This window comes from Kaistia defluvii (genome assembly GCF_026343955.1).
GTDB lineage: Bacteria > Pseudomonadota > Alphaproteobacteria > Rhizobiales > Kaistiaceae > Kaistia > Kaistia defluvii.
Genome location: NZ_JAPKNI010000002.1, coordinates 114,079 through 168,111, shown reverse-complemented (window position 1 = coordinate 168,111; position 54,033 = coordinate 114,079). Strand labels below are relative to the sequence as shown.

At 64.1% G+C, this 54,033-nt stretch carries 58 protein-coding genes and 2 tRNA genes (2 of these 60 cut by a window edge); 26 read left to right on the top strand and 34 right to left on the bottom strand.

The window, feature by feature from the left end:
* The 6 genes from zwf to OSH10_RS05225 form a co-directional block, all read right to left on the bottom strand.
* Positions 1 to 364, bottom strand: partial view of a glucose-6-phosphate dehydrogenase gene (zwf, locus tag OSH10_RS05250; protein ID WP_266331118.1) — the 5' portion only. 1,013 nt of this gene lie to the left of the window's left edge; 364 of the gene's 1,377 nt are visible here — the first part of the coding sequence; its start codon is at positions 362 to 364; its stop codon lies beyond the left edge, outside the window.
* Positions 361 to 1,377 carry a phosphogluconate dehydrogenase (NAD(+)-dependent, decarboxylating) gene (gnd, locus tag OSH10_RS05245; RefSeq protein ID WP_266330563.1) on the bottom strand — a complete coding sequence of 339 codons (1,017 nt, stop codon included), beginning with the start codon at positions 1,375 to 1,377 and terminating at the stop codon, positions 361 to 363. Before gnd ends, zwf begins: the two co-directional genes overlap by 4 nt.
* Positions 1,378 to 1,392: 15 nt before the next feature.
* The gene (locus tag OSH10_RS05240; RefSeq protein ID WP_266330562.1) at positions 1,393 to 3,798 is read right to left on the bottom strand and encodes a glucan 1,4-alpha-glucosidase; all 2,406 of its coding nucleotides are present in this window, start codon (positions 3,796 to 3,798) and stop codon (positions 1,393 to 1,395) included.
* A gap of 989 nt (positions 3,799 to 4,787) precedes the next feature.
* Positions 4,788 to 4,864: transfer RNA gene (locus OSH10_RS05235), tRNA-Arg, on the bottom strand.
* Between the two features lie 296 nt (positions 4,865 to 5,160).
* Positions 5,161 to 6,642 carry an OpgC domain-containing protein gene (gene opgC / locus OSH10_RS05230; RefSeq protein WP_266330561.1) on the bottom strand — a complete coding sequence of 494 codons (1,482 nt, stop codon included), beginning with the start codon at positions 6,640 to 6,642 and terminating at the stop codon, positions 5,161 to 5,163.
* Between the two features lie 335 nt (positions 6,643 to 6,977).
* The gene (locus OSH10_RS05225; protein ID WP_407660674.1) at positions 6,978 to 8,531 is read right to left on the bottom strand and encodes a serine hydrolase; all 1,554 of its coding nucleotides are present in this window, start codon (positions 8,529 to 8,531) and stop codon (positions 6,978 to 6,980) included.
* Between the two features lie 193 nt (positions 8,532 to 8,724).
* On the opposite strand from OSH10_RS05225, the gene OSH10_RS05220 reads away from it, so the two are divergent.
* Positions 8,725 to 9,831 (top strand): lactonase family protein, encoded by a 1,107-nt coding sequence (locus OSH10_RS05220; RefSeq protein ID WP_266330560.1) that lies wholly within the window; start codon positions 8,725 to 8,727, stop codon positions 9,829 to 9,831.
* A 394-nt stretch (positions 9,832 to 10,225) separates the two neighbouring features.
* Positions 10,226 to 10,867, top strand: coding sequence for a LysE family translocator (locus OSH10_RS05215; RefSeq protein ID WP_266330559.1), 642 nt, complete (start codon positions 10,226 to 10,228; stop codon positions 10,865 to 10,867).
* Here OSH10_RS05215 and OSH10_RS05210 read toward each other — a convergent pair.
* The 3 genes from OSH10_RS05210 to OSH10_RS05200 all read right to left on the bottom strand — a co-directional run bounded on the left by OSH10_RS05210 (position 10,845) and on the right by OSH10_RS05200 (position 13,245).
* On the bottom strand, positions 10,845 to 11,300 hold the full coding sequence (locus tag OSH10_RS05210; RefSeq protein WP_266330558.1) for a hypothetical protein: 456 nt from the start codon (positions 11,298 to 11,300) through the stop codon (positions 10,845 to 10,847). The two genes, OSH10_RS05215 and OSH10_RS05210, sit on opposite strands and share 23 nt — an antisense overlap.
* Positions 11,300 to 12,520: a 23S rRNA (adenine(2503)-C(2))-methyltransferase RlmN gene (gene rlmN, locus OSH10_RS05205; protein ID WP_266330557.1), complete on the bottom strand. Its 1,221-nt coding sequence runs from the start codon at positions 12,518 to 12,520 to the stop codon at positions 11,300 to 11,302. The genes OSH10_RS05210 and rlmN overlap by 1 nt, the downstream gene beginning before the upstream one ends.
* Positions 12,521 to 12,690: 170 nt before the next feature.
* Positions 12,691 to 13,245, bottom strand: coding sequence for a TetR/AcrR family transcriptional regulator (locus tag OSH10_RS05200; RefSeq protein WP_266330556.1), 555 nt, complete (start codon positions 13,243 to 13,245; stop codon positions 12,691 to 12,693).
* A 264-nt stretch (positions 13,246 to 13,509) separates the two neighbouring features.
* Here OSH10_RS05200 and OSH10_RS05195 point away from each other — a divergent pair, with 264 nt between their 5' ends.
* The gene (locus OSH10_RS05195) at positions 13,510 to 15,051 is read left to right on the top strand and encodes an MFS transporter (protein ID WP_266330554.1); all 1,542 of its coding nucleotides are present in this window, start codon (positions 13,510 to 13,512) and stop codon (positions 15,049 to 15,051) included.
* Between the two features lie 168 nt (positions 15,052 to 15,219).
* On the opposite strand, the gene prmB is transcribed toward OSH10_RS05195, so the two are convergent.
* The 4 genes from prmB to OSH10_RS05175 all read right to left on the bottom strand — a co-directional run bounded on the left by prmB (position 15,220) and on the right by OSH10_RS05175 (position 18,422).
* The gene (prmB, locus tag OSH10_RS05190; RefSeq protein WP_266330553.1) at positions 15,220 to 16,209 is read right to left on the bottom strand and encodes a 50S ribosomal protein L3 N(5)-glutamine methyltransferase; all 990 of its coding nucleotides are present in this window, start codon (positions 16,207 to 16,209) and stop codon (positions 15,220 to 15,222) included.
* Positions 16,210 to 16,590: 381 nt separating this feature from the next.
* Positions 16,591 to 17,340: a hypothetical protein gene (locus OSH10_RS05185; RefSeq protein WP_266330552.1), complete on the bottom strand. Its 750-nt coding sequence runs from the start codon at positions 17,338 to 17,340 to the stop codon at positions 16,591 to 16,593.
* A gap of 221 nt (positions 17,341 to 17,561) precedes the next feature.
* Positions 17,562 to 17,948: a CopM family metallochaperone gene (gene copM, locus OSH10_RS05180; protein WP_407660673.1), complete on the bottom strand. Its 387-nt coding sequence runs from the start codon at positions 17,946 to 17,948 to the stop codon at positions 17,562 to 17,564.
* A gap of 87 nt (positions 17,949 to 18,035) precedes the next feature.
* Positions 18,036 to 18,422 (bottom strand): hypothetical protein, encoded by a 387-nt coding sequence (locus OSH10_RS05175; protein WP_266330551.1) that lies wholly within the window; start codon positions 18,420 to 18,422, stop codon positions 18,036 to 18,038.
* Between the two features lie 105 nt (positions 18,423 to 18,527).
* Between OSH10_RS05175 and OSH10_RS05170 the strand changes: the two genes are divergently transcribed.
* A complete protein-coding gene (locus tag OSH10_RS05170; RefSeq protein ID WP_266330550.1) occupies positions 18,528 to 19,673 on the top strand; it encodes a TRAP transporter substrate-binding protein in 1,146 nt (381 codons plus the stop codon).
* Positions 19,674 to 19,728: 55 nt separating this feature from the next.
* Here OSH10_RS05170 and OSH10_RS05165 read toward each other — a convergent pair whose 3' ends face one another.
* Positions 19,729 to 20,223, bottom strand: a complete 495-nt coding sequence (locus OSH10_RS05165; RefSeq protein WP_266330549.1) for a GNAT family N-acetyltransferase — start codon at positions 20,221 to 20,223, stop codon at positions 19,729 to 19,731.
* Positions 20,220 to 20,744 (bottom strand): GNAT family N-acetyltransferase, encoded by a 525-nt coding sequence (locus tag OSH10_RS05160; protein ID WP_266330548.1) that lies wholly within the window; start codon positions 20,742 to 20,744, stop codon positions 20,220 to 20,222. Before OSH10_RS05160 ends, OSH10_RS05165 begins: the two co-directional genes overlap by 4 nt.
* A 104-nt stretch (positions 20,745 to 20,848) precedes the next feature.
* On the opposite strand from OSH10_RS05160, the gene OSH10_RS05155 reads away from it, so the two are divergent.
* Both OSH10_RS05155 and lepA read left to right on the top strand, forming a co-directional pair.
* Positions 20,849 to 21,757: a LysR family transcriptional regulator gene (locus OSH10_RS05155; RefSeq protein ID WP_266330547.1), complete on the top strand. Its 909-nt coding sequence runs from the start codon at positions 20,849 to 20,851 to the stop codon at positions 21,755 to 21,757.
* 54 nt (positions 21,758 to 21,811) lie between these two features.
* Positions 21,812 to 23,617, top strand: coding sequence for a translation elongation factor 4 (gene lepA / locus OSH10_RS05150; protein WP_266330546.1), 1,806 nt, complete (start codon positions 21,812 to 21,814; stop codon positions 23,615 to 23,617).
* A gap of 335 nt (positions 23,618 to 23,952) precedes the next feature.
* Here lepA and OSH10_RS05145 read toward each other — a convergent pair whose 3' ends face one another.
* Together OSH10_RS05145 and OSH10_RS05140 are read right to left on the bottom strand one after the other, a co-directional pair.
* On the bottom strand, positions 23,953 to 24,945 hold the full coding sequence (locus OSH10_RS05145) for a glycosyltransferase family 9 protein (protein ID WP_266330545.1): 993 nt from the start codon (positions 24,943 to 24,945) through the stop codon (positions 23,953 to 23,955).
* A gap of 178 nt (positions 24,946 to 25,123) precedes the next feature.
* Positions 25,124 to 25,771, bottom strand: coding sequence for a peroxiredoxin (locus OSH10_RS05140; RefSeq protein ID WP_266330544.1), 648 nt, complete (start codon positions 25,769 to 25,771; stop codon positions 25,124 to 25,126).
* Positions 25,772 to 26,067: 296 nt separating this feature from the next.
* Between OSH10_RS05140 and mepA the strand changes: the two genes are divergently transcribed.
* Positions 26,068 to 27,069 (top strand): penicillin-insensitive murein endopeptidase, encoded by a 1,002-nt coding sequence (gene mepA, locus OSH10_RS05135; RefSeq protein WP_266330543.1) that lies wholly within the window; start codon positions 26,068 to 26,070, stop codon positions 27,067 to 27,069.
* 69 nt (positions 27,070 to 27,138) lie between these two features.
* On the opposite strand, the gene OSH10_RS05130 is transcribed toward mepA, so the two are convergent.
* The 4 genes from OSH10_RS05130 to OSH10_RS05115 form a co-directional block, all read right to left on the bottom strand.
* The gene (locus OSH10_RS05130) at positions 27,139 to 28,254 is read right to left on the bottom strand and encodes an NADH:flavin oxidoreductase/NADH oxidase (RefSeq protein ID WP_266330542.1); all 1,116 of its coding nucleotides are present in this window, start codon (positions 28,252 to 28,254) and stop codon (positions 27,139 to 27,141) included.
* A gap of 135 nt (positions 28,255 to 28,389) precedes the next feature.
* The gene (locus OSH10_RS05125; protein ID WP_266330541.1) at positions 28,390 to 29,058 is read right to left on the bottom strand and encodes a 2OG-Fe(II) oxygenase; all 669 of its coding nucleotides are present in this window, start codon (positions 29,056 to 29,058) and stop codon (positions 28,390 to 28,392) included.
* Positions 29,055 to 29,720 (bottom strand): peptide-methionine (S)-S-oxide reductase MsrA, encoded by a 666-nt coding sequence (gene msrA / locus OSH10_RS05120; protein ID WP_266330539.1) that lies wholly within the window; start codon positions 29,718 to 29,720, stop codon positions 29,055 to 29,057. Before msrA ends, OSH10_RS05125 begins: the two co-directional genes overlap by 4 nt.
* A 26-nt stretch (positions 29,721 to 29,746) precedes the next feature.
* On the bottom strand, positions 29,747 to 30,073 hold the full coding sequence (locus OSH10_RS05115; protein WP_266330538.1) for a hypothetical protein: 327 nt from the start codon (positions 30,071 to 30,073) through the stop codon (positions 29,747 to 29,749).
* Positions 30,074 to 30,349: 276 nt separating this feature from the next.
* Between OSH10_RS05115 and OSH10_RS05110 the strand changes: the two genes are divergently transcribed.
* Both OSH10_RS05110 and OSH10_RS05105 read left to right on the top strand, forming a co-directional pair.
* Positions 30,350 to 30,439: transfer RNA gene (locus OSH10_RS05110), tRNA-Ser, on the top strand.
* A gap of 224 nt (positions 30,440 to 30,663) precedes the next feature.
* Entirely contained in the window at positions 30,664 to 32,970 is a 2,307-nt protein-coding gene (locus OSH10_RS05105) for a hypothetical protein (RefSeq protein ID WP_407660672.1), read from the top strand.
* Positions 32,971 to 33,012: 42 nt separating this feature from the next.
* On the opposite strand, the gene OSH10_RS05100 is transcribed toward OSH10_RS05105, so the two are convergent.
* From OSH10_RS05100 to OSH10_RS05070, 7 genes are all read right to left on the bottom strand, one after another.
* Complete coding sequence (locus OSH10_RS05100) at positions 33,013 to 33,327, bottom strand: hypothetical protein (RefSeq protein WP_266330536.1); 315 nt, start codon at positions 33,325 to 33,327, stop codon at positions 33,013 to 33,015.
* Between the two features lie 109 nt (positions 33,328 to 33,436).
* Positions 33,437 to 33,682: a hypothetical protein gene (locus tag OSH10_RS05095; RefSeq protein WP_266330535.1), complete on the bottom strand. Its 246-nt coding sequence runs from the start codon at positions 33,680 to 33,682 to the stop codon at positions 33,437 to 33,439.
* Positions 33,679 to 33,939: a hypothetical protein gene (locus tag OSH10_RS05090; protein ID WP_266330534.1), complete on the bottom strand. Its 261-nt coding sequence runs from the start codon at positions 33,937 to 33,939 to the stop codon at positions 33,679 to 33,681. Before OSH10_RS05090 ends, OSH10_RS05095 begins: the two co-directional genes overlap by 4 nt.
* Positions 33,936 to 34,184, bottom strand: a complete 249-nt coding sequence (locus tag OSH10_RS05085) for a hypothetical protein (protein WP_266330533.1) — start codon at positions 34,182 to 34,184, stop codon at positions 33,936 to 33,938. Before OSH10_RS05085 ends, OSH10_RS05090 begins: the two co-directional genes overlap by 4 nt.
* The gene (locus OSH10_RS05080; protein WP_266330531.1) at positions 34,181 to 34,423 is read right to left on the bottom strand and encodes a hypothetical protein; all 243 of its coding nucleotides are present in this window, start codon (positions 34,421 to 34,423) and stop codon (positions 34,181 to 34,183) included. Before OSH10_RS05080 ends, OSH10_RS05085 begins: the two co-directional genes overlap by 4 nt.
* Before the next feature lie 26 nt (positions 34,424 to 34,449).
* Positions 34,450 to 34,719: a hypothetical protein gene (locus OSH10_RS05075; RefSeq protein ID WP_266330530.1), complete on the bottom strand. Its 270-nt coding sequence runs from the start codon at positions 34,717 to 34,719 to the stop codon at positions 34,450 to 34,452.
* 76 nt (positions 34,720 to 34,795) lie between these two features.
* Positions 34,796 to 34,963, bottom strand: a complete 168-nt coding sequence (locus tag OSH10_RS05070) for a hypothetical protein (protein WP_266330528.1) — start codon at positions 34,961 to 34,963, stop codon at positions 34,796 to 34,798.
* Positions 34,964 to 35,058: 95 nt separating this feature from the next.
* On the opposite strand from OSH10_RS05070, the gene OSH10_RS05065 reads away from it, so the two are divergent.
* Together OSH10_RS05065 and OSH10_RS05060 are read left to right on the top strand one after the other, a co-directional pair.
* Positions 35,059 to 35,364, top strand: coding sequence for a helix-turn-helix domain-containing protein (locus tag OSH10_RS05065; RefSeq protein WP_323181553.1), 306 nt, complete (start codon positions 35,059 to 35,061; stop codon positions 35,362 to 35,364).
* On the top strand, positions 35,361 to 35,729 hold the full coding sequence (locus OSH10_RS05060) for a hypothetical protein (protein WP_266330526.1): 369 nt from the start codon (positions 35,361 to 35,363) through the stop codon (positions 35,727 to 35,729). The genes OSH10_RS05065 and OSH10_RS05060 overlap by 4 nt, the downstream gene beginning before the upstream one ends.
* 474 nt (positions 35,730 to 36,203) lie before the next feature.
* On the opposite strand, the gene OSH10_RS05055 is transcribed toward OSH10_RS05060, so the two are convergent.
* A complete protein-coding gene (locus OSH10_RS05055; RefSeq protein ID WP_266330524.1) occupies positions 36,204 to 36,974 on the bottom strand; it encodes an SOS response-associated peptidase in 771 nt (256 codons plus the stop codon).
* 140 nt (positions 36,975 to 37,114) lie between these two features.
* Here OSH10_RS05055 and OSH10_RS05050 point away from each other — a divergent pair, with 140 nt between their 5' ends.
* The 4 genes from OSH10_RS05050 to OSH10_RS05035 all read left to right on the top strand — a co-directional run bounded on the left by OSH10_RS05050 (position 37,115) and on the right by OSH10_RS05035 (position 39,063).
* The gene (locus tag OSH10_RS05050; RefSeq protein WP_266330522.1) at positions 37,115 to 37,303 is read left to right on the top strand and encodes a hypothetical protein; all 189 of its coding nucleotides are present in this window, start codon (positions 37,115 to 37,117) and stop codon (positions 37,301 to 37,303) included.
* The gene (locus OSH10_RS05045) at positions 37,300 to 37,602 is read left to right on the top strand and encodes a hypothetical protein (protein ID WP_266330521.1); all 303 of its coding nucleotides are present in this window, start codon (positions 37,300 to 37,302) and stop codon (positions 37,600 to 37,602) included. The genes OSH10_RS05050 and OSH10_RS05045 overlap by 4 nt, the downstream gene beginning before the upstream one ends.
* Positions 37,603 to 37,672: 70 nt before the next feature.
* On the top strand, positions 37,673 to 38,323 hold the full coding sequence (locus tag OSH10_RS05040) for a thermonuclease family protein (RefSeq protein WP_266330520.1): 651 nt from the start codon (positions 37,673 to 37,675) through the stop codon (positions 38,321 to 38,323).
* A 476-nt stretch (positions 38,324 to 38,799) separates the two neighbouring features.
* Positions 38,800 to 39,063, top strand: coding sequence for a helix-turn-helix domain-containing protein (locus tag OSH10_RS05035; RefSeq protein WP_266330519.1), 264 nt, complete (start codon positions 38,800 to 38,802; stop codon positions 39,061 to 39,063).
* Between the two features lie 16 nt (positions 39,064 to 39,079).
* Here OSH10_RS05035 and OSH10_RS05030 read toward each other — a convergent pair whose 3' ends face one another.
* Positions 39,080 to 39,325, bottom strand: coding sequence for a hypothetical protein (locus OSH10_RS05030; RefSeq protein ID WP_266330518.1), 246 nt, complete (start codon positions 39,323 to 39,325; stop codon positions 39,080 to 39,082).
* Positions 39,326 to 40,173: 848 nt separating this feature from the next.
* Here OSH10_RS05030 and OSH10_RS05025 point away from each other — a divergent pair.
* The 3 genes from OSH10_RS05025 to OSH10_RS05015 all read left to right on the top strand — a co-directional run bounded on the left by OSH10_RS05025 (position 40,174) and on the right by OSH10_RS05015 (position 41,769).
* Positions 40,174 to 40,368, top strand: coding sequence for a DUF5334 family protein (locus OSH10_RS05025; protein ID WP_266330517.1), 195 nt, complete (start codon positions 40,174 to 40,176; stop codon positions 40,366 to 40,368).
* A gap of 109 nt (positions 40,369 to 40,477) precedes the next feature.
* Positions 40,478 to 40,990, top strand: a complete 513-nt coding sequence (locus tag OSH10_RS05020) for a hypothetical protein (RefSeq protein ID WP_266330516.1) — start codon at positions 40,478 to 40,480, stop codon at positions 40,988 to 40,990.
* Complete coding sequence (locus OSH10_RS05015; protein WP_266330515.1) at positions 40,987 to 41,769, top strand: hypothetical protein; 783 nt, start codon at positions 40,987 to 40,989, stop codon at positions 41,767 to 41,769. Before OSH10_RS05020 ends, OSH10_RS05015 begins: the two co-directional genes overlap by 4 nt.
* Positions 41,770 to 41,818: 49 nt before the next feature.
* Here the strand turns inward: OSH10_RS05015 and OSH10_RS22950 are convergent, their stop codons facing one another.
* A complete protein-coding gene (locus tag OSH10_RS22950) occupies positions 41,819 to 42,490 on the bottom strand; it encodes an SH3 domain-containing protein (protein ID WP_407660671.1) in 672 nt (223 codons plus the stop codon).
* A gap of 209 nt (positions 42,491 to 42,699) precedes the next feature.
* Between OSH10_RS22950 and OSH10_RS05010 the strand changes: the two genes are divergently transcribed.
* From OSH10_RS05010 to OSH10_RS04985, 6 genes are read left to right on the top strand one after another with little or no spacing between them, the layout of a single operon-like run.
* The gene (locus OSH10_RS05010) at positions 42,700 to 42,882 is read left to right on the top strand and encodes a hypothetical protein (RefSeq protein WP_266330514.1); all 183 of its coding nucleotides are present in this window, start codon (positions 42,700 to 42,702) and stop codon (positions 42,880 to 42,882) included.
* Entirely contained in the window at positions 42,882 to 43,568 is a 687-nt protein-coding gene (locus OSH10_RS05005) for a hypothetical protein (RefSeq protein ID WP_266330512.1), read from the top strand. The genes OSH10_RS05010 and OSH10_RS05005 overlap by 1 nt, the downstream gene beginning before the upstream one ends.
* Positions 43,568 to 44,608, top strand: coding sequence for a hypothetical protein (locus OSH10_RS05000; protein ID WP_266330511.1), 1,041 nt, complete (start codon positions 43,568 to 43,570; stop codon positions 44,606 to 44,608). The genes OSH10_RS05005 and OSH10_RS05000 overlap by 1 nt, the downstream gene beginning before the upstream one ends.
* A complete protein-coding gene (locus tag OSH10_RS04995) occupies positions 44,605 to 47,973 on the top strand; it encodes a hypothetical protein (RefSeq protein ID WP_266330510.1) in 3,369 nt (1,122 codons plus the stop codon). Before OSH10_RS05000 ends, OSH10_RS04995 begins: the two co-directional genes overlap by 4 nt.
* Complete coding sequence (locus OSH10_RS04990) at positions 47,970 to 48,605, top strand: hypothetical protein (protein ID WP_266330509.1); 636 nt, start codon at positions 47,970 to 47,972, stop codon at positions 48,603 to 48,605. Before OSH10_RS04995 ends, OSH10_RS04990 begins: the two co-directional genes overlap by 4 nt.
* Before the next feature lie 10 nt (positions 48,606 to 48,615).
* Positions 48,616 to 49,263, top strand: coding sequence for a hypothetical protein (locus OSH10_RS04985; protein WP_266330508.1), 648 nt, complete (start codon positions 48,616 to 48,618; stop codon positions 49,261 to 49,263).
* Between the two features lie 302 nt (positions 49,264 to 49,565).
* Here the strand turns inward: OSH10_RS04985 and OSH10_RS04980 are convergent, their stop codons facing one another.
* Together OSH10_RS04980 and OSH10_RS04975 are read right to left on the bottom strand one after the other, a co-directional pair.
* A complete protein-coding gene (locus OSH10_RS04980) occupies positions 49,566 to 50,162 on the bottom strand; it encodes a helix-turn-helix transcriptional regulator (protein ID WP_266330507.1) in 597 nt (198 codons plus the stop codon).
* 488 nt (positions 50,163 to 50,650) lie between these two features.
* The gene (locus OSH10_RS04975) at positions 50,651 to 50,890 is read right to left on the bottom strand and encodes a helix-turn-helix transcriptional regulator (protein WP_266330505.1); all 240 of its coding nucleotides are present in this window, start codon (positions 50,888 to 50,890) and stop codon (positions 50,651 to 50,653) included.
* 324 nt (positions 50,891 to 51,214) lie between these two features.
* Between OSH10_RS04975 and OSH10_RS04970 the strand changes: the two genes are divergently transcribed.
* Positions 51,215 to 52,831 carry an FAD-dependent monooxygenase gene (locus OSH10_RS04970; RefSeq protein WP_266330504.1) on the top strand — a complete coding sequence of 539 codons (1,617 nt, stop codon included), beginning with the start codon at positions 51,215 to 51,217 and terminating at the stop codon, positions 52,829 to 52,831.
* 293 nt (positions 52,832 to 53,124) lie between these two features.
* On the opposite strand, the gene OSH10_RS04965 is transcribed toward OSH10_RS04970, so the two are convergent.
* Complete coding sequence (locus OSH10_RS04965; protein WP_266330503.1) at positions 53,125 to 53,283, bottom strand: hypothetical protein; 159 nt, start codon at positions 53,281 to 53,283, stop codon at positions 53,125 to 53,127.
* 513 nt (positions 53,284 to 53,796) lie between these two features.
* On the opposite strand from OSH10_RS04965, the gene OSH10_RS04960 reads away from it, so the two are divergent.
* Positions 53,797 to 54,033: the 5' portion of a hypothetical protein gene (locus OSH10_RS04960; RefSeq protein WP_266330502.1), read on the top strand. The gene runs 96 nt beyond the window's last position; only the first 237 of its 333 coding nucleotides appear in the window; the start codon lies at positions 53,797 to 53,799; the stop codon falls past the right edge of the window.

The window sequence follows — 54,033 nt, the reverse complement described above, 5'->3', positions numbered from 1 at the left end:
TGATGACGGTTCCGAACAGCGATGGCGGAATGGCGAGATAGTAGAGCGGCTGGCGAGCTTGGCCGAGTTCGGTGCGCAATCGCTCGAAAGTATCGGCGCTCTGGTAGTCGCCGCTGACATAGCGCAGAAGCGCCTTGAGCCTGGAGAAGACGTCCTCTTCGATCGTGCCGAATTTCCTGACAATGGCGTCGCGGGCGCGATCGGCAAGCTGATCGATGGTCCAGTCGTCGAGTGCCACCCCGATGACCGGGGTGGTGAGATGGCCCCGCCGCACCATCTGGTACAGCGAGGGCAGGATCATCTTGTGGGCGAGATCTCCGGTAACGCCGAACACCACAAGCGCGTCGGATTGTGCCGGGCTCAAGACGACTTCTCCTCGGGTTTCTCCACGTGGCCGCCAAAGGAATAACGCATGGCCGAGAGGAGCTTGTTGGCGAACTCGTCGTCGCCGCGGGACGCGTAGCGCGAAAACAGGGCTGTCGAGAGCACCGGAGCGGGAACCCCGGTCTCGACCGCGGCCTTGAGCGTCCATCGCCCTTCCCCCGAGTCCGACACACGCCCATCGAAACCGGACATGTCGGGATCGGATTTGAGGGCCGCCGCCGTCAGGTCGAGCAACCAAGACCCAATGACGCTGCCGTGTCGCCAGACTTCTGCGACGGCAGCCAGATCGATGTCGAAACGGTAATATTGCGGATCGGTCAGGGGCGCGGTTTCGGCGTCCGCCGCGCGTTCCTTGTCGCCCGCATTGGCCGATTTGAGAATGTTGATCCCCTCGGCATAGGCGGCCATGATCCCGTATTCGATGCCGTTGTGCACCATCTTGACGAAATGACCGGCGCCGCTCGGACCGCAATGCAGATAGCCCTGGGCAGCCGTATTGGCGCTGCCGGGTGTGGCGCCGTTCCCATCGGCGCCGGGGGCGAGGGCCGCAAGGATCGGATCCAGTCGCTCGACCGCCTCGCGCGGGCCACCGACCATCTGGCTATAGCCTCGATCGAGCCCCCACACACCCCCACTGGTCCCGACATCGACCATGGAGATGCCCTTCGGAGCGAGGACTTCCGACAAGTCCACCGCATCGCGATAGTAGGAATTGCCGCCATCGATCAGCATATCGCCGCGATCCATGTGCTCGGCTAGCTCCATCGCCACACGGCCGGTGATGGATGCCGGCAGCATCAGCCAGACGGCACGCGGCGTCGTGAGCTTACCCAGGAAGTCGGCATAGTCGTTGGCGCCAATGGCCCCTTCCGCAACCAGCGTCGCGACACTTTGCGCATTCACGTCATATACGACGCATTGGTGTCCGGCCTTCATGAGGCGCCGCACCATATTAGCGCCCATGCGCCCAAGCCCGATCATACCCAGCTGCATTTGCGTTTCCCGTTTCTACTTGCCGACGACCTGGACAGTGAAATCGGCGTTTTCCCATCGATCCACGTCCGTCCAAAGAAAAGTGAACACGACCGACTGATCAGCGTCCAAAGAAGATGTGTCGAGATCGACAAAATGTGTCCCAAGACCGCTTTCACGCGTGATGACATCGGCCGCATCCTGCCACTGGCTCGAACTCCAGTGCACCATGGCGGGCGCTTCCAGTTCCAGCCGAAGGGTTTTGCCCTGCGGGATGGTTGTGATCTTGTTGTTGAAGCGCCAGATCCGCAGCGTTGAGGGCGATTTCCCGGTCACATAGCGCACAACAGTCTGCGGGGGCATGTCAAAGACCGCGCCATCGGCTATCGAGCGCAGCAGCTTGATGTGTTCGGCGTGCGCCCACACCAGCGGCATGGCACTGCCGGCCGGCCGTCCATAAAACAGTTCGCGCTCTGGAATATCAGGCGCGTCCCAACTCTGCTCCGGCAGGAGACCTTCGGCACCGGCCGAGGCTTCGAGGGTTTGCAGCAGGGCTGCTGCCTGCCCGGCATTGCCGGCGGCGAGCTCATAATGGGCGCGTTCGCCGGCGAGTAAAGGCCATGCGCGCCCTATGCCTGTGCCATCGAACGGTCTGCCATCCGCATGCTCCCCGTACCCGTCGCCCGTATAGCGATACCAGAGCGGCCCCTGCGGCAGGTCTGCCTTGAGGGCGTGGTCAATGGCCGTGACCGTGTTTCGAATGCGCGGATCATCGGCTGCACGCAGACCGAAGCGGACAAGAGCCAGAGCATCGGGGCTGAGCACATCACGCGTCGGAAGGGTGGACTTGCTCTCCACCTGGTTGCGGATAGCTGTATTTCCGACGCGCGCGGTGGCGATATCGGTTACGCTATTGCTACCGATACGCACATAATAGCCCTGAACGCCCGCGGCTTCGCAGATGTCCGGGTCACCGGCGAATGTCCAGTTCTCGATCTGCTCGTTCCAGCAATCCGCCGTTTCTCTGAGGTGTCGGGAAACGGCATTCTCCTCTCCGGACTCGAGCAGGTCCGCAGCTGCCAGGAGAGCCGCGATTTCCACGGCCAAAGTGAACGGGGAATAGCCACCATCTTCTTCCCAACGGTCCTGGCTGGTCGCCGGGCCGTTGCCGACAAGGTAGCTGGCGGCTCGCCGGATCATGGGCAGATATCGATCGTTCACGGCATCGAGGTGGCCATGACGCCGCAGCATGTCGGCGAGCAGGATCGGAAAGGCGCATTCATCCATTTGAACGCCGAACCAGTAGGGCCGCCCGTCCAGCCAGAGATTTTGTGGCCAACGTCCAGAGGCAAGTTGCACCTGGCGCAAATATTCGAGAATGGCCAAAGCCTCCTTGTGGTCCCCGGCGGCAAGGAACCCGCCTGCTGTTTCGACAAGGTCGCGCGGCCAGACGAGGTGGTAGCCGCCCAGATCGTCATCGCCCTTGGCCGAGCCCCATGGGATGGACAGACTGGCGACCACGGCGCCCTGCCGATCTTCCGCGCGATGGGATGCCAGCACCGCCGTCGATACGCGGTAGGCATTGCCCCCGTTCGCCGAGACATGGTCGAGCGGATGCAGGTTCTTCTGCCATTGCTTCCAGTTGGCGCGGTAGGTTGACAACGCCGTATCGAAGCCGTCCCGCAGGCTGCCCAGAACATGGGTACCTGCTTCAGTTTCCGATTGGCCAAACCCCAGCGCCAAAACGGCGGCCGGCATTTTCTCAGAGAACTCGATAAGGCCGGTGAGCGCGACATTGCCATCGTCGGCCCGCTGGTATCGGGGCGAGAGCGCGCCATCATGGACCAGTTGCTGATACCCGTCGGAAGCCCCGACATAGCCCACCGACAGAGTCGACCAACCAAGCGAACAGCCCAGCGCCAGATAGCGGGATCGGCCACTGGCATAAAGCAGGGCCGTTTCTGATTGTTCCCCGATCCAGCCGGAATTGTTCATGCCGGCATTGACCAGATGAGGGGAAAGCAGCGCGTAAACCTTATAGTCAGCGATCGTTCCGACCAGGGGGATGAACCTGATGCGCTGCATCACTGTGGGACGAGCCGGATCGGAGATAAGCTGTTTTTCCAGTCGATAGCGTCCATCCCGCGCCGTGCTGACGGTGTGAAAGGCTGGAATACCGGACTCGATCTGCGTCGTGACAGCGCTGCAATCTCGCTTTTCTTCGCTGATATAGCCGTCCGGCCCTGTGATCAGCAGGCCCAGGTCTCGGGTGCAGGCACTGTCCACACGCGGATAATAAACCTCATTGATAATGCCGTGGCTGAGGGTGAACCATACGGGTGAGTTCGCCGACAAAGCGGTGCCCACTCCACTCTTGGCGCTGGACGTCCAGCGGGAGGGAATGCCCGGCCCGCCTGGCGCAAAATCGACGAGGTTGGTCATGTCGCGCTTCTCTACAATTGATATGCCAGAACGAAGCCGAAAGCGGTTGGCGCATCAACTGGTTCCCTACGGGATTGAAGGGCGCAATTTACCAAGGCTTCCAACCCGTCCTACACGTGAGTGTAGCGAAGTTTGCTTGGGGTCAAAATCGTTCATTGCCATTGTCATCGCCATCACGATTGGCAGAGGTGTCCAGGGACCCAATGCGGCCGCGCCTGTCATCAGACTGCTCTTGAAGGCTTTTTGGGCCCGTGCATGAGGCTTCAAACGGCATACGCCGTGGATCTTTCAAAGGGAAAGCGATGAACGGGAATGTCGTCGACGGCTGGTTGATGGATCTGCATCCCTACAGTTGGTCGTAGCGTTGTAAATCCTGGTGCTCTTTCGGATAGCCGGGCTGCCGCTGTCGTATCTGCTCGAGCATGCGATCCGCGTCGCCGTTGAGCGCGGCCACCCCAATGCCTCGACCGTGATGTCAATCGGGTTCCTGTATGAGGTGGCAAATGCCTTTGTGTGGATTGCTTTACGCACACATGATTCCGCCCTCGACAAGCTTGCCACCGCTCTGCTCGCGAATGTATCCGTCGCCTCTGCATCGTGTGCACGATGGAAAGCATCCCTTCCTCGATGGCAGAGGACGGAATGGAGCCCTCGTAGCGCATCGAGAGCACGCCGCCATATAGCGCCAGGTGTAGCGCGTCGGACAGTTTTACGAATTCGGCCCGCGGCAAGTCGCTGAGTGTGAATTCGAATCGGTGTTCGGAAACTTCCTGCATGCCAGCCTCCCACAATATCGGAAGCCCAGCTGAAGTCTGGTCGAAGCTCACCAGTTGGCGCGATGCTCGAGCCTCGGAGGCAGCCATGTTGTCCCGTGCCAGCCCGGAATTTGCGTCGGAATCGGACCGACACCAGCGGACAGGCCACGACCTGCGCTTTCCGTACCGGTTCCGTACGAAACGCACTCAACCGATCTAAGTCTTTGGAAAGATTGGTGCACCCGAAGGGATTCGAACCCCTGGCCTCTGCCTTCGGAGGGCAGCGCTCTATCCAGCTGAGCTACGGGTGCATGCCGGACGCGGCAAGGCCGCGTGCCGGTCTACATAAACGAAGGACCGGCAGGCAGCAATGGCGAAAGCCAGCCTTTCACCGAAGAGTTCACTTGCCCCCAAAACCATCGCCATCCACCCGCACGAGCCGGGCCGGGCCGGGCCGGGAGGTGGCATCGCGGCATGCGCGGGGCAACCGCGCCCAACGGATCGGAGCTGCGGCGCCTCGTTCAGCCCGCGCGACGCGCCATGGTCGGCAGCGCGTTCGCGATCCCGCCCGTTCCGCGCTCGGCCGCCCCGCCGCCGGAACCCGACCCTAGCCGGCCATGACCGGCTGGACGACCGGGCCGGGGCGGCGGAGCGGGCGGGCCTCGTCGGCAAGGCGCGCGACGATCCACAGCAGGACCAGGCCGCCGCCCACAAAGCCGATGTCGAACCAGATGCCGGGGCGCAGCGTGACGACCAGGACCTGGCCGAGCGCCGAAAGCACCGAAAGCAGCGCGAAAATCAGCAGGCCATGCCGGCCCATTGTCGCCAGCGGCGCGAACACGACCAGGCGACGGCACAGGGCGCTGATGCGCAAGCCATAGACGAGATAGGCGAGCGCCAGGAAATGGCTGAGACGGGTCAGGCCGAGCACCGACTTGTCGGTATCGAGATGGCCGCTGGCGCCGATCCAGTTGCGCGTGACACCGGGGCCGTAGGGCGACATCAGGAAGCCGATCCCGACGACGGTCGCCGCCAGAAGCAGCCAGGGCGCCGTCACGGGGATCTCGCCGCGCTGCTTCAGCGCCAGGCCCGCGGCCAGGCCGATCGCCATGACGAACTGCCAGGCAAACGGGTTGAGGAACCAACCGCCCTGGCCGGGCCAGTTGGGCAGATTCCAGCCGGTATAGCGGGTCAGCGCATAGAGCAGCGCCGAGGCCACCAGCATCAGCGAGACGTCGATGCGGGCAAGCCAGAGCAGCGCCGGCACCGCGAGGATCAGCGCCATGTAGAGCGGCAGGATGTTGAAATAGCCAAGCTGGTGGCCGAGCGTCACGATGCCGATCAGGCAGGTCCAGGCATCCTTCACATAGAGCGAGCGGCCATGCGACATCAGCAGCTCCGGCTGGCGCCAGTAGAGCGCGCCGGCGGAAAAGATGGCGATCGCGGCGAAGGACAGCGCGACATGCACGCCATAGAGCTTCAGAACCCGCCGGAGCATGGCAACCAGAACCGCGACCCGTTCGCCGGGGCGGAAACGGTGGCCATAGGCGAGCGCCAGCGAGACGCCGGACAGGAACACGAAGGCCTCGGCCGAATCCGAGACGCCGAAATTGCGATGCGTGACCGCCTCCAGCATATTGCCGGGGACGTGATTGATGAAGATCGTGCACAGCACCAGGCCGCGCCAGAAATCGATGCCGTCGAGACGGGCCGAGGCCTTGGCGCGCGCTTCGGCCAGCGCCGCGCGGCGATCGCGGTTCAGCGCGGCGCGCGACCATTCGCAAAGCGCCACGATGCTGATGCAGACCAGCGCATAGAGCGCCAGCGGCGGCACCTGCGCCGAGGACATGCGCAGCGTGTAGATCGGCTCGATCCAGAAGAACACGGTGAAAACGGCCGTCAGCACGGTGGCGAGGATCGCCGGGCCCTTGCCGAACAGCGCCGCGCCCAGCAGCACCGCCGGCGCGAACAGGAAGAAGGAGAAGCTGTTCCAGGGCCATTGCAAGCGAAGCGCGAAGCAAGGCAAGGCGAACAGGCAGGTCAGCGCATATTGCGCGGGCGCACTGAAGCGCTGCCCGAATTGAGCCATCAAAGCTGTCCTCCCGGCCCTCGGCCGACCCTGCACCCATGGCAGCCGAAAGGATGCCCGACAATCGGCGATCTAAAGCACGGATCGCCGGGCCTTGGAACGCCGATAGCCAGCGTTCCCGCCATTTCGACATGACTTTCGGCACTCCTCCCGCCTCGCCGCGCGGCGCGCCGGCGACAGGCAGGAGGAGACATGCCGAGATAAGCCACGGGAGATGGCAAAATTACGCCGGCTGCGCAGAACGGATCCGGCAGGACACCGCAATTTTCGGAAACGACGATCCGGCTTCGTCCGCCCGCGCGCCATGCGGAGGGCTGGCGCCCGGCCGGAGGCGATCAGTCGGCGACGCGGACGAGCGTGCCGAGGTGGTTGTCGTCCAGGAGTTCGATCGTCACCGTCTCGGCCTTGCCCTGGGGATCGATGGCGAAGCGAACGGCCGAGGGAACATCCGGCATTTCCGGGGTCGGGAAGGCAAGGAACAGGTCGCGGTCGAAATGCTGCAACGGATAGGCGTACTCCCCCTTCGGGCCGAGGCTCAGGGTCAGCACGCCGTCGGCTTCGGCAAGCCGCGCTTCCCCGACATAGTCGTTGCGGTAGCGCCCCGCATAGGCGGCAAGCGGCAGGGCCGGGCTGGGCGGTTGCGGCGGCTTGGCGTAGACCGCCCTCGCCGTCTCGTTGGCCGGTCCGAACAGGCTGGAATACACCCCGTCCCAGTCGGCGAGCCAATCCTGCCGCGACGAACCGTCGAACACCCAGTCGGCATAGCTGTTGGCCAGCCCCTCCGGCGCTCCGGTTGGAAAGGCATTGGCGAGGACGAGGATTCCGAGAGACGAATCCGGATAGAGCTGGACGAGCGTGCGGGCGCCCGCGCTGAACGCCCCGGCATGTCCCCAGCTCAGGCCATGGCGGCCGAATTCGACGACCCAGCCCAGGCCGTAAAACGAGGCGGCGCCCGTGACCGGGTTGGCCCCTCGCGCCATCAGCGGCTCATGGGTCGCGGCGAGCGCCTCGGCGCGGATCCGCCTTTCGCCATCCAGCGTGCCCTTCCCCAGCTCCAGCCGCATCCACTGGGCCAGGTCGCGCGCGCTCGAGCTGACGCCGCCGGCGGGGGCCTGCACGTCGGCATCGCGCGTCACCTTCGCCTCCCAGCCCTGGCCGATATCGACATGCAGCGCGGCGCGGTCGACGCGGGCCGCGAAATCGGCATGGCGGGCGCTGCTCGAGGCCATGCCGAGCGGCTTGAAGAGCTGCGTCTCGGCCACTTCCTCCCAGGATCTTCCCGTGGCTTTGGCCGCCGCCAGCGCCCCCGCCGTCAGGCCGGCATTGCTGTAGGCATAGCCGGCACGGAAGCTCGACGATGGCGGCACGAGGCGAAGCCGGTGCATCACCGTATCGCGGTCGAAGCCGATCGCCTCGAGGTCGTTCCCGGCGCTGCCCGGCAGGCCGCTTCGATGGGCGAACAGGTCGCGCAGCGTCACCTCGGCGCTGGGATAGGCGTCGTGCAGCCGGAAAGCCGGATCGAGATCGGCGACCTTGGCGTCCCACCCGACGACGCCATTGCTGACCAGGGCGGCGACGACCGTCGCCGACACCGGCTTGGAGAGCGAGGCGATCTGGAAAACGGTGTCGGGATCCACCGTCTCCGCCCTGCCGGCCTCGCGCAGGCCGAAACCTTTGAGGAAAACAACCTGGTCCTCATGGACCACCGCGATGGCCAGGCCGGGAACGGCACGGTTGGCGACGAGCTGCTGCGCCATCGCCTCGAGGCGCGGCAAGGCCGCCATCACCCTGTCGCGCGATACCGGTTCGGCCAGCGCGCCGGCGCATCCGAACCCGAAGACGGCCGCGACCGCCATCCATCGCCAAGCCGGGCTCCTGCCCCTGTCCATACCGCGCCTCCCATTTTGCGTGATTGTGACAGAGGAGCGCGCGAGCACAAGGGCAGGCCGTGAACGGGCCGGCGCTGCGGATCCCCGGGGTTCCCGCACGATCCCGGCAAAAGGCGGTGACGGCGCGAGGCGAACTTGGCTATCGTTCGGCCCGAAGCGCGGCCGCGCCGCGCGCATCCTGGGGGAGCCTGACGTGGCAGAGCGGAACACCTTTCTCTATATCGGCGGCTGCAATCGGCCGACGCCCTATTTTGCCAGCGCCAACGCCCCCGGCGTTTCGGTCTTCGCCTTCGATCTGGAGAGCGCCACCGCAAGGCCGCTCGGCATCCAGGGCGGCATCGAGAACCCGACCTTCCTCACCGCGTCCCCGGATGGCGCCACGCTATACGCGACGAGCGAAGTGCCCGAATGGAACGAGGGCCTGATCAGCGCCTATGCGATCGATCCCAGGACCGGCGACCTTCGCTATCTGAACCGCCAGTCGACGCTGGGCAGCATCACCGCGCATGCCAGCCTCGACCGGTCGGCGCGCTTCGTGGCGGTCGCCAACTACATGGGGACGCCGGAGAGCGAATTGCCGAACCAGTCCGTCGTGTTGTTCCCTCGCCGCGCCGATGGCGGGTTGGATCCGGTCGCGGCCTCGGCGGCGCATGCCGGGCGCGGGCCGGATGCCGGCCGGCAGGACCGCTCGCACGCGCATTGCGTGCTGGCGTCGCCCGACAACCGCTATCTCGTGGTCAGCGATCTCGGCATCGACCGGCTGGTCGCCTATCGCTTCAACGCCGCGACCGGCGCGATCGAAAAGGCCGGCGAGACCGCGCTGCCGCCCGGCTCGGGCCCGCGCCACTTCGCCTTCCATCCGCAAATGCCCTTCGCCTATGGCGTCAACGAACTGGCGTCGACGGTCGCCTCCTTTGCCTTCGATCCGGCAAGCGGCCAGTTCCGCCTGCTCGACGTGACGCCGACCCTGGCGGACACCACCGGCAATCACTGCTCGGAGATCAAGCTCGGCCCGGACGGGCGCTTCCTCTATGTCGCCAATCGCGGCGACGACAGCCTGTCGATCTTCGACATCGGCGAGGACGGGATCGCGAAATTGCGGACGGCGGTGCCCTCGGGCGGCAAGACGCCCCGCCACTTCGCCTTCGCGCCGGACGGCCGGACGCTCGCCGTCGCCAACCAGGACAGCGACGTGGTCACGCTGTTCGGCGTCGATGCGACAGACGGATCGCTGACGGCTCTCCGCCACGACATCGCCGTCGGCACGCCGACCGCTGTCTGTTTTGTGACGGTTGGGTAGCCATCCGAGCGCAAGGCCGTCGCCCCGTCGAAGGCCTGGATCCGCCCGGATGACGTTCGCAGGGCCTCGAGAATTCGGAACCTGCGAGCGGATCGGTCCCGTTCCGCCGTCATCCTGAGGTGCTTCGCGTCAGCGAAGCCTCGAAGGAGGCTCCAGTGGGCATTGCGGCCTGCAGACGAGCGAAAGCCCCACCAAAGCGCCTCGATCAGAGCACTCCCTGGACCCTCCTTCGAGGCCCGGCTTCGCCGGGCACCTCAGGATGATGGTCGAGTGCTTCGAACATCAGCCAGATACTCCGTGCTGGTGCAGCCGATTGATCAGGACCGGATGCTTTCTCCCCCATCGACGGCGGCCCGCGGCGTGTTATAGCTCTTGCCGCAACGGAGCTGCCGCCATGCTCACCTTCCTGCCTTCGCTTTCGGTTTTCCTGGCCTATCTCGTCGCCGTCATCGCGCTGACGCTGACGCCGGGGCCGGACATGACGCTGTTTCTCGGCAAGGCCATCGGGCAGTCGCGAAAGGCCGGCGTCGCCGCGTTCGCCGGCGCCTCGACCGGGCTGATCGTCCATACCGTGCTGGTGGCGGTCGGGCTCTCGGCGCTGCTCGCCGCCTCCACCACGGCCTTCACGATCCTGAAAGTCGTCGGCGCCGCCTATCTGGTCTATCTCGCCGTGCAGGCGATCCGGCATGGATCGGCGCTTTCGGTCGGCGGGAGAGGCTCCAGCGACCCGATCGGCAAGGTCTATCTGAAGGGCCTGATGGTCAATCTGCTCAACCCGAAGATCATCGTGTTCTTCGTGACCTTCCTGCCGCAATTCGTGACGCCGACCGACCCGCATGCGGCGGGCAAGCTGCTGTTTCTCGGCCTGATGTTCGTGGTGGTCGCCACGCCGATCAGCATCGCGATGATCTGGTCGGCCGGCTCGCTCGCTTCGTTCCTGAAGCGCTCGCCGCGCGCGACGCGTGCCGTCGACTGGCTGTTCGCCACCGTGATGGGCGGCTTCGCGGTGCGGCTTATTCTGGCCCAGGGGAAGTAGGCCGCTCCACCGGAGCGGTCCGCGCGCGGCCCTGGGCCGCCAGCCCCGAGCCATGCCCGGCGATGACCCAATAGGCGAAGCCGGCGACGAGCCCGGCCGCGACCGGCGGCAGCGCGGCAAATTCCGTGCTCTTGGCCGCGAGGTGGATGCCAAGGCCGATCGCGCCGCCAAACAGCGTCCACAGGATCGCCGAGCGCAAGGCGAAGACCTCGGCGACGACGATGCCGACCAGGAACGGCAGCAGCGCGTAGCGCGAAATCTCGACCAGAAGAACGAAGGCCGGTGCGAGGATGACCGGGATCTCGCCATTCGGGCCATCCCAGATGTCGTTGCCGGTGAAACCGAAGGCGGCGAGATAGACGACGACGGCCGAGGCGATCGCCGCCATCAGCCCCAGCGGAATCAGCAGGATGATCCGAAGGAAAGCCCGCATCAGTCGTCGTCGCTGGTGACCATGGCCTCGAGCGCCAGCCGCTCGCGGACACGCATGCGCTCGCTCTCGCTCTTCAGCTGGCCGCAGGCGGCGAGAATGTCGCGGCCGCGCGGGGTGCGGATCGGCGAGGCATAGCCGGCGCGGTTAACGATGTCCGAGAAGGTCTCGATCGTCTCCCAGTCCGAGCACTGGTAGTTGACGCCGGGCCAGGGATTGAACGGAATCAGGTTGATCTTGGCCGGAATGCCCTTGAGCAGGCGGACCAGCTCGCGCGCATCGGCCGGGCTGTCATTGACGTCCTTCAGCATCACATATTCGAATGTGATGCGGCGCGCATTGCTGAGACCCGGATAATTGCGGCAGGCCTCCATCAGCTCGGCGATCGGATATTTTTTGTTGAGCGGCACCAGCATGTCGCGCAGGTCGTCGCGCACGGCATGGAGCGAGATCGCCAGCATCGAGCCGATCTCGGCGCCGGTGCGTTCGATCATCGGCACGACGCCGGAGGTCGACAGCGTGATGCGGCGCTTCGAGAGCGACAGGCCCTCGCCGTCCGAGGCGATCAGCAGCGCCTGCTTAACGTTGTCGAAATTGTAGAGCGGCTCGCCCATGCCCATCATGACGATGTTGGAGACGAGGCGGCCTTCCGAGGGCACGGCCATGCCGACCGGGGTCGACTTGTCCGGGAAGTCGCCCAGCCGGTCGCGCGCGACGAGGATCTGGCCGACGATCTCTTCCGCCGTCAGGTTGCGCACCAGCTTCTGCGTGCCGGTATGGCAGAACGAGCAGGTGAGCGTGCAGCCGACCTGGCTGGAGACGCAGAGCGTGCCGCGGCCGATCTCGGGGATGTAGACGGTCTCGATCTCGACCGGCCGGCCGGCGCCGCGCGACGGAAAGCGCAGCAGCCACTTGCGGGTGCCATCCTGCGAGATCTGCTCGGTGACGATTTCCGGCCGCTTCAGCGTGAAGCTGGCCGCCAGCGTCGCGCGAAGCTCCTTCGACACGTTGAGCATGTCGTTGAAATCGGTGACGCCGCGGGCATAGATCCAGTTCCAGATCTGCGCCGTACGCATGCGGATCTGCTTGGGCTCGATGCCGATGCCGGCGAGCTTCTCGCCGATTTCGGCGCGCGTGAGGCCGACGAGGGACGGCGTCTCGTCCTTCGAAAGCGGGGGAACCTGAAGCGGGGCGGTGGTGGCCACGGCGAGCGGTGCGGTCATGTCGATATCCGGGTGAGAGGCCGGGCGCGAAGCGCGCACATCGAGGCCATCCATCATTGTTGCCGGCCTCATACCACAATTTTCGGGAAATCAGGAATGCTTCAAATGAGCGGCCGCCCTGCGCCGGACAAGGGGCAGCCGGTTTCGCAGGGCCAGGCGCGCCCTGGCGATCAGCCCTGCGTCGACGTCAGCGCGTCCCAGCCGAGCATCGCGCTCTTGGCGACCGAAAGCAGCGTCTCGCCATTGGCGCCGTCGCGGGCCTCGATCGACATGCCCTTGATGACGGTGCCGAAATAGGCGGCGATCCGTTCCAGGTTGAGGCCGGACGGCAATTCGCCATCGGCGACGCCACGCTCCAGCCGGTGGCGGATGCGCCGGGCCATGTCCTTGCGCTGGTCGCACAGGAACTGCTGCGCGGCATCGGTCTCGGGGCCGCCATTGGTGGCGCCGAGCACGACGAAGCAGCCGACCGGCTTGTCGGGCCGCACGCAGGAACGCGCGCTGGCGAACAGCATGGCCGAGATCGAATCCCGCGTCGTCAGCTCGCCTTCCAGCATCTGCAGCGTGCAGGCGTCGTCGGTCGCGACGTAGAGCGCGACGGCTTCGCGAAACAGCTCCTCCTTCGAGCCGAAGGCGGCGTAAAGCGAGGGGGAATTGATGCTCATCGCCTCGGTCAGCTCGGAGATCGAGGTGCCGGCATAGCCGCGAGCCCAGAACACATCCATGGCCCGTTCGAGGGCGACGGATCGATCGAAACTGCGGGGACGTCCGCGAGCGTTCATGGCGTGCGTGCAGCCCTTTTCTTTTTGTAACGATCAACAAATAAAGCGCTTGACGGCGGGAATCAAGCCATTATGATTTATGTATCGACCGACACATAAATACGAGTCGGCGGTGACCCTGAGCCCGCGACGCCTCTCCCGTCGCGGGCTTCAGCGTCCCTAGGGCCGCGCCTCCGCGCCGGCTCCGCCCAACAGATCGAGACCACCATGACCGACGCTTCTCACCCGGCGCCCGCGGGCCGGCACCTCGTGCTCGCCGCCGTCTTCCTCGTCGCGGTCACCATGCCGCTCTCCTTCACCGGGCCGGCGGTAGCGACGCCTGCCATCGGCCGCGATCTCGGCGGCGAGCTTTCGCTGCTGACCTGGATCGTCAACGGCTTCATGCTCGCCTTCGGCAGCACGATCATGCTCGGCGGCGCGCTCGCCGATCAATATGGCCGCAAGCGCATGTTCCGCATCGGCGCCATCAGCTTCACCCTCACCTCGCTGGCCGTGGCGCTGTCGCCCAGCGTGCTGATCCTCGACTTTCTGCGCGCGCTGCAGGGGATTGCGGCGGCGATCTCGATCTCGGCCGGCTTCGCTGCCGTGGCGCAGGATTATGAAGGCGCCGACCGCACCCGGGCGCTCGGCCTGCTCGGCACAGGCTTCGGCATCGGCCTTGCCTTCGGCCCGCTGATCGCGGGCGCGCTGATCGGCTCGTTCGGCTGGCGGGCGCTGTTCGTCGCCACCGCCCTGGCCGGCCTGCTGACCCTGCTCGTCGGCGTGCCCCGCATGCGCGAAACCCGCGATCCCGGCGCGATCGGCATCGATCGCTGGGGCGCGGCCAGCTTCACCGCCATGCTGGTGGCGCTGACATTCGGCATCATCCTCGGACCGGAGCGCGGCTGGGACGACACGCTGGTCGTCACCCTGCTCGCCGGCGCGGCGGTCCTGCTGATCGCCTTCATCGCCATCGAGAACCTGCAGACGCGGCCGATGCTCGACCTGTCGCTGTTCCGCTATGCCCGCTTCGTCTCGGTGCAGGCCCTGCCGGTCGCGGTCGCCTATTCCTTCATCGTCCCGTTCATCCTGCTGCCGGCCCGCTTCATCCGCATCGAGGGGATGGACGAGCTGCAGGTCGGCGTGATGCTGCTGCCGCTCAGCCTGCCGATCGCGACGATCCCCTTCGTCGCCGCCAACATCGCGCGCTGGATTCCCTCGGGAATCCTCGCCGGCCTCGGCCTGATCCTGGCGGGCGCCGGCGTGCTGTTGCTGGCCTTCGTGCCGGTCGGCGCCGCCCCGACGACGTTCATCCTGCCGCTCTTCATGATCGGCGCCGGCGCCGCCCTGCCCTGGGGCCTGATGGACGATCTCGCCATCAGCGTCGTGCCGACCGAGCGGGCCGGCATGGCGACCGGCATCTTCGGCACCATGCGGGTCGCCGGCGAAACCGTCGCGATCGCCATCGTCGGCGCGCTGATGGCGGCCTTCGTCACCGGCGGAATCGGCGGCAGCGTCGGCGATCTGCCGGTCGAAATCGCCAGCCAGTTCGCCAATGCAGTGGCTGGCGGTGGTCTCGACCAGGCGGTTGCCCTCGCCCCCTCGATCGAGCGGGCGATCGCGACCGAGGCCTATGGCGCGGCGTTCCGCAACACCATGCTGATCTGCTCGGCGATCACCTTCACCGCCGCGCTGATCACGCTCGTAACGCTGCGCACCCGCCAGCCAAGGAAGCGCCGCGAGCCGATCATGCTGGAAATCGGCGCGTAGGCGGGGGTCAAAGCCGATATGGAATGGTGCGGAGCCGGGTTCGTTCCTCACCTCTCCTGAGGGAGAGGTAAAGGGCTGGCATCCGCCCTACGGATCCTGTTCTACAAAAAAGCCCACCCCCGCGCCGCGGGAGTGGGCTTTTCTTATTCAACGGATCAGCCAGCCCGATCAGACGTCTTCGGGCGCGTCGCCGTCGAGCTGTTCGAGATCGGCCAGGTCCTGGTCCTCGACGGCGGTGTCCTCGACGCCGAGGCTCTCGGCCGAAAGCCAGAACACTTCGCCGTCGCTCTCTTCCGTATCGAGCCAGAAGAAATCGAGATGCGGATATTCGGCTTCGAGGATCTCGCGGCCGGCGCCGATCTCGCAGAGCATGCCGCCACCCGGATTGAGATGGGCCGAGGCCGCGTCGAGGATGCGGCGGACGATGTCGAGGCCGTCGAGGCCGGAGGCCAGCGCCATCACCGGCTCATGCCGGTATTCTTCCGGCAGCTCTTCCATGGCGATTTCGTCGACATAGGGCGGATTGGTCAGGATCAAATCGTAGCGCTTGTCGCCGAGCGGGGCGAACAGGTCCCCCTCATAGAGCTCGATCCGGTTGCCGAGATTGTGCTCGGCAACATTGATCTTCGCGACTTCGAGCGCGTCCGGCGACAGGTCGACGGCATCGATCTCGGCGCTTTCGAACACGCCGGCGGCCAAAATCGCGAGCGAGGCGGAGCCGGTGCACAGATCCAGCACCGTCTCGACCGACGAGAGATCCTCGATCAGCGTGAACTCCTCGCCGCCGAAGAATTCCGAATGGATCAGTTCGCCGATGAAGGAGCGCGGCACGATCACGCGCTCGTCGACGAAGAAGGGCACGCCCTGGATATAGGCGCGGTTGAGCAGGTAGGGCGTCGGCTTGCGGGTGGTGACCCGCGCCTCGACCAGGTCTGCCAGGTGCTTGCGCTCCTCTGGGAGCAGGCGCGCGTCGAGGAAGGGCTCGAGCGTGTCGATCGGCAGCTTCAGGCCTTCCAGCACCAGGAAGGCGGCGTCGTCGAACGCCGTCGAGGCGCCATGGCCAAAGGCCAGGCCGGCCTGGTTGAAGCGGCTGATGGCGTAGCGCAGGAAGTCGCGGACCGTGAAGAGCTGATCGGCGGGGGCGGATGATTCGGTCAAGGCAGGCTCGTGGTTAAGAAAAGGTTTCGGGACGTCCTAGCAGGTCGGGACGCCGCGCGCATCTCTCCAGCCTGCGATCTCCAGTCTCATCTCCGTTTCATAAGGGCATGCGTCGACGGTCGCGCTTTGCTCCGGGTGCGATCGAAAGCCCCGACCAACATTTTGGGGCGCCCGGCACGGCCGGGTCCCGAAGGAGGGGCCAGGGACACGCCCGAATGTCTGGCCGGTCCCGCGACAAGCGATGCCGTAGCCCCTCACCCGCCGGCCTGCGGCCGTCGATCTCTCCCTCCGCGAGCGGCGAAAGAATCTTCGACGGTATGGCCGTCTCGAGCGCGCCGGAACGACGCCGCGAGACGGCCGAACCGGGAGCCGGGCTACTGGCTACTGGCCCTTGGCCTTCAGGCGCTTGTTGCAGTCGCTCCAGTATTGCGGCCACTTCGCGCCCTGCGGCAGGGTGCCGGCCTTCTTCTTCTCCTGCCATTCGGCGCCGCAGGCGCGGATGCGCACGACGGCGGCCTGCTGGCCGGGCGTCATCTGCCGCTTGCCGGCCGTGGTCTTGGTCGTGTCGAGCTTGGCGGCGGCGGCCGGATCCGGCAGCGCCATGCCGAGTTCCTCATCGGCCGCGGCGGTCTTTGCCTTGCCCGGCTTGGCGGGGGCAGCCGCATCCGGATTGGCGGCGGCGTAATCCTTGCTGCACTGGCTCCAGAATTTCGGCCAGGTCTGGCCGGCCGGAACCTTGTTGGCGGCCTTCATCCTGGCCCAGTCGTCGCTGCAGCTCTGCATGGCGGACGACTTGCCGGCAGCCGGCTTGGTCTCCGCCGCCTTGTCGGTCGCGGCCTTCGCGGTCGACTTCGGCGCGGCCTTGGGCTCCGGCGCCGCCGGCGCCTTCGCGGCAGCGGCAGCGTCGCTGTCACCGGGATGGGCGGCGGCGTAGTCCTTGCTGCACTGGCTCCAGAACTTCGGCCAGGTCTGGCCGGCCGGAACCTTGTCGTCGGCCTTCATCTTGGCCCAGTCGTCGCTGCAGCTCTGCATGGCGGCCGACTTGGTGGCGGCGGATGCCGGCAAGGTCGCCGCGAACAGGCCCAGGGACAGGCTGGCGCCCATCAAGATCAGTGTGGATCGCATCTTCATCGTGCCGATCTCCCTTCGATGTCGCAGTGACATCCGATCCCAACGAAGCCGCGACGACCTCGGGCTTCCCTCGTTGGCTGAGGGAACATCCGCGCGTCGCAAGTGTCAATCTCCCGGCGCGGACCGGATCAAAAATCGTTGACGGGGGCCGGCAAGATCGCGGCCGCTATTCGGGCGACCGCGATCTCTCGCTATCTTAAGGCTTATTGTGGGTTGTCGGCTTATTGTTGGCTGTTCTTGGCGAGCCAGCCCTTCATGAAGGCGATCTCTTCCTTCTGCGCCCGGATGATGGCTTCGGCGAGTTTGCGCGCCTCCGGGTCCTTGCCATATTTCAGCTCGATCTCGGCCATGGCGACCGCGCCCTCGTGATGGGGAATCATGGCGCGGATGAAATCGACATCGGCATTGCCGGAATAGTCGATCGCCATGCCCTCCATCATCGCCTTGTCGGCGGCGCGGAAAGCCTGGGTCGAGGCGCTGTCACCCGGCTTTTCCGAAGACATGGCGCCATGGTCCATCTGGCTGTGATCCATCGTTTCCTCGGCCGAGGCCGGGAGGATGGCGAGGGTGAAGACGGCCGCGGCCGCCAGTTTCCAAAAAGACGTCATGATCGTTCTCTCATTGCAATGAGGCGGGCAGGAAAAGGCGGCGTCGCGGCCCGCACGCGCCGCCGCATCGATGACCGAGGGAAACGATCAGGCGCGGGGCGGCGGCAGGTCGGGGCCGATGACGCGCTGGGCCGGCATGGCGTCGGAACGCGGGCGCGGCAAAGCGCCGGGCGCGACGAGACGATCCGGCATCGCCTCGACGTGAAGCGCGAAGCCAGGCAGCGCGACGCAGCAGGAAGGCAGCGCCATCGGGGCGGCCGGCGTGTGGCTTGAAGGGCCGCCCGACGCCATCGCCATGCGATGCGCCGCGCCGGATATCTGCGCGGCGTGCGGGCAATCGGCCTGGCCCGCATGATCCACCGCCATGGCCGGATCGGCGCCGCCGGGCACCAGCAGGCTTAGGACGATCCAGACAAGGGCAGCGAGACGCCGGACATTCTGCATGCGGTAAAACTGGTCGCTGCGCGGCCACACGTCAATGTCCAGATTTCTGTTCACGCTGGCCAGATAAGTGTTCAGCTGTCATTCAGCACTGATAGGCTGCAATGCGGCATGACGAGGGGATCGCGAGAGAATGAAATGACGCGGGACAAGGCGGAGATCGGACGACGACAATTGTTCCGGCTGGGCGCGGCCGGGCTCGGCTCGACCGTCGCGGTATCGCTGGCCGCCCCCGCTCTCGCCGAGACGCCGCTCGCCGCGCCGTCCGTCGCGCGCCCGCCCGAAAGCTTCGTCTGGAAGATGGCCACGGCCTGGCCGAAGGATACGCCGGGCGTCGGCATCAGCGCGCAGCGCCTGGCCGAGCGGATCGGCACCCTTTCCGGCGGCCGGCTCAAGGTCCAGGTGTTCGACGCCGGCGACCTCGTGGCGCCGGGCCAGGTGTTCGACGCGGTTTCGACCGGCAAGGCCGAGATGGGCCATGGCTCGCCCTATTACTGGGCGGCCAAGGACCCGGCCTTCCATTATTTCTCCGGCGTGCCCTTCGGCCTGACGGCGAACGAGCATGTCGCCTGGCTCGTCTTCGGCGGCGGGCAGTTGCTGTGGGAAAAGGCCTATGAGCCGTTCGGCGTGCTGCCCTTCTATGTCGGTTCGACCGGACCGCAGGCGGCTGGCTGGTTCAAGCGCGAGATCCGGACGCCGGAAGACTTCAAGGGCCTGACCATCCGCATCACCGGCCTCGGCGGCGACGTGCTGAAGCGGCTCGGCGCCAGCCCGGTGCTGCTGCCGCAGGGCGACATCGCCGCGGCGCTCGAATCCGGCACGATCGACGCGGCCGAATGGGTCGGCCCGTGGAGCGATCTGGCGCTCAACCTGCCGCGGGCCGCGCCCTTCTGCTACATGCCGGCCTTTCATGAACTGGCGACCGCGCTGGAACTGATGGTCGGCAAGACCGCGTTCGAGACGCTTCCCGACGACCTGCGCGCGGTGGTGCGCGCGGCGGCCCTTGCCTCGGCGACGGAAGTCTCGGCCGATTTTGCCGCCAACAACATCGCCACGCTGCCGATGCTGGTGGAGCGCGGCACGGTGGTGAAGAGCTTCCCGAACCCGGTGATCGACGCGCTCGCCAAGACCTCGGCCGAGGTGCTCACCGAGGTCGGCGAAGCCAGCCCGATGGCCAAGGAAGTGCACCCGGCCTTCATCGCCTTCCGTAAGAAGGCGGTCGCCTATGCCGCCGTCGCCGAAGGCGCCGCGCTCGCCATGCGCGCCCGGGCGCTGGCGATCTAGGGAAAAGCCCCTTCGACTGGCCCGCTCACTCCCTCGCCGGCCTCCCCCGCGAGACTCAATCCAGCGTCTTCTGCAGGAACACCAGGTCGAGATAGCGGCCGAACTTGAAGCCGAGCTCCGGCATGCGCGCCGTCTCGACAAAACCCTGCTTCGCATGCAGGCGCAGCGAGACGTCGTTGCCGGCCTCGATGCCGGCGACCATCATGTGCTTGCCCTGCGCCCGCGCCGCATCGACCAGCGCCGCCAGCAGCGCCGAGCCGGCGCCTTTTCCACGCGCAGCGCTCGCCACATAGATCGAGTTCTCGACCGTGAAGCGATAGCCCTGGAACGCGCGGAAATCGCCATAGCTGGCATAGCCGAGCACACGGTCGTCCTCGGCCGCGACCAGCACCGGAAAGCCCTGGCCCGTGCGGGTGCGGAACCAGGCGACGCGGTTGTCGAGATCGACGATGTCGTCGTTCCAGATCGCCGCCGTGTTGACCACCGCATCATTGTAGATGGCGAGGATGGCGGGAAGGTCGGCCTCGGTGGCCGGGCGGATCGTCGTCATGGTCCAACCTGCTTGTAAAAGAATGTCGCCGAGGCGAGCGTGCCATCCGGCGTGAACGAATGACCCGGCATTACGCCATATTCGATCCAGCCATGCGCCCGGTACAGCGCCTCGCCGGCCGAGCCGGTCTGCGTGTCGAGATGCGCCAGCGTCCGGCCCGAGGCGCGCACCGCATCCTCGGCCGCCTGCAGCAGCGCGCTGCCGATGCCCTGCCGGCGGGCGCCCGAATGCACCAGCATCTTGCCGATCTCGGCCCGGTGCGGCCCGTTGGGCTGCGGCGCGAAGGTCACCACCACCGTGCCGACGATCCTGCCGCCGGCCTCAGCGACCAGCAGCACCCGGCCGCCGGCCTCGATCGCCTCCATCTGGCCCTGCCAGAAGCGCGCAGCCTCGGCCGGCGAGAAGCCGGCCATGAAATTGACCGAAGCGCCATGCGCCACGGCGTCGGCCAGGATGTCGGCAAGCTGCGGGATCGCCGCCCGCGCGGCGGCGGCGTCCAGTTTCAGGATCGAGACCATCATGGCTCCAAGGTTCCGTCTCTTCCGCAAAACAGGCTTTGTCATCGTTTCTGTCAATGATAAACTGTCAGAATAGGAAATATTGAACCATCGCATAAGTAATATTTATGGATATCGACCAGCTCCGCAGTTTCGACCGGATCGTGCGCGACGGCAGCTTCACCAAGGCGGCCGCCCGGCTCAACGTCACCCAGGCAACGATCTCGATGCGCATCCGCGCGCTGGAGACCCATGTCGGCGGCGCGCTGTTCACGCGCGGCCGCAAGGTGGAGCTGACCGAGCGCGGCGCCACCTTCCTGCCTTATGCCCGCCGCGTGCTCGCGACCCTGCTGGAAAGCGAGGACGCGATGCGCAGCGTCGATCGCGGCCGCATCGCCTTCGCCTCGCTGCGCAGCCTGATCGAACCGCTGGCAACCCCGGCCGTGGTCGATTTCATGCGCGCCCATCCGCGCGTCGAGCTACAGTTCGAGGAAGGCCGCCACCGCGACATCGCAGAATGGCTGCATGACCGCCGCATCGACCTCGCCATCATCGGCTGGCCGAATTTCGATCCGTTGCTCGAGGCGCTGGAACCGGTCGCGCTGCTGCGCGAAAAGGCGGTGCTCGCCGCCTCGCCCGCGCTTGCCCGCGAGATCGGGCCGCAGCCCACCCTCGACCGCATCTTCGCGGTGGCGCCGCATTTCCTGTCCTTCTTCTGGTGGCAGGTGACGCCCGATGCGATCCAGTCGCTGCGCCACCGCGCCCGCGCCAGTTCGCAGGTGCTTTTCTCCTCCGGTCGCGCCCTGATCGAGCATGGCGCGGCGATCGGCCATCTGCTCGAAGCCTCGATCACCGGCGATCTGGCGAGCGGCCGCCTGGTCGACCTGGCGCCGATCGACATGCCCGTCATCTGGCGCGATTCGGCCCTTGTCGCGGGCACGCCGGACGCGCTTTCACGCCCGCTGGTGGCGGAACTGGCCGACCGGATCGTCGCCCGCGCGGCCACGCTCGGCGTACTTCATGCGGACCGGCGTTGAAAAGGCCCGTTTCAGCGCTTTGCGGCCAACAACCTTGATGCTATTGAGCGCGCCATGAGCACCGTGCCGCAAGACAACATCCGCAATTTCTCCATCGTCGCCCATATCGATCACGGCAAGTCGACGCTTGCCGACCGATTGATCCAGGCCACCGGCGGCCTGACCGACCGCGAGATGAAGGAGCAGGTGCTCGACTCGATGGATATCGAGCGCGAGCGCGGCATCACCATCAAGGCCCAGACCGTCCGGCTCGACTACAAGGCCAAGGATGGCAAGACCTACATCCTGAACCTGATGGACACGCCCGGCCACGTCGACTTCGCCTATGAAGTGTCGCGATCGCTCGCCGCCTGCGAAGGCGCGCTGCTGGTCGTCGACGCGTCGCAGGGCGTCGAGGCGCAGACGCTGGCCAATGTCTACCAGGCGATCGACAACGATCTCGAGATCGTGCCGATCCTGAACAAGATCGACCTGCCGGCGGCCGAACCCGACCGCATCAAGGCGCAGATCGAGGAAGTGATCGGCATCGACGCGTCCGACGCCGTGCTGATCTCGGCCAAGACCGGCATCGGCATTCCCGACGTGTTGGAAGCCGTCGTCACCCGCCTGCCGCCGCCCAAGGGCGACCCGGACGCGCCGCTGAAGGCGCTGCTGGTCGACAGCTGGTACGACGCCTATCTCGGCGTCATCGTGCTGGTGCGCGTCATCGACGGCCGCCTGAAGAAGGGCGCCCGCATCCGCATGATGCGCGCCGATGCCGTCTACGATGTCGAGCGGGTCGGCTATTTCACGCCCAAGCTCGTTCCCGTCGACGACCTCGGCCCCGGCGAGATCGGCTTCTTCACCGGCTCGATCAAGGAAGTGGCGGATACGCGCGTCGGCGACACCATCACCGACGACAAGAAGCCGACGGCCGAGGCGCTGCCGGGCTTCCGGCCGGCCCAGCCGGTGGTGTTCTGCGGCCTGTTCCCGGCCGATGCGGCCCAGTTCGAGGAACTGCGCGCCGCGATGGGGCGCCTGCGCCTCAACGATGCGTCGTTCTCGTTCGAGATGGAATCCTCGGCGGCGCTCGGCTTCGGCTTCCGCTGCGGCTTCCTCGGCCTGCTGCATCTGGAGATCATCCAGGAGCGGCTGGAGCGCGAGTTCAACCTCGACCTGATCGCGACCGCGCCCTCCGTCATCTACAAGATCACCCTGACCGATGGCAGCGAGGTCGAATTGCACAATCCGGCCGATATGCCGGACGTGATGAAGATCCGCGAGATCTCGGAGCCCTGGATCCGCGCGACCATCCTGACGCCGGACGAATATCTCGGCGCGATCCTGAAGCTCTGCCAAGAGCGGCGCGGCATCCAGTCCGACCTGTCCTATGTCGGCTCGCGCGCCATGGTCACCTACGACCTGCCGCTCAACGAAGTCGTGTTCGATTTCTACGACCGGCTGAAGTCGATCTCGAAGGGCTACGCGTCGTTCGACTACCACCTGACCGACCACAAGCCGGGTGATCTGGTGAAGCTGCAGATCCTGGTCAATGCCGAGCCGGTGGACGCGCTGTCGATGCTGGTCCACCGCACCCAGGCCGAGCGCCGCGGCCGCGCCATGTGCGAGAAGCTGAAGGACCGGATCCCGCAGCATCTGTTCGTGATCCCGATCCAGGCTGCGATCGGCGGCAAGATCATCGCCCGCGAGACCGTCCGCGCCATGCGCAAGGACGTGACGGCGAAGTGCTATGGCGGCGACATCACGCGCAAGCGCAAGCTTCTGGACAAGCAGAAGGAAGGCAAGCGCAAGATGCGCCAGTTCGGCAAGGTCGACATCCCGCAGGAAGCGTTCATCGCCGCCCTGAAGATGGACGATTGAGGCGGCGACGCCCTTTTGCGATCTCAACGGCCGTTCCGGGCTCCTCGGGACGGCCGTTTTGTTTTCCTGGAGGTGCCGAAGGCCAGGACGCGGGGATCCAGGGTCGAGAGACCCTCACCCCAGCCCTCTCCCGCAGGCGGGCGAGGGAGCCGTTCGAGCCACGCTCCAAGATCGCGCCACACCGGCCGTAAAGCCCTCGCCCGCCTGCGGGAGAGGGTGGGGTGAGGGTTTTGCTTCTCTTGCGCGCCCAGCAGCTTCCCCGAAAAATTCCCTACGCCCGCACCCGCCGGCGGCGTCGTCTACCTCTCCCAACGGGAGAGGTAGAGCCCAAAGAGCTACCCGCGCAGCATGTCGAGAACGGCCTTCAACACCGTTTCCGGCTCGATCGTGTCCATGCGGCGCTTGCCGTCGATCTCGGGGGCCTGGACGATGGTGTTGCGGACCGCCTGCGGCGCCCAGCGTTCCGGCTGGCCGGGGCCGAACAGGCTCACCATCGGCACCAGCGAGATTCCCATCAGATGGCCGAGTCCGGTATCCGGCGCGACACCGATTTCCATGCGTCGCGCGCTCGCGGCCGTCAGTTCCAGCCGATAGACGCTCTCGACCTCGCCGGCATAGCGCGCCGGCGTGAACAGGGCTTCCGGCACGCCGGCGCGGATCGCCGCGATCTCCTCGCGCTCGGACGGGCCCGAGAAGAAGACCGGCGTCAGCCCTTCGGCGAGCAGCCGCTTCGCGAAGGCGATGTTGTGCGGCACCGGCCAGCCCTTCTCGCCCTTGGTCGTCACGGCGATGCCGACATGGCGCCGGCCTGCCGGAAACAGCTCCGCCGCCAGCGCCTGCGCCTGTGGCGGCAGATGAAAGCCGTCGCGCGCGGAAATCGTCCAGTCGAGCTTCTTGCCGGCATCCGCCTCGATCGTCGACCAGCTGCGATCGACGATCAGCGAGGGCCGGTGGAACTTGCCGATCGGAATGCTGCTCTGGAACCCGCCTGATTTCAGGAACAGTCGCGCCAGAAGCACGTCGCCGACGCGCGAGCGCACGTCGAACACCCGGTGGAAACGCGGCAGCTTCAGCAGCGCCGAGATGACCGGCACCGGCCAGTAGCGGGCCCGCGGGAAGTGCACGAAGGTCGGCGCGATGTCGGCGACCAGTTCATGCACCGGCCGGGTCAGCCGGTCCGGGCAGGACGAGATCCACCAGATCGGGTGGCCCGGATAGCGCTGCGCCACGGCCCAGATCAGCGGGCAGACCATGAGCGCGTCGCCAAGACCGGCGCGGTCGCTGAGGACGGCGATCGGCGCGAGCGCGCCAGCAGGGGTGGATGTCATGAAGCAGGCCAGTTGATGCGACGGAGGGCTGCTTCCCATAGCGGTTTTTGGAGCGCCGCCATAGCCACGTCGCAAGGCCCGCGACGTTCCCGCGCGTCTCGACGGCCCGTCTGAACCGAAGCGCCGATAAAAAAAGGGGCGCCGGCCGGAGCCGACGCCCTTTCGAAGGCAACCAGGGTCAGACGGCTTCGTCGACCTTGGGCTGCGGCACGACGCGCAGATAGGGCTTCAGCGTCTTCCAGCCGCCCGGGAACTTCTCCTTGGCGGCTTCGTCGGAAACCGAGGGGACGATGATCACGTCCTCGCCCTGCTTCCAGTCGACCGGCGTCGCCACCTGGAACTTCGAGGTCAGCTGGAGGCTGTCGATGACGCGCAGGATCTCGTCAAAATTCCGCCCGGTCGATGCCGGATAGGTCAGCGTCAGCTTGAGCTTCTTGTCGGGCCCGATGACGAAGACCGAGCGGACCGTCGTGGTATCGGAGGCGTTGGGATGGATCATGCCGTAGAGATTGGCGACGGTCTTGTCGTGATCGGCGATCAGCGGGAAGTTGAGCGTCGCGCCGGTGGCGTCGCGAATGTCGTCGATCCACTGGCCGTGATTGGAAAGCTCATCGACGGAAAGGCCGATGACCTTGACGCCGCGCCGCTCGAATTCCGGCTTCAGCTTGGCGACCGCGCCGAGCTCGGTGGTGCAGACCGGGGTGAAGTTCTTCGGATGCGAGAACAGCACGCCCCAGTCCTTGCCGAGCCATTCGTGGAACGAGATCCTGCCTTCGGTCGTGTCGGCGGTGAAATCGGGGACCACGTCCCCCAGATTGAGTGCCATTTTCGGACTGCCTTCGCTGCGAGTTGCCGGCCTGCACGGAACCGGCGGCCATTTCGACCGCGAGTATCGCATGACCATGCAACCGGTCAATCGCGGAATCAGAACGGTTTCGAGTATGCGTTACCAGAATTCGCACCACCCTCGCCATTTCGTTCCAGTTCTCGGGCGCGGCTGGCCCAATATTGGAATTTTCGTCCAGAGCCGGCGCGCCACCGGCGCCGCGCGATGGTTGACGGATCGTCAAGATTGATCGGCGATACTGCGCCTCGGGGAGCGCTGACCAGGAAGGTGTCATCATGCTGAAAAGGCCGATCCGCGCGCTGGCGCTTTCGATCCTGCTGCCGGTTTTCTCCGTCGCGCCCGCCATGGCGGAATCGATCGACACGACGCCGGCCAAGATCCTGTTCAGCGACGTCAAGACGCCGATCCCCCTCGAGGCGCGCGCCATCGGCTCCTATGCCAAGGGCTGCCTCGCGGGTGCCGTCGCCCTGCCCGTCAACGGCAAGGACTGGCAGGCCATGCGCCTGTCCCGCAACCGCAACTGGGGCACGCCGGAGCTGATCGCCTTCACCGAAAAGCTCGCCTACGACGCCAAGCGCCAGGACGGCTGGCCGGGGCTTCTGGTCGGCGACATGGGCCAGCCGCGCGGCGGCCCGGCGCTGACCGGCCATGCCAGCCACCAGATCGGCCTCGACGTCGACCTCTGGCTCACGCCGATGCCCAACCGCCTGCTATCGCGCGAGGAGCGCGAGAAGATGTCGGCGACCTCGATGGTCAACGAGAAGGCCCGCGCGATCGACCGCTCGGTATGGACGCAGGGCCAGGTCAAGCTGATCCGCCGCGCTGCGCTCGACCCAAGGGTGGCGCGCATCTTCGTCAACGCGGCGATCAAGAAGGCGCTCTGCCAGGATGCGCGCGGCGATCGCGGCTGGCTCAACAAGGTCCGCCCCTGGTGGGGCCATACCTACCACTTCCACGTCCGGCTCGATTGCCCGCCCGGCATGGCGAGCTGCGTGCCGCAGAAGGCGCCGCCTCCGGGCGATGGCTGCGGACCGGAGCTCGACGCCTGGCTGCAGCCGCCCAAGCCGCCAAAGACCCCGACCAAGCCGACCAAGCCGGCCGTCAAGCCGCGGCCGATACTGCTGGCCGACCTGCCGGCGGCCTGCCGCCAGGTGCTTATCGGTGCGCCTCCCGGCATGACGCCGGAGCCGGCCACCGCCCCGATGGCCTATGACGCCGCCCCGCCGGCCGACGTCGAGAACCCCGCCGACGCGCCGGTGACCGGAACGCTCCACTAGGGTTAACGGGATGCTAACAGGAAACGGCCGCTTCGATCCCCTCGAAGCGGCCGCTTTCGTCTCGGCGCCCTACGCGTCGTCCGGCTCGGCGACCCAGTGCTTCACGGTCGTCAGGCTGCGCAGATATTGCGGCGGGGCATAGGCCTCCGCGCCCAGCTCATAGGCGGCGCGCCAGGGCCAGCGCGGATCGGCGAGGATGGCGCGGGCGAGCGCCACCATGTCGGCCCGGCCCTCGCGCAAGAGCCCCTCGGCCTCGGCAGGCGTGGTGATCAGCCCGACGGCGCGGGTGACGATACCGGCGCCGGCGCGGATTTTCTCCGCGAATTCAACCTGATAGAGCGGCCCGATCGGGATCTGCGCGTCATGCGCGTTGCCGCCGGACGAGGCGCAGATATAGACGACGCCGACGGCCTTGAGCGCCTTGGCGACCTCGATCGCCTCGTCGACATGAAAACTGTCGCGCTCGATCCATTCCGAAGCCGAAAGCCGCACGCCGACGAACATCCGCTCCGGCAGCGCCGCGCGCACCGCCTTCGCCACAGTCACGATCAGCCGCATCCGGTTTTCGAGGCTGCCGCCCCAGCGATCGCTGCGCTGGTTCGAGACCGGCGACAGGAATTCATGCAGAAGATATCCATGCGCGCCATGCAGTTCGACGAAGTCGAGTCCTGCCCGCTCCGCCCGCCTGGCCGCGTCGACGAAAGCCGTGACGATCTGCTCGATGCCGGCCTCGTCCAGGGCGATCGGCGTCGGCCAGCCGGGACCGAAGGGAATGGCGGAAGGGCCGACCGTCTGCCAGGCATCCTCTTCGGGCTTCAGCGCCCCGCCGCCCAGCCAGGGAAGCTGCGACGACGCCTTGCGTCCGGCATGGCCAAGCTGCACGCCGAATACGGCGCCGGGGGCCGCCACCCGCCGGGCCGCCGCCAGCGCCCGGGCCATCGCCGCCTCGTTGTGATCGGAATAGAGCCCGAGGCAGCCATGCGAAATGCGCCCGCGCCGCTCGACGCCTGTCGCCTCGAAGGTGATCATGCCGGCCCCGGAGATGCCGAGGTTCATCCAGTGCTGCATATGCCAGTCGCTGGCCGAGCCGTCATCGGCGGAATACATGCACATCGGCGCGACCGCGATGCGGTTCGGCAGGGTGAATTCGCCGAGCGTGATGGGGGAGAAGAGCGCGCTGGTCATCGATCGATCCATTCGAAATACAGGGGCATGAGCGGACGGCGAGGATAGCGAGCGCTCGCGCGCCCGAAACGCCGTCCTGCGGATTGGCGGAAGGAAGGATGGCGATCGGGCCTCGGCCCGACCGCCTTGGCAGGGTCAGTGGGACGTGTCGAGCCGCAGGCCCGAGGACGCATTGATGCGCCACCAGCCGGCTATGGCATGGCGCGGCCGATGCGAGGGCAGCACTTCGTGCGGAATCTCCTCCGACATCATCAGAACCACCCGGCCCGCCTGCGGCACGATCTCCACGGTCGCCGCGTCGGCTGCCACCGATTTCCACAGCCGCAGCGTGCCGCCATCCTCGGCCTGCCAGCCGGCATCGAGATAGACGATCATCGAGACGACGCGATTGCGCGCGCCGGTCAGGCTGTCGAGATGCCGGCCATAGAAGCCGCCGGTCGGATAGGCGATGAAGTTGCACTCGAAATCGAACAAGCCGAGGAAAAGACGGCGGTTGATCGCGATGCGCAGCCGCTCGGCCATGTCGAGAAAGCGGCGCTCCGCCCCCGTGCCGCCATCGAACCAGCGGATTGCCGCGCGCCGGATCTCGGCCGCCTGGCGGCGTCCGCCCTCGCGCCCGACCCCGGCATCGGTCAGGGCGCCGGAGGCCTCCATCGCCGCCAGTTCGCCGGCCAGCGCCTCGACCAGTCCGTTGTTGAAGAACGCGTCGACGACGACATAACCATCCCGGGCCAGAGCCTCGATGGCTGCGTCGCCGACCAGCGTGTCGAAGTCATCCGTCTCCGCTTCGATGACCTCGCTCACAGGGCTGCCACGCCCGTGCCGATCGGGCAGGAAACACCCGTGCCGCCCAGGCCGCAATAGCCGTTCGGGTTCTTCGCCAGATATTGCTGGTGGTCTTCCTCGGCGAAGTAGAAGGGCGGCCGATCCAGGATCTCCGTGGTGATCGTGCCATGCCCCCGGGCGGAGAGCGCCGCCTGGTAGGCGTCGCGCGCCGCCTCGGCGCGGTTGCGCTCGGCCGCGTTGGCAACATAGATGCCGGAGCGGTACTGCGTGCCGACATCATTGCCCTGGCGCATGCCCTGCGTCGGGTCGTGGCTCTCGAAGAACAGCTTCAGCAGCGCGTCATAGGAGATCACGGCCGGGTCGTAGGCGACGAGCACGACCTCGTTATGGCCGGTCATGCCGCTGCAGACCTCGCCATAGGTCGGATTCGGCGTCAGGCCGCCCGCATAGCCTACCGCCGTCGCATAGACGCCGTCCGCCTGCCAGAACTTGCGCTCGGCGCCCCAGAAGCAGCCGAGACCGAACAGCGCCGTCTCGATGCCGGCGGGATAGGGTCCGGCGATCGGGTGGCCATTCACGAAATGCGCGCCCGGCGTGGTGATCGGCTGCGCGCGGCCGGGCAAGGCCTCGTCCGGCGCCGGCATGCGTGCCTTGCGCTGGAAGATATCGAGGAGATTCATGCGTAGTCTCCTTGTATGGGATGAATTCAGGCGACGATGGAGCGATAGCGCCGGCGCCGGCCTGCGAGAACGAGAAACGCGCCAAGCGCGCCGAGGACCAGCCAGGTCGGCAAGGTCAGCAGAAACTGGATCACCGGCGACCACACCCAGGGGCCGACATAGGCCTCGACATGGGTTGCGACTGCCGTCTGGAACGAAGTCAGGCTGGCGGGATCGAAGGCGAACCAGGCCTGGCCGAGCGGAGTCACGGTGAGCGTCGAGGCCGCGATCGACTTTGTGCCGTCGATCACCAGCCCGACCACCGCGCCGGCGATGGCAAACAGGCCGAGAAGACGGACAAGAAGGGTGAACATGACTTGATCCCTCGTCGCGGCCCGGCTGACGCGAACGGTCAGTGGCGACTGGTCCACAGATAGTGTGACGGTGCGATTTCGGCAACGTTTGCCGACCTCGCGACCATTAATACACGGCCATCCCCGGCTGTTTTCACGGGAAGCCTTGCGGCTTGCCCTGGCTTCGTGATACCGCACGGCCTGTCTTGCCGAGAGCAGGACCTGCCGAGAGCAAGAGGCGTCCGCCGCCTCGAAATATTGCGCCGGCAGACTTCCACGCCGCAAGGCGTTTGGTACGGAGGGGTGGCCGAGTGGTTGAAGGCGCACGCCTGGAAAGTGTGTATACGGGAAACCGTATCGCGGGTTCGAATCCCGCTCCCTCCGCCATCCACATCAGTTAAAGCACTGATTTAAAAAGCCGACTTCGGCCCGCCTCCATTTTGATCCCCCAATATTTCCCCCATTATAGTTTCGGCGACATGTCAGGCCATCCCGGTTCCGAGCGGCTGGAATGAATCCTTTGGGTTGCTGGTCGCAATGGTCGAAGTGCTCCTTCTCATTCGCTATCGCTTTCGGTCCCCTCAATTCTGACCGGAGCGGCTCACTTCTTTATGACCAAAAGCACTATGCACTTGCCGAGGATGCTGACCGACTTCTGTCGGAAGCGGGCAGCCACTGTTCTGGCCCCGAGAGAGGTCGAACGGCTCGAAAGTTACCTCCACTCGCTGCTCAAAGAGCGCGAAATGCCGCCGATGACCGGGGGCTATGTAAATTGGCGCCTTATCTCCATATCGTGCGATATTGAGTACGCGCGCCTGCGGGCCGGACGCAATGCACTGCGTCCTGGATTCGACGCCCTAGTCCGCCATCTCTCCCAAAATCCCAGGGCTGCGCTACGCCCAGCACCGAGAAAGCGGGGCGCGCCCCGTGCTGTTGTTGAGACCGCGCGGGGCCCAGTCTGCACAGCGAAGACAGGAGATACCGGAAAATCGGAATCTGCCATGCCAAAGCGACCGACTGGCGTGCCAGCCAAGAAGGTCGTCGAGTTTCCTGCCGCGCTCTGGGATGTGACCGTAGATCCCGTCGAGTTTCACGACGCACTAGACCTTCAGATGCGGCGGCACGACGACAGTTGGGGGCACCTGCACCGCGCGATTGTCCGCCCCGGAGACCGCATCAATGCGAAAACGCTCTACTCCTGGAAGACGGGTTTTCGCGTCCCGCGGACCTTAGACAGTCTGGATATCCTGAAGCGCATCGAATGTCGCTATCGCCTGCCAGCGGGATATTTTCAATCCAAACTGCCCAACCGTGACCGCGCTCCAGCAGGGCACCAATTGCCTGGCGTGGCGCCTTCGGAGCAGCGACGCCTCGCCTGGCATCTGCCTGACGACTTCGACAGCCGCTCCGCAGCAGAGAGAGAAGAAATCCTGACATGGGTCCGGGACGTAATAATCTCGGGTAGCACCGACTACCGGCGCTTTCAGGCTGCAGCGATGAAGACGCGCTACGCCCTAAGGTTCAAAGGCCTTCAAGGAAAATCACGGGCGCATCGCGCCGCTGTGCATCAGGACGCACATGTTGACCCTGACCTCGTTGGCAGAAGCCGGGTGGCCCCGGCACGACTGCAACAGGAGATGGCGGATCTTGTCCGCTTCAAGACATCGACACTGACAGCAGTTGGCTTCCAACGTTCTGGCGTCTGGGGGGATGAGACGGCCTCTCAAAAGATTGAGCATCTAGCCTTGCTGTTCGGGGCGCTAGCCGCCGATCCAGAAGGGCCAGTTAAAGGTCTCGGCATCCCCGCTAAGGCGCTGTCATTCGGCATGCTCGTCTTCCCATCAATTTGGGATTGGTACATCCAATGGCGAGAGCAGCGCCGCGGCTTCTACACCGCCTGGGAGGTGGATATGCTGCGGCTGGCGTCGGCTATGACACGGCAAGAGACCGGTTGGCTTAGGCAGAACGCAAGCTTGATTGACAGAGTGGAGCCGGTCGATGGGCTTCTATCCGTGCATGACATCCAAGTCGCCAAGAACGATTGGCCCTCTGCCTGCGACACCTTCTGCCGATACGCTTTGAGTCGAGTGAAGGAGGTCGAACGAGTCGCCAGGGTCCACCGAGATCCTTTCGAGCCTATCCTTCCGATCCTAGAGGCCGACAACCCGGTCGGGGAGTATCGCAAGATAACGGAGGAGATCCTAAAGCTTATGCCGAATCAGCGGCGCTATCCGCGTGCAGCAGCCGAATCCGTTCGTGCCTTCCTGATGATGCGAATTGGCCTGCATCTCGGGGTAAGACAGAAGAACCTCAGGCAGCTCCTTTACCGGCGCCGTGGTGAGAGCCCCACGTCTGAGAGGCGCCTGATAGAAGCCAAACGAGGCGAACTCCGCTGGAGTGATAGAGAAGCTGGTTGGGAAATCCTCATCCCCGCAGAAGCGTTCAAAAACGCGACGTCATCCTTCTTCTCAGGCAGACCGCTTCGACTGGTTCTGCCAGACCTCGGCAATCTTTATCAGTTCATCGACGCCTACATAGAAACTCACCGGCCGGCCCTCCTGCGTGAAGCCGAAGACCCAGGCACTTTCTTTGTAAAAACCGTCAAAATGTCTAGCACAGACGCTGCTTACGGAAGCGAGGCTTTCTATGACGCTTGGCGCCTAATTGTTCAGCGCTACGGCATTTACAATCCCTATACGGGTCGTGGAGCCATCAAGGGCCTACTTCCGCATGGCCCCCATAATGTCCGCGACGTGTTGGCGACCCACATCCTCAAGCAAACTGGCTCTTACGAGCAGGCCAGTTATGCGATTCAGGATACGCCCGACACCGTTGCAAAACACTATGGAAGGTTTTTGCCGCAAGACAAAGCTGCTCTAGCAGCGGAAATTCTCAACAAGGTTTGGCAGACAGCATAGATCCGGTGAGCGAGAGCAGGTGACACAGCGTGTTGCTCTCGTTCAACCTCCCTCCACCTCGCGGTCGCTATCACCGCCGGCCGCCCAGGCGATTTGACCGCAGGCATAGTCCCTGCCCCGCCCTCCTGGTCGTGGTTGCCGCTCCGGGGCGGCCAGCGAGGGCTCGGCGTCGGCGTCACCGTCTGCCGGCTCGGGCTCGTTGTCGTTGTCGCCGTCCATCCAGTCGAGGACAGCCAGCAGGCGGGTTAGGTCGCGCTCGGTCTCGGCAAGCAGAGACGCCAGGCGTTCGGCCTCCGTCTCGATGGCGGCCCGCGTGCGGCCCAACGAGAACTGCTGATGCTTGGGGTGAATACTCATCGGGCTTGATCCTTCGGCAGGGGCGCTAACCCGAGCGCCCGCTCTTCGGCGTCGAGCAGCTTGAAAGCGATCCGGAACAGGATCCGGAGGCAGAGCAGGCGGATAAGACTCATTGCACCAGTCCCCTGCGGATCAGTTCGGCCTTGAGGGCGCGCGCGTCCGCCTTGCGGTCGTGCCGCCAGGCGCGCGCCAGTTTCAGCTTGTCGGGGCTCAGTGCATAGGGCTCGGCCACGTCCAAGCTCGTGACGGTGGCATCCCGTCCGTCTTTCCAGCCGCCCACCATCAGAACGATGGAATGACCTTCGGCGAAGACTTCGTCGATATGCGCCGCGGCGCGTTGCTTTGCGGTGCTCATAGCCTCACCGCCTTCCGCTCGCGCTGGCCGCGGGTGTACGAATAGAACAACTCCCGCAGGCAGGTTGCATGTTCTAGGGCGCTGCTCATGATTTCCAGCCGGGCATCGACTTGGCCGTTCGATAGGAGATAGTGCCGCAGGTGGCCTTCTGTTTTCTCCGGCTCCATGAGCGTGGCGTCGAGCAGTTCGGACATCGCCATGATGGTAGCGATAGTACGGTGGAGGGCATCTTCGACTTCGGAGAGTGTCGCGCTCATGCTGCCGCTCCCCGCCGTGCGCGGTGCAGAATGGCAAACGTCGCCGTGTTGAAGGTGTCGATGTCGTGGCCCAGGGCCAAGCTCATGTCGCGCGCGATAATCGAGAATGCGGCTGCGCGGCTGAGGTCCGTTCGGCTTGCAGGGCACTCGATGTTCAGCAGGTTCTCGACCAGAGCGTCCAGAAGCTGCGACAGGTTGTGCACGTCGCTATCGATATCGTCGAGAGTTGGGGCGGCGGTGCTCATGCTGCACCTCGCGCGGCCTGCAGCCGCAGCTCCAGCTCGTTCTGGATCTCGCCCAGCTTGTACTCGGCGAAGTGAAGGACGGTCTGGATTGCGCCTTGGTCGTCCTTGTCCAGCAGTGCCTCGGCAGCCATGAAGGCGGCACGGATCAGGCGGCCGAGGTCGTTCGCCGTGTCGGCCAGATTAAGGTCTGTCTGGCGAACCGACGCCCGCCGATCAGATTGGGTTGGCTTAACGCTCATGGGATTTTCCTCGTGTTTGCGGGATGTCAGGCGGCGTGGCGGATCTCGTCGATCCGGGCGTAATCGGCGGGTGTGAGGCGTTCCTGCGTCTCAATCGCCATAATGGCGTCGGCGCGCTGGCGCTGGGCCTCTGTCTGAGCCGCCCAGACGGAGCGGAAGCCGGCGAGCTTCTTCGCAGCGTGCCAGGCGTTGCGAAGCGCCCATGCGAACGTCTTGCGGTACTCGCCCGGCTTGGCGACCCGGCGGGCCGTGGCGTGGGCTTCTCTCATGATGGCGGCGCGGTCGAAGGCAGACATAGCTTCTCCGTTCGCGGCAATGGTGTTGCCGTCGCTTGCGGTGATGGGGAACTGGAAGAGGGGTTAGGCGGCCGGCTTATCCGGCGCGGGCATTCGGTCGATACGCTCGGTAGTGGGCCAGATGCGCCTCAACCTCGGCCGTGGTCATCAGGCCGGTGATGGTCAGGATATCAATGGGCACGCCGGCGCAGGCAATGCGGTTCTGTTCGGAGACGAGCGCCTGGATCAGTTGTGGGCGGGTCATGATCTGGGTTTCCGGCAACGCTTTTCGTTAACCTTAACGTAAATGATCATATTGGTTACGTCAACCGCTTTGTGCTATGGATAACGATAATAGTTATGATGGAGAAAGCAGTGACACTGACACCGGCGCAATGCCGGGCCGCCCGAGGCCTGGCTGATTTGTCTCAAGCGGAGCTGGCTACCGCATCGAATGTCGGCCTAAGCACGGTGAGGAATTTCGAGGCAGGGCGGACGGTGCCCGTCGCCAACAATCTTGCCGCAATTATCAAAGCCCTCGAAGCAGCCGGCGTCGAATTCATCCCTGAGAACGGCGGAGGTGCCGGTGTCCGATGGCGGGACCGACAGACAGCACCCGACCAGGGTAAAACCCCCGACGAGCTGACGAGCGAGAACGACGGATGAGAAACATTAGGGCGAGCCCGCCCGATCAAGCTCAATCTGATCGGCTCACGGCCATTATCGCTGCGGCACAGACGAAAGACTGGGAGCAATTCAGAGCGCTATCGGATCAGGCCTTTGTGAATGAAGCGGCCATGCGGGAGCAATTCGACGCAAGCTGTGCTTCTGCCGATTTCACACTGGTGCGAATCCCAGATACCGTTCGAGCCGTAAGGGACGGACGCAAGGGGACAATGCTCAGCATAGAAATTCCCAACGGCACCAGAGGCAAGCCGGGAATTATGCTGATGGTCTACGAGCCCTCTCGAAAGGACGGCATTCGAGAGTTTGGTATCTGGGTTTTCTCCGAGATACCCAATTTCGACTGAAGCGCGAGCCGGCCCTAGGCCATCGCTTCTCCACCGACCTCCTTCGCATGCCTAGTCGGCTCCGCGGGAAAGATGTGCCTTATCGCTCCAAGCTGCACCTTTAGACGAGTGCCCGCGGGGATGGGGACATGCTACCCGTTGCGTAGGAGGTGCCATCCTATGACAGTGGGCAAAGAATACTGGGAACCTCGGCGTCCCTTCCCAATTGTTTTCCCAGACTTCCCAGAAGAAGACTGTCCAGAAATCCCAGAAGGATGGGAGGACGCGTCCGTCGATACCGACATGTGCCCTTCTTGGCTGGTCGGTGGACTAAGGGTGTTTGTGGACTACATTGACGTTGGCATGCGATGGGTGGGCGAAGGACCCCGCTTTTCTGTCTGTGAGACGTATCTCTTTGTAGCAGACGACTTGTTTCAGTCTGACAACTGGGCAGATGTTGTGGCCTTTGTTGAGGTCCATCCCCTCTCTCAGACCCTAGGTATTTCCCCACAGTAAGGGTGGTTGGGCGGGCGTATCGAAGCTTGGCCCTTTGACGCCATCTTCCTTTTTGCCGCGAGCGACAATCCTAAGGCTGCCGTCCGGCAAGGGCCGCTGCATTGCCGGCACCTCGTTGGCCGGGGCTGTCATCCACCGCTCGATCTCTTCCTCGCTTCGCAAAATGACCGGCATCGCCTTTGGATGAATGGCGCCGACCTCCGCATTTGGTTCCGTCGTCAGAAAGCCGAACAGGTCATTGCTGGTCTCCCCTTCTCTCACCTTTCGCACGCTAGTCCAGTTGACCCAGATGCCGGCAAAGAAGGCGAGCGGCCGATCCTCGGCGAGCGCGAACCATATGTCCCCGCCCGCATCACGGTTGAACTCCGAGAATGATGTGAACGGAACGAGGCAACGGTTCTCGACCCCGAGCCAGCGCTGCCAGTGCTTGCTGCCGATGTTGCGGATATTGGTCGTGCCGGTGTCCGGCTCCATACGCAGCAGTTCCCGAAAGTCGACTGCCTTGCCCTTCGCCTCTAGCTTGGCAGCACGCTTCTTGGTCGCCTCCATGAGTGCGAGCTGAGACGACGGCATGCCCCACCGGGCCAACGCCAGCTCGCGAATTCCGTCGGGGGCGTTCCGCACAATCGGCGCAGGGTAGTCGGGGAAGATTCCTGGCATTGGCGGGAGATTGCCGGTCTGGTCCCGCATCGCTCTAGCGATTGCGCGGATGGCATCCTGGTTTCGGGTCATCGAGTAGAGGTTGCACATGCCACCGAGCCTATCGGGGCTGTGCAAAAAGGGAAGGCCTTCCGCGGAAGTCCGAACGCGAGCGTAGGATTCAACTCCTAGTCTCATTGACTCTCTTTGCGATGAGAACAAAATAGGAACATCGAAGTTGGAGAAGGGACATGGGCGACCCAGCCGTACCTATTTTGGATGAGGCGCAGGTTGCACTGGACGAGCGCATCAACAATCTGTTGGCGGCCCACAATGGCGACGCACGAGCCGCGCTCGAAACACTGCTGCTTGCAGTGGACATCCGGGCTAGCCGCATTTCGTATGGGTTCGTTAGCGGCACGCTGCCGGATCAGCCATGAACACCGAACCAGACCGACCGCTCTCGCCATGGGCGGTCTGCGCCCGGCTTCAGCAGAGAGTGAGCCAGCAGAAGGGCGCGCGAATCTCGCACGACACTGCCGACCTCCTCCTACGGGCATTGCGCGCCTATCTCGCCAATCCCAAAAGGGACAGAATCGCGGCCGTCATCTGTATGCGACACCACATCAAGCGTGAGCCTTGTCAGCCGCTTTGTCGCACCTGCCTGGCAACTGCCTGGGAGTTGAAATGTCTGATGCGCGGCGAAGAGAATTACTTCAGCGATGAATGGGAGCGCTGACACTCTGCGTTGCGCTCCGCGCATCAGCCGAGCCATCATTGCTTTCCAAACGCTGCTCAAGGCAAGAATCATGCGCACTGCCGTCCTGCTCGCATTCATGCTTTTTGCTTTGCCTGCGTCGGCCTCTGAAGTTCATGTCATCGACGGCGACACTCTCAGGGTCGATAACAAGACGATCCGGATATTTGGCATTGACGCACCCGAGGCCGGCCAAAGCTGCAGGAAGCCTGGCGGCGGGACATGGCAATGCGGTCAGGCTGCAATCAGCGAGATGGAGCGCGCCGTCGCAGAGGGCGCCGTCGCCTGCGACGACCGCGGATTGGACGTCTACGGCCGCACGCTCGGCATCTGTAGGGTCGCTGGGCTCGACCTCGGCCGCCTGATGGTGAAAGAGGGACTCGCTTGGGCGTTCCGCAAATACTCCACCGACTACGTGGAGGTTGAGGAGCAGGCGCGAGCGGCAGCCGTCGGGGTCTGGGAACAGGAGACCGAGGCGCCATGGGATTTCCGCGCGCACAAGTGGGATGTGGCGAAGCAGAAAACCCCTGAAGGCTGCCCGATCAAGGGGAACATCAACCGAAAGGGTGAGCACATCTATCACACGCCTTGGTCGCCTTGGTACGGCCGGACAAAGGTCAGCGTCGAGAAGGGGGAGCGATGGTTCTGCGGCGAGGGCGAGGCGATCAAAGCCGGCTGGCGAGCGCCCTATTGGGGTAACTGAGGGCCATAATTCAGGTGCGCATGAGCGGGCAGACACGGCCATTTTAGCTAACTACGCCATAGTCAACTTTTAATTATTCCGATCACAAAGTTTTTATTTCAATTTTTTAACTAATGTGCGCCTAATATCCCGCACCTTACGCTGGGTAAGGTAAGCAAACGGCGGGGAAAGGAATGGCAAATAACGCGGAATATATAGAGAGCCTAGCTCAAGAGCTTAGCATACTGGCACTGAAGGACGGGTTCATTGACTTATCCCTATTGCTTAGAATCGCCTCCCGGTATGCGGGGGCCAAGCGAAATGTCCGGCGAGATTTTGAATCTTCAGAAGATCATTTCTCAGCTGAGCAATTTGATACAGTTATGTGACACGGTGGATCTCCGTGTTACGCATGATGCATTGTTAACTGCTCGCGAAGAGGCAGAAAGACTCCTGAAAATCAGAACAGCGAACTGAGTAGAGCGGATGGTGGGAAGATGACACAAGCGACGTACGTCGACGTCATCATTGGGCGCAGCATCCGCTCGATTCGCATGGAGAAGTCCGTTTCCCAGGAGCGACTTGCTGCCGAACTTGGGATAACCTTTCAACAGATCCAGAAGTACGAGAAGGCGAAGGACCGGTTGAGCGTTTTCAGGCTCCTACAGATTGCCGACGCCTTAGAAGTGCATCCAAACGTTATCGCCGATGCGGTACTTGCCGACCTCCAATCCGAGTCGCCAGGCCAACCAGAACACTAGGCCAGCCCGCAGGAAGCTAGGCTGCACACTGATCATCCTCGCGGTCATCAAAAGCACCGGCAGCCCATTGGACCTGCGATACCTCTCGCCCGATTCCCGACCCCCATACAAATGGCGGCAGTTCGGGCGAACCCAACAAGGGCTCCCGGTCGGCATCCCCGTCCCAGGCATCCAGCAGCGCGACCAACTCATCGATGAGGGCCTGAGTTTGCCAGAGCCGGGTAATTTGGCGTTCTAGCTCTTTCTCGATGGCGCGACGCATGCTGGCCTCCACCACAACCGGATACACTCAAAATTAAACCATAGCGTGTATCTGGGTGCAATAGTCTGGCGCAATGGGCGTCTTGCAATCTCGCAGCGGGCATCATTCGGACGACTCCGGCAAGCCTCACGACGGCTGACGGCGATGCTTGGACGGCGCTGATCCAGTAAGGGCTCGCAGTGCCCTATCGGCCCGGCAAAGCGCCCAAAGCGGCCCGCATCGCGCATTGGTGCGGCAACTGAGAGTTGCCTCGCTCAGAGGACATCCGAGGTATCTTGGTCGAAAACTGTGTCGGAGCGCGACGGAAAGGCGTTGATCACCGCCCAGGGTGAATTACTGGCTGAAGCGTCCGCACATGATGCCTCCGCCGTGGTCTTATCGAGAACCGGACATTTCCTCAAAACTGAGGGAAAGCCAGACGCATCGAAAGCTGACCGGATTGCACATCGTCGAACATGGCTAAACCGGGCGCCTAAACGTCGAAATCGCGCAATAATTTGCAACGCGTTGCAGCTGGCAGGCGTCCCGCTACCCCGTGGGTATGCGTATTGAGCCGACATCCACCAGAAGCTGGACGACAGCCCACCAGAGAAGGATCGATACCGCGATGAGAGCTGCGTAGACGAAGGCGCGCGTCAACGCCGTTCTTGAAATCCGATACTCGTGCTGCTTTGGCATCGCATCCCCCGCGCTGCCGGCCAAGTCACGAGGCCCAGGATGAAGCAGAACTCAACAGTCCTCAAGAACACGACAGCTCCCGTCTCCGGTAAGGCATTGCGAAACCCCTCTATCGGAGGGCCGTCGGGCTGCGTATCGTTACCCCGCGTCATGAAGTGCGGGGGATTTGGATGTTCAGGGTAATCGCTTTGGTCGCCGCCGGTCTGGTTGCCTGCATGTCGAGCGCATCGGCATGGGACGGTACGGATGCGGACAGCGGCGCTTCGGTTGAAATCGATAGCGGCAATCTCGTGCGGGAGGGGAACGAAATCGAGGTCTACGACCACGAGGCCGGCGAGTATCGCACTCTCGAAATGGGCGACTGAGCGCCAACATCCCTGTAGACGCACCGACCTCCTTCGCTCGTCAGAATATAGAGCTTGAGCGGAATGCTGAGTTGGTGCGGAGGCACAAGGTCAGGGGGCCTTACAGAGAATGAGCAGCACTGCTACGCTTACTGTCCGTGACATCATAGAAGATCCCGCGAAGCAGGTTGTCGACTACGGCGCATGGCAGACAGGACCGGTACCCGCGTCAAAATTTCCGCTACGAAAGCAAAAGCGCCTAAAATACAGCCATACCTGGTCATGGCGGGTGATCAAGTTCGAGAGTGTTCAGCGTCAGTTTTTGGTGTTGCTCGTATTAAACGCCGAGATTGGCGCCTTCAGCGCGCGGCTTGCTATCAAGATGGGGGACGACTGGGCAATCATCTGCACCCACGAATTGCACCTGTCTCACAAAAATTGGCACTGCCACTTTGTATCAGGTGACGTTAACCGCACCAATCCCGGCTATTTGCGGGATAAGGAAAACACGGTATATTTTCCTAGTGGCGGCAAGGAGATCCCGTGCACGATCGAGTTTAATGTTACGCTCACAAATGCCATGCAGATTGCCGCTCGAAGGTACCGATTTGAGGTGCCGGATCAGGCCGAGATGGACTTATGAACTTCGAGCGGAAGCTCAACAACGCGTTGGCCAATGGATTTCGCGTTCGCGAGGTTCCGATGGGCTATGCGATTGTCTCTCCATTTCTCTGGCTGGACGATGGCCCAGTAACATTCTATGGCCGCGTCGAAGGTGGCCAAATCCGATTTGAGGATAGCGGCGATACGCTGGTGCAAATCGAGGATGCTATCGATCTAGGAAGCGAGGCTCGCTTACAGACCGTCCGGGATTTGGCCGGCTCTCATGGCCTGATATTTGACGAAGCCGACAACGCCTTTCGCTCTCAATGGGTGCCAATCGATAATTCAGACGCGGCGATTTTTTCGTTTCTTTCATTCATGAACCGCATTCAGGACGTCACTATGCTCACCCGCGAGAAGGTCGAGCATTCGTTTCGGGACGATCTGGTGGCTGCTGTTCAAGAGTTTTTCGAAGGGCGAGCCGACGTTCAAGAGAGAGCGGCAATTGCACCAGATCACGGCGAGTACGTGACTGATGTGCTTGTCACTGCGGCCAACGGCCGAAGCGCGGCTATCTACGCCGCGACAAGTGAGCCCAAGGCACTGGAAGCGCTATTGAGCGCGGAGTTGATCCAACGCGAGGGCATGCGCAACGTGACACCGTTTCTTGTCTACGAGGATCTATTGGCGTCCTCAGTCTCGAAGCGGACCCGCACTCGCACAATAAACCACGATATTCTCCGCTTGGGCGACTGGTCTGGTGGGAAGCGGGAAATTGTATCGAAGGTTCAGACGGCACTTGGGTCAATCGCTGCCTGACCTTCGCCCGCCCGCCCACCAACCAAGCCCGCCCCCTCCGGCGGGCTTTTTATTGGCGAGTAGCCTGCCTAGTCCGGAATGCCTCGATCATTGCGGACGTCACATCGCGGGGGTAGCAAATCGGCGAGGCGCCACCCGGCCGACTGTAGGCGCTTCGACTTCCACACCGCCGGCCGTTTCGCATGACGTCATCGGGGCAAGCGCAGGGCCGGCCGCTCGCGTAGTAGGATTGTCTGCTTCCGTTCACGAGCATGACGGCTATCGCCGCCGCGGTAAGGACACTCTCTATTCTCGGCTTTGCAATCTGCGGAGGCTTGGCCGGGGCTTTGAACCCGACCTCACCCGCCCAGCCTAGAATTGAACCATCGCGGGCGACCTCGATCCAAGTTCCGCTCTGCCGATGCCCGACCACCTGGTCCCCCAGGGCGAGCCTCCCGACAATCTCGGCCTTGTCTGACGGCGCTGAACGAACACGCAGGGCCTGTACCGTGACCGTAAGTGTCTTCGGCTCGATAGACTGCACCGCAGGCGCTGGGGCTCGATCAGTGGATGCGCGGGGAAGTTCGGATTTTAACGCTGCCGGCCGTGAAGGTTCCAGCAGGGATGAATGTGTTGGAGCGGCAGAAGGCGTCTGGCTTTTTTGCCCCGCCAAGGCGTAGACGCCCAAGCCGATCAGCCCGAGCACTATCGTCCCGCCAGACCCTCCCTTACGCCGCGCCATTGCCTCTCCCCCGAACGGCTGTGCCACGCGAGTAGTCTAGCAAACTCTACTCCAGGGAGAAGAAGGCGTTTCAATGCTGTCCTTTTCGTATCTTGCCGTATCGCCCCGAATCCTATCGTATCTACTTGTTTCAATTACGTAATTTCTTGCAATAGCCGCATTCTGCGCCCAGAATTGATGAACTGAAATCCAGTTCATTGGAGGCCCAGATGCCGCTGACATTCTCCATCTACTTACCGCCGGATCTTTCCGAGGCAGTGCGTGCGGAAGCCGACCGAAGGGGCTCTTCCGTCGCCCGCGTGTTCCGCGATTCCATCGTTTCAACGCTCGGTATCGAGAGCTACCGCGAGATTGATCGGCGCCGCCGCCCCCACGCAGGGAGGGCGAACTGATGTCGCTTTTGGACCTCTTCTCCGACAAGAACGAGAAGGCCGCGGCCGATGCGCTGAAAGCAGGCTACCAGACCGGGAAGACCGACGCATATGGCGCAATCGACAAGGGCGTTTCCGGCGCCAATGAAGACTACGCCGCCGCGCTCGGCCTCTATCAGCCCCTCGCCCAGACGTTCAGCAAGGGCTCGCAGACATACGCCGACGCCCTCGGCCTGAATGGTGCAGATGGCAACGCCAGGGCCACGAGCGCCTATCAGACAGGCCCCGGCTACCAGTTCGCCCTTGATCAAGCGCTGCAAGCCGTGAACCGCGGCGCGTCGGCTCAGGGGCAGCTCGGCTCCGGCCAGACGAGCCTCGACACCATGAAGGCAGCATACGGCCTCGCCGATCAGGATTACGGCAACTGGCTGGAGCGTCTGAGTGGGTACGACGGCAAGGCCCTCGGGGCCGCTGACAGCCAGTCGAACATCTACGGCGGCATGGCGGGCATGGACTACAACGCCGGCACGGCCAAGGCGAATTACGGCTGGAACGCGGCAACCGGCGCTGCCGGGGCCGAGGCTGACTTCCAGAAGGGCAAAGACGCAACCGGCGCGAACATCATAGGTGCGGCTCTTGGCGCCGGCAAAAGCCTCGCCGGCATGTTCACAGGCGGATTCACCCAGCCAACGGGGTTGATGTACTGATGGCCGATTACAGCCGATTTCTATTCGATGCCTTCTCAGCACCTGGCGAAGCCGTCCAGGAAAAGCGGGACTATGCCGCGAAGATGCAGCAGATGGCGGAAGGCACCCGGCGGTACGAGGAATCCGCCGCCCGCCAGATGTTCAACGATCAGTACAATCGCGAACGCGACGCTGTGAAGGACAAGCAGTGGGCGGACGAGTTCACGGCCAACCGCTCCTATCGAGACTCGATGCTCGGAATGCAGCAGCGCACGGCGGAACGGCTAGAGCGCCCGAACGTCGAAACTTTCTACGATGATCAGGGCCGCGAGACGAAGGGCATTTACGACCCGGAATCTCCGACTGGCTTCCGTCCGGTCGGCGGCGCGAAGTCGCCCACGGGCAATATCCCGAACGCGTATCAGCCTCGTCCTGAGGGCGGCTTGACGTTCATCCCCGGTGGCCCTGCCGACCCGGAGGTTGTTGCGCGGCTGGCTGGAGTCAGAGGCGAGGCCAAGCCGGGCCGGCCGCTGCCCGCCATGACCATCAAGGACCTCGGCACGAAGGGCCAAGCCGTCGACGACATGGGGCGTCTGACGGAAGGCTTCCAGGATGGATATGGGGGGTACGGGACCAGCTGGGCCGGCGACATCACCAACACGCTCGGGCGGAACGTCGGGGCTGGCTTTGGGGATCAGGCGAACTGGTGGCAGGACTACCAGACCCGCAAAAACCTGATCCGCAACCAGCTCTTCGGCGCAGCGCTCACAGCTCAGGAAAAGGGCGAGTTCGACAAGGCCGATATCAACCCCGGCATGACGCCCGCTGCTATCCGAAAGAACCTCACTCGTCAGCAGGAGTTGGCGACGAACGCCGCTCGCAAGATGGCAACCGCCTATGCGCAGCAGGGCTATTCGCGGGATGCCATCGAGGCGGCGCTCGGTATGTCGCTCGACGATATCGGCGGTGGCCCCAGCAGAAACAGCCGTCAGCAGCAGACACCCAGCTACCAGCCTCAGGACATTGAAGCGGAAATGCGCCGCAGGGGGATCATGCAATGACAGATCTACAGTCGCTTTCCGACGACGAGCTTCGCGACCTCTACGCCCGCAGCCAGAGCGGTGGAGGCGGAGGTGGTGGTGCTGGTGGCGGGTATGCGCCGCCTGATACCTCGTGGGCCGACCATCTCCCTATCGCCGGGAGCGGCAAGGATCAGTCGCACCTCGAACCGATGCAGGCCCGCCCGCTCGCCAGCCCAGGCAGCCAGGGGGCGGTTCCAAGCGCTGGCGGCCAAGGCCAAGCTGTGGCCGCCGCGCCCATCGACAACCACGATATGCTGGCCAGGGGCCGCAATCGGGTGTCGGGGGGGTTTGACGACATCGAGGCCCAGCCCCAGCGGCCCCAGCTGCAGGCAGGCCTTGAGGCGAAAGCCGGCGCTGCTTCGCTGCAGGAAATGAGCGACGACGATCTAAAGGCGCTCTATCAGCAGACGAAGGGGCCGGGCGCCGGCATCACGCGCAACGTCGCCGCCGGCATGAACAACGCGCTCTATGCCACGGCGGGCGCTCCGGTGGATCTGGTTACTTGGGGGCTCAACAAGGGCATTCAGGGCGTCAACGCTGCGACAGGCGCCAACCTCTCCCAGATCCAGAACCCCATCGGCGGCTCGCAGTCGATTGCCAACGCCTTCGGAACCATCGGGGTCGATGACCCGGCCAACGTCCCGGCCAACACGACCGGCGAACGCATAGCCCGCGGCGTCGGCGAGGGCATCGGCTACACGGTCGGCCCGCAGGCGGCAGTGGGCGGCCTCGCCAAGGCCAGCGCACTCTCCCCTGAAGCGACGGCCGCGGCCTTCAACCTTCTCGGCTGGCCGAACAGCACTGCGGCTGTAGCTGGGAATGCCGTGGCGGGCGGCGCAGCGGGCGGCGGCTCCGTGGCGGCTATGGAGGCCACCCCCGACCGTTACGACCCGCTCAGCGGCCTTGCCGGTGGCATGGCGGGCGGTGCGGTTGGCACGCTGGTGTCGGGTGTCCCCCGGATGATGGCCGAAGGCGGCCGGATCGTCGGGGATATGGTCGCCCCCATGACCCGTGGCGGGCAGGAACGACTAGCTGCCCAGACCATTCGGGACGCAGCAACCGATCCGCGCGCGGCAGCAGAGGCGCTCTCCAATCCCGGCGAGCTGGTACCGGGTTCGAAGCCGACGACCTTCCAGCAGACCGGCGACATGGGCCTCGGCGCCCTCGAACGGCGATATGCGACGCAGGACCCGGTGGCGTTCAATCAGCGCCGCGCCGATCAGAATGCGGCCCGCCTCGATTCCCTCGGCACGATCCAGCCTGAAGGCGATCCACAGGCCATCACGCAGGCATTCCGGTCGCGCCTTGCCGATATCGACAAGCAGACCGACGCCGCGTTGCAGACGGCGCTCCAGAGCGCTCGCAGCAAGGCCCAGGCACTCGGCGGCAACGGCTCGGCCGAGACCTATGGCGACACGCTGCGCACCTTCCTGCGCGACGCAGAGACCACGGCACGCCACAGCGAGCGGTCGCTTTGGAAGGCCGTTGACCCGGAGGGCAAGCTCGCCCTCCAAAGTGATAACGTCCGCTCCACCGCGGCCGACATCCGCAAGGAAATGCCGGAAACCGCCAAGCCAATGGATGGTGAGGAGGCCGCCATCTTTAAGGTCGCGGGCGAACTCAAGCCGGTCATCAGCTTCAACGCGATGTCGGCGCTCCGGGCGCGTGTCTCGACCCTGATGCGCCAGGAGATGATGACAAACGGTCAGACGCCGATTTATGCTCGCTTGTCGCGGCTTCGCGGCGCGGTTGAGCTGGATGTTGAGGGCGTCCTGACACAGAAGGCCGCGCAGGAGGCTGATGCCGTCGCCACCGGGGCGATGCGCGAAGAAGACACGATTGCTGCAGTCCTCAATAGGTGGGTGAGTGAACACGTCGAGCGGCAACACGTCGGGCGAGCTAGTGCGACAGGCATTGGAGAGGTTGCCGTTAGCGGATCGCGCGGTGGCCCTGCAGGCAATGGAGCGAGATTTTCGGGCGGCCGGCAATCTGGCGGTGCTCCGGGAGATCAAAGCTTACAAGGCGCTCCTGAACTCACCCCCAACTTCGACGACGCCGCCCGAGGCCGGCTGATCACTGCCTCTACCGGCACGAAGCAGCGTGCCCGAGATTTCAACGACGGCGCGAACGGCTCCATTCTCCGACGTTCTGGCGGCGAAGGCCCTTACCGCCTCCAGAACGCGGCCGTCCCCGAAAAGCTATTCTTCCCCGGTGGTCGATCGGCAGAGAACATCAAGCGCTTCCGCAAGGCGGTTGGCGATGACCGTGCGATGGGTCATCTGCAGGACTATGCCGTCAGTTCGATGCGGCGCGCGGCGGAGACACCGGAAGGGATCATCGACCCTAAAAAATTGGAAGGGTGGAAGCGTCGCCATGGCGAGGCCCTGAAGGCCTTCCCTGCCCTCAACGCCAAGTTTGCTGACGCTGCCAAAGCCTCCCAGGCCGCTATTGATGCCGGCGCCAACCGTGCCGCGCAGCTCGACGAGGCGCAGAAGGGCGTTTTCGGCAAGCTGATAGGAGCCGAACACCCCGACGACATCACACGCATGGTCGGCAGCGTCTTCGGGCGTCAGGATGCCAGGGCCATGATGGGTCAGCTTGCCCGGACGGTCAGTGGCAACCCCGAGGCCATCCAGGGCCTGCGGAAGTCGGTGGTTGACCACATGCTGGGCCGGCTGGTCTCGAATACCGAGGCGGCAACGAGCGGCCGGGCGCTCATGAAGTCGGACCAGTTCCAAAGCTTCATCAAGCAGAACCGGGCGGCGCTAAAGCGGGTCTTTGGCGAACACGAACTGGACCAGATGCAGGCGATTGCCGACGACCTGCAGCGTGCCAACCGCTCGATCAATGCGGTGAAGCTGCCAGGCGGCCCCGGCACGGCGCAAGACCTGCTCGCCGCGGCGAAGGGCGACAGCCGCAAAACGATCCTGTCGAAACTCGCAATCGCCGCCCTTGGATCGACAGCCGGCGGGCTCGGCGGTGGCGCTATCGCCATCCTCGGGGCGAACGCGGTCACCGCGGCGCGCAAGGCGGGGCTCAACAGCATCGACGACTTGGTGCGGGATGCGCTGTTGCACCCGGATAGGGCTGCCCTGCTGCTGTCCACGCGGCCATTCAAACCCGATACTGGACCGGCCGTCGCTCTCATGAAGCGCTATAGCCAGGCCTCCATCACGGGAGCCGCGACGACGCGCGACGACCTAAGCGAGGCCAAGCAGAACGATCCGTTGCAGGTGAAGGGCACAAAGCCGGCGAATTGGGCTGAAGCCATTCCGGGCGGCCAGGCCGGGGACGATCAAGCCGAAAGCACGGACTATGCACGCGCCTTGGGGTTGAGCCGATGAGCATGGACCCGACCCATTCCGCGGCCATCGAGCATCTTCGCCAACCTGAGGAGGATCAGGGCGACCCCTTCATTATCGCCTATGACGAGTTCCTGGTGGCTCGTGACCATGAGGCCGCGCTGGCGCAGGAATGCGAAGCCATCGCGGCGACCATGCCGGACAGCGTAAAGCGCAATCCGCGTGCGCTCCTCGGTGCCGAGCGGGAGGGCGAGCAGACGGTGGCAGTGTTCGCCAACAGCCACGAAGAGATTGACCAGGCTATGGACAGGATGCAGCTGGCGCCGGACCTCGGAGAGACGACCGATTTGACGGTGATCCAGTCATTTCGAGCGGCGGCACACGCAGCGTTTGACCTCGACGCGATATTGCTGGAGAGCGCCCGGCAACGGAGCGGACTGGATGACGCCCTGGCCCGGCATAGGGATGCCCTCGCGGAGAAGCGGGTAGCGCTCGACTACATGCTTTCTCTGACGCCTGTCACGCCGGAAGGCTGCGCCTGGCTGGCTCGTTTCGTCCACGCCGAGACGAACGCCTTTGGTCCGCCCGACATCCTCGCCAGGGCCGCGCACAATCTGGCCCGGGGGCTCAGCAGCATGGTCTTCGGCGACCGCTTTTGGCCGAAACCACACTAGGAGGCGTCTTATGAGCAAATCGAAATCCAAGGTCGTGCCGCTCCTCCCTGACACCACCCTGCCGATGCCGAAACCTGCCAAGCCAGCGCCCGGCCTGCTGACACAGAAAGCCATCCAAGAGGCTCGGGAGCACCAACAACAGCGCCAAGCGCCATTCAGGGTCAAGTTGACCGAGAAGGATGGCCAGCGGGTCATAGGCGCGCCTCACGACGATATCGACGGCTTCGCCTATCACTACCGCGCGACGTTCGGGACTGGCTCCCTGCATTTCGCAGACCGCCAGCTTTCACTGATCACCACCGTGCTCGGCCCTGATGCCGACGAGGGCACCATAAACGCCGCGCTGGCCTTTGTAGGCGGCCAGAAGCCCCAGGACGAGGTGGAGGCGGCGCTGGCCGTGCAGATGGCCGGCACGCATGAGGCATCCATGCGCCTACTGGCGACGGCAATGACGGCCAAGCACATCGACATGACGGAGCGCTACATCAACATGGCCACGAAGCTGCAGCGCACGTTCACCGCCCAGGTAGAGGCGATGAAGCGCTATCGCTCCAGCGGCGTGCAGACGATCCGGGTGCAGCACCAGAACGTTACCGTGGAGAGCGGCGGCCAGGCCATCGTCGGCGATGTCCAGCAAGGGGGAGGCCGGAGGGGGTGAAGGTCGAAATCGTGGACAACCCCATAGACCGTCTATCAGCTGCCCGGATTGCACCCCGTTGCACCGCGAGGGCGAAGTCGACCGGCATGCGGTGCGAGGCGCCGGCAGTGCGCGGGCGGGCGGTCTGTCGCTGCCACGGTGCCCACGGCGGGGCGCCTAAGGGTGCGGGCAACGGTGCATTCCGCCACGGGCTCTATACCGGCGAGGCCATCGAGACCCGTCGCCAGACGCGGGCGCTGCTTCAGGAGGCGCGCGAGCTGCTGGCCCAGTTTTAACAGCAGGTGGAGATCAAGCAGCGCTCTCTAGACGGTAATAGGTAGCCTAACCCCGAGAAGCTGTTCCCGAGCTTGCATGCCTTTGTCGGTCAAAACATAGCCGCGCACCCGGTTGGGTTCAGAAAAGTGGATCTCGATATAGCCGCGGGCCTCCAGGCGTTCTGCTGTCTCTATGCCAGCACCCTTGACCGTCCGTGCCTCAACTTCAATGCCGGGCCGGGAAAACTGGGTGAGCGCCGCGCGCTCGCGCTTGTTCAGTGGCGAATTTGGGATGGAGGCTCTCCATTCGGCCTTCGCTGCCTGATATTGGCGCCTAAACTCGTCGGGGTCGCCCCCGAGCATGTCAAGATACCGTTGGTGGGGTGTATCGTCGAGCCAGGTTCTATCTTGAACCGGGCGGTCATCAGGAGCCGAGCCGTCCATCGATGGCCATTCATTTAGATATGCCTCGACCTCCGAAACTAGCCACAGCTTTCGGGAGTGCCATTTGCGCGGCGGCGGGAGAGCGCCTTCCTCAATCATCTTGTCGACCGAACTAACACTCACGCCGATGGACTGCGCCACCTCAACTCGGCTTAACGCTAACCGGATCAAAGGTCGTCCGTAGCCTGTTTTCCCTGCCATTGCTTTGATTCTCTTGGCGCGCTCTCAAAATACCAAGGGGGGTTGTCCTACATGGGGGACAGATGAGCGAGCCCGATTCTTATCGGCGGATAAGGGCTGGGGCAGCTCCAGAGAACTTCAGGTGCCGCAGCAAACCGCACAAATCGCACACCAGGGACGGATAAGCAGACAATCCGGACACCTAAAAAAGGGGCCGCCCGCCCCGCGGAATAGGCGGGTCTACGGGAGCCATCCGGCAACCTGAGAACAGGCGCGCAAACCGGCTGCGGAGGCCAGTGGCAGGCCTTCTTGTGAAAGCGACTTAGATAGCCGGTGAGCGTCCCGTGGCCGCTGGCGGCCTCCCTACGGGGCGGGAACCAATAAACAAACGGGGAATAGCGGGTGGGGCCGGCTTCTACCGGGGGTAGCGGAGAGCGGCGATTCCGCACTCCGCCATACAGCGAAGCGCCGAAGCCCGTCTGCGAGACCCGTTGGCGATTTGCGCGCACTTACCCAAGGTCCACTATCTCATCCTCATCATCATCGAGGGGCCATTCGCTGAGGTAGGCCTCAATCTCCGAAACGAGCCAGAGTTTTCGAGAGTGCCATTTCCGAGGCGGGGGCAGTGCGCCCTCGCGGACCATCTTGTCCACCGAAGCCACGCTGACACCTATCGCCTCAGCCACTTCGGTTCGGCCCAATGCGATGCGGATCAGCGGACGGGCATACCCGGTTTTCTTCTGGGTCATTGATCGCCTCACCATTCAACGGTGGGCGACCAACCTAGCAGACGGATCTTCTTGGGCTGTAAAAGGGGGCTGGCCATTTCATATCGGCGGATATCGGACGGGCAGCTTCAGAAAAATTCAGGTCTACCGCGATGCATCGCAGCGGCGACGCATCGAGCCCCCGGCAATCCAGACAATCCAGACACCTGAAAAAGGGGGCGCGTTCTGGCCCGAGAACAGGCACGAGACAGAACCGAAACGCAGGCTGCCGCTCAGACGCATCTACAACCGATTGTCGAAACCGCGTAGCATGTCGTGGGGTCAATCTGTTTGGGGGGGTACAGCATGGACACACGAGATGCCGATGTCCTGGTCGTCGGTGCGGGTCCGGTTGGCCTCACCGTCGCATCGGAGCTCGCCCGCCATGGCGTGTCAGTCCGCATCATCGACAAGCAGGCGACCCCGCTTCCATTTTGCCGCGCAATCGGCGTGACGCCGCGCTCGCTAGAAGTGCTGGAGGATATGGGCGTCGCTCGTGAACTCATCGACGGCGGCATCTGGCTGAAGGGGACGCGCCTGGAAACGGACGGCGCGCCAGCCCGCGACGTCCTGCACGACTTCTCCGACCTACCCTATTCCTCGCTCGGCGTGCCGCAATATACGACCGAGGCCGTGCTCGCCCGCCATCTCGCGACCTTTGGTGTTGATGTCGAGAGAGGCGTCGAACTCGTCGGCCTCGCGTTGCAAGACGACCATGTCGAGATTGGACTGGGGACGGACGGCATCGAGACCAAGCATCGCTTCCACTATGTCGTCGGCTGCGATGGCGCACACAGCCTCGTCCGAAAGGCCCTCGCCATCAACTTCGAGGGCAGCGTCATGCCGCTGGAGTTCATGCTCGGCGACGTCAGGATCGACTGGTCTCTGCCGCGCGGGCTGGCCTTCCGCGCTACGCAAACGGCGGCCGATGCACCGCCCGATTTCATTGTCGCCATCCCGCTTCCGGGCCATGGCCGCTACCGCGTCTCGACGCTGGCGCCGGCCTCCACCGCCACCGCCACCGCCACCGCCACCGCCACCGAACAGAGTGGTGAATGGGCGCACGGCATCCAGGCCGACCGGCCCGGCCCGACGCTCGCGGAGTTACAGGCCGTTGCCGACCGGCTGCTCGAAACCCCGGCGGTGCTCTCCGACTTACGCTGGTCGTCGCGCTTCCGTATCAGCATGCGCCTTGCCGACGCTTATGGGGCTGGCCACGCCTTCATCGCCGGCGACGCTTGCCACATCCATCCCCCGACCGGCGGTCAGGGCATGAACACGGGCATCCAAGACGCCTACAACCTCGCCTGGAAACTCGCCCTTGTGGTACGCGGGCTCGCCGGGCCGAACATTCTCGAAACTTACGGCGCTGAGCGCCGCGCCGTGGCGGCCGATGTCGTCGCGCGCACCACCGAGCAGAGCCTCAATCTCGGCAAGTCGGGCGCAGCGCCGCCCAATCGACTGCAAGACACGCAGATTTTGGTCGACTACCGCGACAGCGCGCTGAGCCTGTCTAAGGGCAGCGGGCCCGTACCGGCGGGGCTTCGGGTTCCTGATGTCCAAGGCCTGCGGCGGGAGGGGCTGAACTTTCCGCTCCGCCTGTTCGACATTTTGAAGGGCACATCCTTTGTGCTGCTGGTCGCTGAAGGTAAAGACGATGCGGCCTGTGAGGCGGCCGCCGCGGTACTCGAAGCCAGATGGCCCGGCCTGGTCAGGGTCGTTTCCATCGGCGACAGGGCCGACGCGCAGCTTGAACGAGTCGAGGTCATTCTCGATGCCGAAGGGCAGTTCGCATCGGTTTTCGGCCCCTCGGCGGGCGCGGCTTGGCTGATTCGGCCCGACAAATATGTCGGCCTCGACATGGAAGCCTGGTCGCTGGAGACAGTTATCGCCTATCTCCAAGATGTTGTGAGCTGCAAGTAGGAAACGGTCCCTCATCGCCGGATCTGGGCTCGAAGACCCAATCGCTGCGCCAGATGGAGTCGTCACGCCCATTGCGCTCACTCGCTTCCTTCAAGGCCATAGCCTAAAGGCGACTGCGACAAGGATCCGTGATCTGGCACAAGAACCATGCCGACACCGTTTCACCGCATCGTTCCAAGCAACGTGCAGCTATTATAGACGGCGAGTTCGTCGGCCATGTCTGGCTCCTTGGAATGTCAACAAATGTGAACATTTAGGGGAGGCGCGGAGCTCGTGGCGACCAATCGTTTACTTCACCACCACCAGCCCCTTTCGCGCTTCTGCTTGAGTGTCAGACGCCCCCAGAAAAGGCGGGCGAAAAACCAGACGAAGTCGTAGGCGCGCAGGACGGTCACCACACCGATCAGCAACGCAAGTGCTAGCGCTGGCAAAAAGCCAATGCTCTCTTTCAAGATGGCGCCTCACACCTCAGCCCCGCATCTGGGCCTCCCCTTGGCAGATGGGTGACCGTCGCCAACTTTTCACCTGCATGTTGGAGGACCGGGGACCGTTCGCCGGCCCCAAAGCAGACCCTCGACTCCTAGCTAACGCGAGGACATGCTCTTCCTACGCTTAGGGGGAACTTGGATGAACCGTTTTCTGGCAGACACCCTGTCCGTTTTGAACGGGCTGTTCGCAATCATCATAGTCGGTGGCGCCGCTTCGATCGGCTATCGGTCGAACGGCCCAGGTGGGCTGATACTCGGTCTGCTTGCAGGGATAATTGTAGCGGCGTTAGCGTGTGGCGTTCTTGCATTTCTGGCGCTCATCGAAAGCCACCTGAATGTTCTGGCTGGCGGAAGGCCCCGCAGCATAGATTATCAAAGTCCTGAGCGGTCGGAGCGGACAGAACCTAGGCTCTGAATCAGACCCTCGACAACTCCATACCGCCACGTCATTCTCTCCCGGCTTGGGAGGGCAAATCGATGAAATCCATGATTCTGGTGGCCGTATTTTCCGGCCTGGCGTTCTCGTGCGCAAAAGCGCCTGAGAGTATCAGCGCGTCTTACGTCAGCGAAGTAGGCTACCAAGGTTACTCTTGCGCACAGCTCGCGCAGGAGACTGTCAGGCTATCCCAGGCGCTTTCTACCGCCTCGGCTCAACAGTCCAAGGCGAGAAGCAATGACGTTGCTGGCGTCATATTGATTGGCCTGCCGGTCTCA

Excerpts from the sequence above, each read along its gene's own strand:
- gnd (WP_266330563.1), bottom strand. The coding sequence starts at position 1,377 with ATGCAGCTGGGTATGATCGGGCTTGGGCGCATGGGCGCTAATATGGTG.
- OSH10_RS05240 (WP_266330562.1), bottom strand. The coding sequence starts at position 3,798 with ATGACCAACCTCGTCGATTTTGCGCCAGGCGGGCCGGGCATTCCCTCC.
- opgC (WP_266330561.1), bottom strand. The coding sequence starts at position 6,642 with ATGGCTCAATTCGGGCAGCGCTTCAGTGCGCCCGCGCAATATGCGCTG.
- OSH10_RS05225 (WP_407660674.1), bottom strand. The coding sequence starts at position 8,531 with ATGGACAGGGGCAGGAGCCCGGCTTGGCGATGGATGGCGGTCGCGGCC.
- OSH10_RS05215 (WP_266330559.1), top strand. The coding sequence starts at position 10,226 with ATGCTCACCTTCCTGCCTTCGCTTTCGGTTTTCCTGGCCTATCTCGTC.
- OSH10_RS05210 (WP_266330558.1), bottom strand. The coding sequence starts at position 11,300 with ATGCGGGCTTTCCTTCGGATCATCCTGCTGATTCCGCTGGGGCTGATG.
- rlmN (WP_266330557.1), bottom strand. The coding sequence starts at position 12,520 with ATGACCGCACCGCTCGCCGTGGCCACCACCGCCCCGCTTCAGGTTCCC.
- OSH10_RS05200 (WP_266330556.1), bottom strand. The coding sequence starts at position 13,245 with ATGGATGTGTTCTGGGCTCGCGGCTATGCCGGCACCTCGATCTCCGAG.
- OSH10_RS05195 (WP_266330554.1), top strand. The coding sequence starts at position 13,510 with ATGACCGACGCTTCTCACCCGGCGCCCGCGGGCCGGCACCTCGTGCTC.
- OSH10_RS05185 (WP_266330552.1), bottom strand. The coding sequence starts at position 17,340 with ATGAAGATGCGATCCACACTGATCTTGATGGGCGCCAGCCTGTCCCTG.
- copM (WP_407660673.1), bottom strand. The coding sequence starts at position 17,948 with ATGACGTCTTTTTGGAAACTGGCGGCCGCGGCCGTCTTCACCCTCGCC.
- OSH10_RS05170 (WP_266330550.1), top strand. The coding sequence starts at position 18,528 with ATGACGCGGGACAAGGCGGAGATCGGACGACGACAATTGTTCCGGCTG.
- OSH10_RS05165 (WP_266330549.1), bottom strand. The coding sequence starts at position 20,223 with ATGACGACGATCCGCCCGGCCACCGAGGCCGACCTTCCCGCCATCCTC.
- OSH10_RS05160 (WP_266330548.1), bottom strand. The coding sequence starts at position 20,744 with ATGATGGTCTCGATCCTGAAACTGGACGCCGCCGCCGCGCGGGCGGCG.
- OSH10_RS05155 (WP_266330547.1), top strand. The coding sequence starts at position 20,849 with ATGGATATCGACCAGCTCCGCAGTTTCGACCGGATCGTGCGCGACGGC.
- lepA (WP_266330546.1), top strand. The coding sequence starts at position 21,812 with ATGAGCACCGTGCCGCAAGACAACATCCGCAATTTCTCCATCGTCGCC.
- OSH10_RS05145 (WP_266330545.1), bottom strand. The coding sequence starts at position 24,945 with ATGACATCCACCCCTGCTGGCGCGCTCGCGCCGATCGCCGTCCTCAGC.
- OSH10_RS05140 (WP_266330544.1), bottom strand. The coding sequence starts at position 25,771 with ATGGCACTCAATCTGGGGGACGTGGTCCCCGATTTCACCGCCGACACG.
- mepA (WP_266330543.1), top strand. The coding sequence starts at position 26,068 with ATGCTGAAAAGGCCGATCCGCGCGCTGGCGCTTTCGATCCTGCTGCCG.
- OSH10_RS05130 (WP_266330542.1), bottom strand. The coding sequence starts at position 28,254 with ATGACCAGCGCGCTCTTCTCCCCCATCACGCTCGGCGAATTCACCCTG.
- msrA (WP_266330539.1), bottom strand. The coding sequence starts at position 29,720 with ATGAATCTCCTCGATATCTTCCAGCGCAAGGCACGCATGCCGGCGCCG.
- OSH10_RS05115 (WP_266330538.1), bottom strand. The coding sequence starts at position 30,073 with ATGTTCACCCTTCTTGTCCGTCTTCTCGGCCTGTTTGCCATCGCCGGC.
- OSH10_RS05105 (WP_407660672.1), top strand. The coding sequence starts at position 30,664 with ATGACCAAAAGCACTATGCACTTGCCGAGGATGCTGACCGACTTCTGT.
- OSH10_RS05100 (WP_266330536.1), bottom strand. The coding sequence starts at position 33,327 with ATGAGTATTCACCCCAAGCATCAGCAGTTCTCGTTGGGCCGCACGCGG.
- OSH10_RS05095 (WP_266330535.1), bottom strand. The coding sequence starts at position 33,682 with ATGAGCACCGCAAAGCAACGCGCCGCGGCGCATATCGACGAAGTCTTC.
- OSH10_RS05090 (WP_266330534.1), bottom strand. The coding sequence starts at position 33,939 with ATGAGCGCGACACTCTCCGAAGTCGAAGATGCCCTCCACCGTACTATC.
- OSH10_RS05085 (WP_266330533.1), bottom strand. The coding sequence starts at position 34,184 with ATGAGCACCGCCGCCCCAACTCTCGACGATATCGATAGCGACGTGCAC.
- OSH10_RS05080 (WP_266330531.1), bottom strand. The coding sequence starts at position 34,423 with ATGAGCGTTAAGCCAACCCAATCTGATCGGCGGGCGTCGGTTCGCCAG.
- OSH10_RS05075 (WP_266330530.1), bottom strand. The coding sequence starts at position 34,719 with ATGTCTGCCTTCGACCGCGCCGCCATCATGAGAGAAGCCCACGCCACG.
- OSH10_RS05070 (WP_266330528.1), bottom strand. The coding sequence starts at position 34,963 with ATGACCCGCCCACAACTGATCCAGGCGCTCGTCTCCGAACAGAACCGC.
- OSH10_RS05065 (WP_323181553.1), top strand. The coding sequence starts at position 35,059 with ATGATGGAGAAAGCAGTGACACTGACACCGGCGCAATGCCGGGCCGCC.
- OSH10_RS05060 (WP_266330526.1), top strand. The coding sequence starts at position 35,361 with ATGAGAAACATTAGGGCGAGCCCGCCCGATCAAGCTCAATCTGATCGG.
- OSH10_RS05055 (WP_266330524.1), bottom strand. The coding sequence starts at position 36,974 with ATGTGCAACCTCTACTCGATGACCCGAAACCAGGATGCCATCCGCGCA.
- OSH10_RS05050 (WP_266330522.1), top strand. The coding sequence starts at position 37,115 with ATGGGCGACCCAGCCGTACCTATTTTGGATGAGGCGCAGGTTGCACTG.
- OSH10_RS05045 (WP_266330521.1), top strand. The coding sequence starts at position 37,300 with ATGAACACCGAACCAGACCGACCGCTCTCGCCATGGGCGGTCTGCGCC.
- OSH10_RS05040 (WP_266330520.1), top strand. The coding sequence starts at position 37,673 with ATGCGCACTGCCGTCCTGCTCGCATTCATGCTTTTTGCTTTGCCTGCG.
- OSH10_RS05035 (WP_266330519.1), top strand. The coding sequence starts at position 38,800 with ATGACACAAGCGACGTACGTCGACGTCATCATTGGGCGCAGCATCCGC.
- OSH10_RS05030 (WP_266330518.1), bottom strand. The coding sequence starts at position 39,325 with ATGCGTCGCGCCATCGAGAAAGAGCTAGAACGCCAAATTACCCGGCTC.
- OSH10_RS05025 (WP_266330517.1), top strand. The coding sequence starts at position 40,174 with ATGTTCAGGGTAATCGCTTTGGTCGCCGCCGGTCTGGTTGCCTGCATG.
- OSH10_RS05020 (WP_266330516.1), top strand. The coding sequence starts at position 40,478 with ATGAGCAGCACTGCTACGCTTACTGTCCGTGACATCATAGAAGATCCC.
- OSH10_RS05015 (WP_266330515.1), top strand. The coding sequence starts at position 40,987 with ATGAACTTCGAGCGGAAGCTCAACAACGCGTTGGCCAATGGATTTCGC.
- OSH10_RS22950 (WP_407660671.1), bottom strand. The coding sequence starts at position 42,490 with ATGGCGCGGCGTAAGGGAGGGTCTGGCGGGACGATAGTGCTCGGGCTG.
- OSH10_RS05010 (WP_266330514.1), top strand. The coding sequence starts at position 42,700 with ATGCCGCTGACATTCTCCATCTACTTACCGCCGGATCTTTCCGAGGCA.
- OSH10_RS05005 (WP_266330512.1), top strand. The coding sequence starts at position 42,882 with ATGTCGCTTTTGGACCTCTTCTCCGACAAGAACGAGAAGGCCGCGGCC.
- OSH10_RS05000 (WP_266330511.1), top strand. The coding sequence starts at position 43,568 with ATGGCCGATTACAGCCGATTTCTATTCGATGCCTTCTCAGCACCTGGC.
- OSH10_RS04995 (WP_266330510.1), top strand. The coding sequence starts at position 44,605 with ATGACAGATCTACAGTCGCTTTCCGACGACGAGCTTCGCGACCTCTAC.
- OSH10_RS04990 (WP_266330509.1), top strand. The coding sequence starts at position 47,970 with ATGAGCATGGACCCGACCCATTCCGCGGCCATCGAGCATCTTCGCCAA.
- OSH10_RS04985 (WP_266330508.1), top strand. The coding sequence starts at position 48,616 with ATGAGCAAATCGAAATCCAAGGTCGTGCCGCTCCTCCCTGACACCACC.
- OSH10_RS04980 (WP_266330507.1), bottom strand. The coding sequence starts at position 50,162 with ATGGCAGGGAAAACAGGCTACGGACGACCTTTGATCCGGTTAGCGTTA.
- OSH10_RS04975 (WP_266330505.1), bottom strand. The coding sequence starts at position 50,890 with ATGACCCAGAAGAAAACCGGGTATGCCCGTCCGCTGATCCGCATCGCA.
- OSH10_RS04970 (WP_266330504.1), top strand. The coding sequence starts at position 51,215 with ATGGACACACGAGATGCCGATGTCCTGGTCGTCGGTGCGGGTCCGGTT.